The sequence below is a fragment of the Methanocella sp. genome (genome assembly GCF_035506375.1).
Lineage (GTDB): Archaea > Halobacteriota > Methanocellia > Methanocellales > Methanocellaceae > Methanocella.
In genome coordinates this window covers 1-47,958 of the sequence record NZ_DATJPM010000002.1, presented here as the reverse complement: position 1 = coordinate 47,958, position 47,958 = coordinate 1, and the positions used below count along the sequence as shown (strand labels likewise).

Genomic DNA, 47,958 nt, shown 5'->3' with positions numbered 1-47,958 from the left:
CCGTGTCGCCGTGGTGAATACCGGCATCAAGTTTATTTATTTCATCCTCATAGTACTCAATGGCGATAACGCATGGAAGCGAGCGACAGCATAACGGCAAACGACCTGTACGGCAAGCCCATCACCGTAGGTGCGACGGTCAAGTACGTGTCCACGAAGACCGTGGGCAGGGTCATCGACATGAAGCGGGAGGACGATAAGACCTGGGCGCTCCTGGATAAGACTCGCCTGTATTACGATACCCGCTACCTGGAAGTGACGGCCGCGAATGCCACCGAGGAAGAGGACGAGAGTACGGCAAGGGTCGACATGGAAGAGGTCGAGAAGAAGATCCGGAGCATGGAAGATGCCCTCAAGGTCAAGGACATCAACATGGACACGAGCTGCGAAGGCGGCGGATAAAATTAAAAGGGAGCTAAGGATTACTTTTTAGCCTTAGCCTTTACTTTTGCATTTGTTTTTACTTTTAAAGGCTTCTTTTCCACGGGGCTAACGCCCTCGAGCCGGACGGGCTTCGAGTAGTCGTGGCGGCGGGCGTCCTGCCCGTTTATATACGCCTCGATCTCCTGGAAGAGGACCTTCTCCATCTTCTGGATGGTCTTCTTATCACCGCGGATGGCGAGCAGGTCCCTCTCGATATCGCAAACGCCGACGGGCACATAGATGTCGTCCCGGCGGACAAGCTGTATCGGGTACTCCTTTGCGAGCTTGAGGATGAGCTTCCGGGGCGTGCCCGGCGGTATTATCAGGTCGAACAGGCCCGGTATGACAGGCTTATTATGGAAATCCACTTTCTGCTGGAGCCCCATGTACTCCTCGACCGGCTTGAGCTCGACCTTCCTTTCGCTGATGAGCCCCTCGATTGTCTCTCCCCGCTCGAGGGCCTTTATCTCGATAAGCTCCCGGGGCTGTATGGAAACCTTCATTGTGTCCACGGGCTGTGCCATTTTTTTAGACGCGACCTTCTTAGCGGGCGCCTTTTTTACAGGCTTTTTCTTCGTGGCCGGCGTCTTCGTCGTCTTAGTTATAGTCTTCTTTGCTGGCATGAATGTGAAACCCCCGTTATTTTGTCTTTGCCAGGTCCGCGTTCTTCCGCCACTGCTTGACGGTGATGGTCCTGTCGAAGTTCTTCCTGATGCGAACCACCTCTTCGGGGACGTGCTTTATCCGCACGACGAAGGTGCCCATGCAGGGCTTCGTGTAAGGCAGGATCAGGTTATCAGTGTTATCCTCGACGGCGATGGGCACGTACTCGCTTCCCAGGATCCGCAAGCCCAGCACGCTATAGCCGGGCTCCACGTAGTACGTCTCCCAGTATTTCGAGAGGATGAACTTTTCCGACACAGGGTAGGTCTGGTGGGATAACAGTATGTCATAATCATAGTCGTTCAGGCAGGCCATATCTTTAAACCTCGATCTTTTTGTCTTTATTCTGCAGCTTCATGCGCGCTCCCAGGATGCATTTTCCGCCCCGGAGACCGCCCAGAGGGTTCTTCGGGGTGCCGTAGGAGTTCATGCACCGGGCCATGACCGCCGCGCCCCTTGCGAGGCCGTCGTCGCAGAACACCAGGTGGTCGTTGGGATTATCGAATAACCCCATCTCAGTGACCTTCTGCAGTATGAGCGCGGGCTTGTCGCCCGTGATGCCGGCACGTCCGGTGATACCTATTGTGGTCTTGCTTGATATTAAGTTATTCTCGAGCGCTTTTGTCAGGAGGCGCTGTGCGATCATCGCGCTGGTCAGGTCCAGCGTTGCGAGCATCGTGTTGACGTTGTGCTTCTTTATCAGGGACGCGCCGACCTCGTTCAGCTTAGGCAGGTCCTTCCCGTTCTCGCCGACCTCGCAGCCGATTAGAATTACGCCGTTGTTGCGGGCCGCCCGCGGGTTCACGGGCACGCTGCCCCACCACTTGCGCTCGTCCGGCACGACCTCGATCTGTACCATCTCGTGGGCCCACTTCGCGTGCTCCTCGATGGCCCTGTCATTCATGATCTCCGCCAGGAGGCCGGGCCGCTCTTTTGTGGTTATGTCCAGCACATTGCCGAATTCCTTGTCGACCAGGCCGGAGCCTCGCACGATGGCGTCCGGAACTGCGCCGGCCAGGCCGCAGAAGTTGCCGATAGTCTGGGAATAGGGCTGACGGTCGTTCGTCATTCGTCCCTTGAGCGTGGTGCCGAAGTCGATGCTGCACACGGGGTTCCGGAAGTCCACGCCCGCCCACTTGGCAGCTTCCTTGATGCCGGCCGTTGCGAGCTCGCCCTCCATCTCGTTTGCCACGATCTCGACGCCGCTACTGCCCATGGGCGGCAGCACGCTGGCCACGGCGCCATCGAAGAATACCCTATCGAGCTGAGAATACTTCCGCAGGCGCGGGGGGTTAAGGTTTTCCTTGTTCATTGCGGGGGTCATGTTCTTCGGAGGAACGCCAGCCTTGATGCAGCCATCGGCTAACGCCAGAATGAACGAGCCCACGTCGTCCGGCCTTTCGAACCCGGCGACGACGCCCGTGGAACGGACCACGAAGTTCAGGTCCTGGGAGATCTCGAGCCCCGCAGCCTTATGGGCTTCCTCCAGCGTATGTTTAACTAATTCGCCGACCGACTCGCGGGTCAGCTTCTTTCCGTCGAGCGTCTTGCCGAAGACCTTTTCTCCTTCCTTCGGGGGCCTGACGTCCCTGGACATCTTGACGGTCTTATTAAGCAGGTAGGTCTTGCCCGTCTCCAGGTTGGTGGCCGTGAGGATACACTTGGTCGTCGTGTTGCCCATCTCCACCGATGCGACCACGTAATAGGACGTGGTCGAAAGGTCAATTTTCGCGCTCATGCCAGGGGAGCCGGTTTTCGGGACCAATGAAAGGTAGGGACTATCCGCGATGTGAGGCTTGGGTCCCAGTAGTCTGCATAAAGGCTTTAGCTGCATAAAGATCACCGGAATGATGAATGTAATTGTCATGAATTTCTTATGTGAGACGATATATTTTTTGTATGAGGCCGGTCGTTGTATCATTCGATTGGGGCGGAGTTTAAGGTTTTAATTTTGAGTAACCCATTCATACTTGGCCGTTTTTAATTATTATCGAGGGGGTATTTTGGAAGAGCCGTTTAGTGTTAAGAGCCATCCTTGTAGCCTACTTCATCGTTTACGTGACGGTGAGGGCATATTACAGTGCGAAGACCGGCACGCTCACGGAAAGGCCAAAGGGCAGAGTTCTGCCGAAATTCATTTAACGACGGTGACCGAAAATGGGCATTAACAGGATCGACCTGAGCATGATGAGAGAGATGGATGACCGGGATTTTTACCACCTGTATTATGTGCTGAAGGGCAGGGGGAAGTACAAAGGCCGGGAAGACGGCATAACACAGCTTATAGAGCAGGGCGATAAGCCGCTGATAGCCTATCTCTCCGCATATTCACGCTACAAGCTGCTTATCCAATAACTCGATGGTAAATCCGGGAGAATGCTATCGCTACCGTTTATAAGGTAGCCATATCCGCCGTTTTTTTATTAAAACACTATTGTTCTACTACATTACGGGCTTTCCTGACATAAAATTCGATAGATCGGATAAAAACCATACCGTATAATAGCGACGATTATCGAACAATAAAGGAAAAAAATCCAGCTTGACGGTATCGACAGAAAGGTATTATATATCCTGCGTCTTCTCCATCTTCAAAGGTTAGGTGGACTGGGTGTCGGCCAGCACGACGTTTATACTGGATACGTTGCTTACGCTTTGCCTTTTACTCTTCACGGCAAAAGTTGCGGGCGAGATCTGCAGGCGGCTTGGGATCGCGGAGGTCGTGGGCGAGCTACTGGCGGGCGTCATCATGGCCCCGACACTGCTCGGCGGCTATTACTTTTTAGGAGCCCCGCTCATTACCGTGAACGATGCGGTCGAAATGTTTGCCCAACTCGGCGCCATCATGCTATTGTTTAAAGTCGGACTGGAGATGCGGTTCGACAAGTTCACCAGGATGGGCCCGCTGGCGACGATGATCGCGGCGGGCGGCGTCTCTCTGAATTTTATATTGGGCTTCGCTCTCTCGACCTTGTGGGGTTACCCGCAAAAAGAAGCCCTGCTCGTCGGAGCCGCGCTCACGGCGACCAGCGCCGCGATCACGGTTAAAGTGTTAAAAGACATCGGAAAGAACAAAACGACAGTAAGTGATATTCTCGTGGGCTCGGCGGTCATGGATGATATCCTCGGGCTGGTCGTGCTGGCCATCGTGCTGGGCCTCGTGAGCAACGATTCCCTCGACCTGGTAAGCATCGGCTTTACGACTATCAAGGCTGTCGGCGTGCTCGCCGCTTTAATGCTCATCGGCGTATTCGTCATTTCGAAGGTCATAAACTGGCTGTGCCCCCGCGATGGATGCGCCCGTCCCATCGATGGAAATAGTCTTATCAATGGTAAGACCGTACAGGGGGAACACTGTAAAATACCGTGTAATGGTGCCCAGGAGGCAACCGTCATAGCAATGTGCTTTGGCTATGCCTACGCCGCGGGCATGGCGGGACTTTCGCCCATACTGGGGGCGTTCGCGGCCGGCATGTCCATCGCCGAGACGAACGTGCTGGAAGCTATCAATGAGATGACGGATAAGATCAATTTTATCCTGGCGCCCCTGTTCTTCGTGGTCATCGGCACCTACATGAACCTCGGGGCGATCAGCGCGAACGGCTTGCTCTTTATGATCGCGCTCGTGGTCCTGGCCATGCTCGGCAAGATCGTGGGCTGCGGGCTCCCGGTGCTGTTAATACGCAAGAACTGGAAAGAAGCGGTGCTCGTCGGCCTCGGGATGATGGCCAGGGGCGAAGTAGAGCTGATCGTCGGAGGCGTGGGCATAACGACGGGCATATTCTCCCAGGAAGTCTTTTCCGCGATCATACTATTGGTGGTAGTGACGACAGTCATAACGCCCATAGCGTTAAAGCAGGCGTATAAAATACTTAAAGTGGATAATTAAGAAAGTGTACATTTTTTCAATCCTTTCTACTTTAAGCGTTTAATTCGCCCGGCACTATTGAGGCGACTTGACACTTTCAATGCGGTTTAAACGGATAAAGCCATTATAAAAAGAGAAGAAAAGCCGGTCGTTAGACCGGCTCTCGAATTAATTTATGCCAGCTTTGTCAGCGGGGTGACCTCAGCGAGCGGGGGGGTGCCCAGGTCCTTTGCGGCCTCGGCGACGATGATGTCGTTCATGGCGACCGCGGGGAAGACCTCGACTGCGTGCTCGATGGGGCCGTACAGGCAGAAGTTGCAGCCAAGGGTGATGGCGATGAGGTTGCTGCCGATGTCCGACGGCATGTACGCGCCTTCCTTGCCCGGCTGCTTCTTGAACTTCTTCAGCCACGCCCATGCGGACGGGATGTTGTGGTAGCCACCGCCTACGGGCTCTCCAAGCTGGGACTTCACGGCGAAGATGGACCTGTAGGTCGCACCGGAGCCGCTGCCCAGCGGGGTGGCCGCGACGTCCAGTAGCGGCCTGGTGATGCCCTTCTCGGTACCGAGAGTAAGCATGCCTTTTGTCTGGCCGGAGCCGCCCTTGGTGAACATCTCCATCCTGCCCTTGACCGACATATCGACGGCGTTGAAGCCGAGGATTATGGCGGAAGTGAACTTTAGGGGCTTAATGGCGTCCATCTCGGCCTGCTGTGCGGCAGCGTTGATCGAGTTGTAGATGACCCGGTCAGAGATGCCGATCTCGTCGGCCTTCTTGGCGCCGGCGATCCTTGCGGCCGCGACGGTCGAGTCGACCAGGAACGCGTCCTTGCCGATGTTCGAGTACCATTCGATGTACTTGATCATCGACTCTTCCGTCTCGGAGACGATCTGTACCCAGACCTTGTTGCCGGTGATGTCCGACATCTCCTCCTGCTGCCTGATGAGCTTTTCCGCACCTTCCTTGTTGAAGATGCCCTTCGCGCTGTCCTCCTTTGCCGCGAAGATGGGTTCCTTGTTGTAGAATATGGAACCAGCTAACACGGTCGGGTATTCGCCAGGGTTTCCGCCTACTTTTGCCCTGCCGACCTCATAGACCTTTTGTGGTGTATCATACTTAAACATTGAATTCTCCTCCCTTTACACGATCGACATTATAATACTGTACGCTACGTAGATCAATACGCCGAAGAGGAATCCGTAGAGGATGCCTACTTCTCTGCCCAGAGTTATGCCTGCGCTCTGCTGTATCTCGGAGTTGGTGAACTCCACCTTCTCCTCGATCGCGTCGAGCCTCTTTTGCACGGCCGAGAACTCTACCGGGTCAACTGCTGCTGCGGGTATCATTTTAGAGACCTCCTATAAGCGCCAGCGGGATCAGCACCATGCCAAGCGCGAATAAGGCCCCGATAAGGAAGCCCAGCACCTTGGTGGCGCCCACTGCCGAGGACATCTTCTGGTTCCTGGCAGCAAGCTGGGCCCGATAGCAGATGTCGTCGATGATGGGCACGAAGGCGCTTTCTGGGGGCGCCTGGGTTGCCGCTACTGCAATAGATTCTGCCATTTTAGCTCCTCCTACGGTTTCAATAATAATTTCGTCCAGTCGATGCCGCCGGGGAACAGTAAGGCGAGAAGCATCAGGCAGATCACTATGCCTATGGCGATGCCTTCCATCTTGCCCGCATACCAGCCCATCGTGAACTTGCTCATGTAGCCGATGTCCTTGACATCGTCCTTGATCGACCTGAGCCTTGACTGGATGACGGCGAGCTCGCCCGAGATCGGCTTAATGGCCGCTCCGGCTACGACTTCCTCTTCCTTCTCCTTGATGGTGATGAGCATCGGCTCCGCCGCGAACGCGCCGGGGTCCTTCGCGATGCAGTCCTTGATCGCCTGAGTGATCTTAGCCTCGTCCTCGACGTCCACCATCTCGATGAGCTGTACCTGTTCCTGGAACCTCTTGACGGCGTTTGCGTCGAGGTTCTCGATGAAGGGGATAGCGCCTTTTGCGTTAACGATCCTTCCGTCCTTCAGGCCGAACTTGTACAGGCTTATCAGGGCATCGCCCGATATGTGGCCCTTGACTTCCGAGCCGCACACCACGACGAACCTGATGTTCGGGTTGGAGATGATGTTCGCGACGATCTTCTCGATACCCAGGTTCTCGGTCTTGAAGGGGCCGGCAATTGCCGCGCCAGCCTTGATGGGCCACATGCCGAAGTGCGAGCCGCAGGTCGCTACGGCGACGTCGCTCTTCGCATCTCCGACATCGTATTCGCCCTTAACTACTGGCCATCCCTTTGCGGGTTCTTTTTTGTCTACCATTTTAGATCAGCCCTCCAGCACGCAGGAACACTATGACGAAAGCGGCGATCAGCCCGAAGATGAAGCCGTAGAATATGTTAGTGAATATACTAGCATAGTACAGCGACTTTTCCCTGCCGGGGAAAGACTCCAGGAAGCTGCCCGTCGGGGTCAGCGAGTTCATGAGGTCGTTGGCATACTTGTCAAGCTTATCCAGGGCCGTGTTGACGGAGCCCATGGTATACTTGACCATGTTGCCGCTCTCGGGTGCGATCTTGCCCGTCTCGGTATCGTATACGAGACCGTATTCGGGTAATACCTTAACTGCAGCCATGTCTTATGCCTCCTTCGGGGGTAATACACCCGTGCTGAGCACCGGCACGCCGCTTTCCTTGACCTTTCTGAAGAATGTCAGGTACGCGTATAACCAGCCGATCAGGCCCAGCACTATTGTGATGAGCGCCGGGAGAATGTTCGCCTGGAACGTGTAAAGCGACATTAAGCCGAACATGATGGTCGACAGCAGGCCAGCTTCAACGGCCAGCGTGAGGGTCCTGCTCTGGTCTTCATCCGGCCCGAGGCACGCGTTGAACGGGTGCAGCATCGGGAGCGCTCCGATCATGAAGAGCGGCGCGATGAAGCCGGTCGCGAAGACGTAGTTGATCATCGTCGAGTAGTCGAATGAGCCCGCGATAGTCGTCGTATAGCCCATCAGGATGATGCTTGCGGCGCCCGCGATAAAGGTCATTCCGATCTGCATGGTCGGGATCTTCATCTTGAGCACGGAGTTCGCGATATAGCCTATGATTGCGCCCTGAACGAGCGACAGCAAGATGGCCACGATGGGGCCGGCGTAGACGATACCTATGTAGTCGCCGATCTTGAGGCCGAGCAGAGTGGCCAGCAGGCCCATGCCGAACGCGAGCATGCCGATGGACGGAACGCCCGTGCCGATACCGTACTTACAGATCCTCCTGACTGCGTCCGCACCCCATACGATTGCGAGTATGGCTCCGGCCGCGCCGAGGAAGGAGAAGTATCCGACCTTCAGGTACGTGTTCAGGAAGTATGCCAGGTATATGGCGATAAGGCCGCCCACGATACCCAGTGCTGCGAGCATATACCAGTCTAATTCTTTGACTTCGGACATTTTATACCCCCAGGGATATCAGTGCAACAGCCCAGATGCCCAGCACGAACGAGGCGATCGTGCATGCGATGACCGCCCGCGGCACTCTCTTGAACTTCGGGTCGTGGAAGCCTTCGATCGTACCTGTTATGTTGTACGACGCCAGGACCGAGTTCACGAAGAATATGCCTATCGTGAGGAACGCCGCGGCAGCGATCCCGGCGACGCCGAAGTTGGCGTAGTTGCCGAATCCGCCTGCCATGAACGCCAGGTACAGCATTGCGCCGCCCAGGCCGCCGAGCAGTCCGCCGATGAGCGAGCTGATGATGGCGACGGTCGGAGTGCCGTGGCCTTCAGTTCCCCTGGTGACCCAGAGGTCCTGCCTGTCGCCGGTGATCGGGTCGTACTTGACCTTGGCCGAGACCAGGGGTACGCCGATCGCGAACGAGTACATGATATTTGCGACGACTGCCAGGATGACCATCATGAGCATGGCGCCGACGATACCCGCGACGAGCACCAGAATAATGGCCCCCAGGTTCGATGATATACCGCTGAGCGACAGCAGAGTGCCGTCATTCAAAGCGGGCGCGAAGCCCGGGTAGGCTGTCTTAAGCGAGCCGCGGTATATATCGTTCACGGTAAAACCGGCACTTATCAGCCCCAGGGCGCCCGACGAGAACGCGAGCATCGTGGTGCCGGTACCGATACCGGTCGCCTGTGCCATCGCGGCAGGCGCGCCGCCGACGGGCACGAAGTGAACGCCGACTCCTATGAGAAGTCCGCCGATGGTTATGGCTAATAGTATTATGATCAATGTTATCGGGTCCATGTTATTCCTCCGCTGCCTTGTATGCCGGATACGTCTTCTTGGTCCACATCTCGAGCATGCGGTTCACGATGACCCAGATCAGGACGAGCAATAAGCCGGCGACCATTGCGCCCCAGCCATTCCAGTACTGGGTGAACAGTATCTCTCTCCAGCTGTCTAAGAATACGGTGATGCCCAGGCCGAATCCGGTAAGGGGACCGCCGTGCTTGACGCAGTAGCCGGCCACGTCGATGCTGTTCCTCAGGCCGGCCTCGCCCTTCTGGACGATCTTGCCCGACTGTGCGGCAGGTAATCCCATGCCGAAGGGCTTGTTCTGGTATTCCCTTTCGGCACCATAGTGGACATCACCCACAGCAGAGCCCATACCACCGACGATTACGCCCCACAGCATTGCGAGGATCGGGAACGGGAACGGTTGTCCGAGGATCCAGTTCATTAAATAAGAGAACGTCCCGATCGCCATTGCCGCGATAAAGGCATGGGCGATAATAGCTGGTGTTGTCGTTAACAATATATCAAGATATATCGGTTGGCCAAATCTTTTCTGGCCGGTCAGCCTGCCCATGTAGGCCGTCGTTGCATATACACCGTACATCAACGAGGCCGCCAGGGCGCCGAACGCAAGGGCCAGGACGGGGTTAACCTTAAACGCCGCCATGAGAGCCAGTGCGATGGCTGCACCGGTGCAGCATAAGAACCCGTAGGCTACCGGCTCACCGCTGACTGCCTTGTTGTAGTAGCGGTGTAAGTAACCTACCTGCGGAGCAAGCTGTACCTGCGAGTTCGCGTTGGACTGTGAGCCGAAATCCGACTCCAGGTCTTCCGCAGCCCCCGCAATAGTAGCACAGGCACCCATGAGTGCAGCCGCTCCTAGGCTCAGTACTATTGTTTCTACCATGTGTTATCCTCCTCTTTAGTTTATAATTATGGATAGGTGTAGGGAACAGACATCCATAATTAGGGCTATAAGTATCATTTTTAAAAGGGTTTGTAGAGTAATAAATCTTTCGAAATGCGGCTACTGGTAACAAGGACCCGGTATTTGCCTTTAATCGGAAAAATAACCCGTTTTTCACGTTTATTATGTATAATAAAACTTATATAAAATATTATTTATTATTATGCGATAGGGAATTAATCGCCCGCTCGACTGGCGGTTCGAGGCAGAGAATAAAAAGCTTATGTGTGCAGGAGCCATCCTGACCCGCCCTGACTGGTGAAGATACGGACGATTCTCCAGATGGTCACGTCCATCCTGTGGTGGCCATGCTTTTCCACGAATGGGCCTGCGAATCCGGTTATCTTAAAATGCGGCCTTATAATGGCATCTGGCAGAAATTAATATAAAATATATGCCCCACAAATCTTATTCATGGATATGCTGGTAACCTTCGAGGTCATTGAAAGAGAAGGAGAGTTGGTCGCGGTCCACGACGGCGGCCTGGGGCTGCTTATCGCCCTGGGGCGCGATTGGGACATGCTCAGGGATACGGTCAACGAGACCGTAGCGTCCGCCATCGGGGAAGTAACTGTCGACGTGGAGATCGAGCTGTTCATCGACGCCAACCACAGGACCCGGTTCAAGCACGTCTACGACCGGGCCGTGGCCGAGAGGATCCGGAAGAGGTCCGATAACCCGGACGCCGGGACGTAAAGCATAAGCATGATTACACGCCCTTTTCTAATGAGTTCATTATGAAGGCGAAGGCGGTAATATCCTACAAGCCCATCGGCATCATACATACTGGATTTAAGGACTGCAAGGATACGCCCATCCAGAGCGCCCTGAGCGATGCGGACGGCACGGTCGAGGTCTTTACCGAATATTCTTCGGGCTTGAAGGACATCGAAGGGTTTTCGCATATTTTTTTGATATACCATTTTCACCAGGCAGGGGCCTGCTCGCTCGTCCAGAAGCCCTTTTTGGATAATAAAAAACAAAGGGGCATATTCGCCATACGGCACTTTAACCGGCCTAATCCGATCGGGCTTTCTATCGTTGAGCTCAGAGGCGTAAAAGGCAACATCCTCGAGATACGCGGCGCGGACATGCTCGACGGCACGCCCTTACTCGACATTAAGCCCTATATCCGGCAGTTCGACTGCCGGGAGAACGCCAGGAGTGGCTGGGTCGACGAGCAGAAGTTCGAGATTTCTGACGTAAAGAAATACACCCCTGGAAGCCTGCAAAAATAGCATTTTATAAAACAGATACCGCCAAAGCGACGATGCAACTCTGTGCCTTTGAAAAACTCTGAAACTCCGTGTTATAAAAAAGAGGAAAAATTGAGGTTCCGAAGAACCTCAATCGAAGTTTCGCACTTACTTTGCGGGGATGACGAGAGTCCTCTCGCCGGCCGGCATGAACTCGCGGATCGCGCCGCGGGCGAACTCTTTCCTCGGCTCGGTGAAGTCGAAGGCCAGGTTCTTGTCCGCGAAGCAGATCTTGATGAGCGGGCTCGCCGTCCACGCGTCGCCGCGGCCGAAGTGGGCTGCGCCGGCGATACCGGCATAGCCACCCTGGTGGCCGACGTTCATCGCGTAGTTCGGGTAGTTCGGGCCTCTTAACTCATCGATGGCGCCCTCATCCGAGCGGCACGAGAACACGTTGGTCGCGCCGCACTGGTCCTGCAGGTCGTAGCCGAAGAATCCGAGCCTGCCCCATGCTTCCTTGTGCAGGTACATGGACAGGTACCAGGCCGACAGGCCAGCGTTCGAGTTGCCAGTCGCCATTGCGGCGGTAACACCCGAGGCAGCTGCCAGCACGGTCGCCCTCTGCGAGCCACCGAAGTGGTCCTCGAGGGTGGTCGGGTACTTCTCGTACTGCTCGATACCATACAGGGTGACTTCCGTGCCGAGGTCGTTGACTATGTCCATGGTCGGCTTGGTCTGGCCGATCTTGTACTTGCCCTTGGCATAGTCGTAGCCGTAGTAGGTGAAGTCATCCAGGATATCATCGGTGTAGGCGGCGGTCGCATACTGCGTGAAGCCGACACCACCGGACATGTAGGAGCCGAGCCAGATCTGGTCATACAGCATGCAGCCGGCCGCGACTACCTCAAGCGACGACTTACACGGGTCGTCCGGGTACTTGCGGTTGGTCTGCACGATGTCTGCGAGGAAGCCGAAGCTTAATCCGCCGGGCTCGTTGGGGCCCCTGGCACGCCTGGCTGGCAGAATGTCTGCCATCTCGACTAACGAGGCATGCTTTGCGGCGAACGCGAGGTCGGCGACGGCCGCTTCACCGGCGCACATCTTGTAGGCGTCGATGAACGACATGCCGATCTGCATGGCCGACCATCTGGAGGTCGTGCCACCGTCGCACGTCCTGACCACGGTGGTCGGGATGTGGACGGCCTGCCACAGGGACTTGCCGACAGCCTTCTTCAGGGCTGCGGCCTGCTCCTTCGGGAAGGCCTTGTTGATGTCCAGGACGTACTGCTTGTCGATGGAGTCAGCGAGCTCGTCGTCACCGGTGAAGACCTTGACGTAACAGTCGTCCACCAGGTTCGGGTTGGTTTCGACCATGTGTTCCTGAACGACCGCAGCGCCGGGCATTGCATGGTTGAGCACAGCCAGGTAGTTGCTGATAGTCTCAGGGGTAACGGTCTTGCCGAGACGCTTCTCCAGGGTCGCATGGGCCGTGTCCAGGCCGACGATAACGGTCCTGCGGATCTCATCCCAGAACTGCTGCATTGCAGCGTTGTTGACGAAGTGGAGGTCATCGCCCTCTACTACGACATCAGTTCCGGATACGACGTACGGGGTGAGCTGCCTCTGGCCGAGCGGGATACCGCCTATGTGGACCATGGGGTTGTAAGCCGAGATGCCCCTCTTCTTCGCGATGGCGTCTCCGGCCTTCTTGAACTCGACCTTCCTCTTGGACTGTGTGTAGCCTTCGTACTTGTACACAGTCGTCGTGGAGGTGGGGTCTTCTCCGGCGAACTTCTTCTTCATCGCCTTTATGAATCTCTTCTGGGTTTCTTTAACAGACATTTTATCTCACCTCACCTTACAACTTCGGCGCGAAGCCGCACTTGGTCCTCTCGTTGTGGATCCTCTGGACCCAGCCTACGACCTCAGCGTCGGACCTGAAGGGTACGCCGCCGATGAAGTAGATGGTGGTCCTCTTCTTGAGTTCCGCATCGGACATGGGCTTGCCGAGGTTAACCTTGCGGTCCAGCGGGTCGCCGACCTGGTCCTTGACGGCGTAGACGTTGCCGTTCTTGTCCAGGACGACCCTCTGCAGCATGTCGAACATCATGCCGTTCTCGTTCAGCCTGAGGGAGTGGCCGTGCACGGTGCAGCCCCTTAAGCCGGTCCTGGCCGCATCGTAGGTTTCGCCCTCCAGGAGCTCCTTGGATATCTTTTCGATATCCCTCTCACGTGCCTCGACGATCTGACGGCCGGACAGAGTACCGGGGTCTACTCCCCTGTACCTGGTCGAAGCCATCCAAGACCGGACGTACGGGACGGACGGAGCGTAGAACATGGAGTCAGTGAACTGGCAGTACCTGATCCTGTCGCCGGCTGCTGCGCCGGGGGTGGGCTCTACGATCTTTCTGATCGGGTCATCCGGCTCGCCGCCTTCCTTGAGGGGCGGGTGGATGGTCTTGTATGCGGAACCCGGAGCGCGGTGTCCCAGCATGACTACGACGTCATCATCGGAGAGGCTTCTGATCTTCTCCAGCTTGTATGATGGGTCCATGAACTTCTTACGGTTCTGGGCCACAGAAGTTTTACCGGGGTAGTATTGTGCTTTGTATGCCATATTTTTCACTCCTTATGTAGCTAGCTTCTGCGGGTTAATTTTAATGATATCTTTCACGATCTCGTTCAGCTTGTCTCTCGAGCAAGTCTGACCTCTCGTGATACCGGTGACGATCTCGATGATCGTCCCTTGTGTTTCGACCTTATCAGGTTCCGGGTTAACGACACGGGTCTTGACGCCTATTCTGGCGAAGTCCTCGAAGTCGACAGGGGCCTGGCATACGACAATGGCGGGGATACTGACGAACCGTAGTATGTCCCTGGCCTTGTATAAGACGTGAGACTTAACGTTGCCCAGGTGTATCAATGCCAGCTTATGGCGGTTTATCTGCTCGATCTCCTTTTCGGACATTCCGAATTTCGGGCCTCTCCCGATCGCGGCATCCTTCGCATCCGACGGGACGCCACCTCCGGAGAAAAGGACCAGCACGCTGACCTGGATGCCCTCCCTTCGTAAGCCGTGGGTGATCTCACAGACGGGCTTTGTGATATGCCGCTTGCCGGGAGTCATCGCTATGGCTATTACATCGGGCCGGCCCGTCTCGGACAGAGTGCCCCTCTGGGCAAGGCCCCCGCCCTTATCCAGCCCCATGCTTTCCCTGCAATCCACAACCTGTGTCTCTCGGTCTATTGGCATTTGATATCATCTCACGTTTTTATTCATCCATATGCTTGTCCGACCTCGGCCCGCAGCACGATGGCTTGCGCTTTGACTTTGGGTCGAACATGCCCAGGCTTATGTCGTCGACGTTACCGCCCTTCCGGACATAGTCCGTTATCGTCTTCCTCGTTCTGAGGTAGAGCCCTTCGTTGATGTCGAAGGGGATGGGCAACGTCTTTTCACAAGCTTCCCTGATCTTGTCTTTTACCGCGATGTCCTCGACCTCGACCCAGACCCTTCCGACCTGGACGGTGAGCTCGACCCGCTCTCCCAGGATGTTCAGATATTTTTTCTGAGCCTCGAACTTGCCATCGAGCAAGTTCTGGGGGTCATCCTTGGGAAGGCCAGGGCCATAGACCACCATTCGGGTGATGCCGCTGATCTTGTTCAGCTCATTGAGCAGTTTCTGGGCCGTTTCTACGGTGAGCAGTCGCGAGGGGAAAATTTCAAGCTGCAACAGCCTCTTTTTCCCATTTACCGGTAATACCATTTTTCAAACTCCGCATTCTTAGCTTTCTTATACCTTACCCTTGACCTCCGCAGCTCCCTTTGCGACATGCGTGAGCGGCTCCCTGAACTCGGGGATCTCGCTGAATATGCCCAGGATACCAGAGGTCGCCTCGGGGCTGAACATCTGGGTGCCGGCATCTAGCGAGCAGGCCGCCGATACGCACGGAATTGCAAAGCCTTTGCTGTGCCTGGTAACGACGTGGTTGCCGTTGAAAACGCCCGGTCCGCCGCCACCGTAGATCGAGTGGCTGAAGAACGAGAACCCGACGGCAGTACCCTCTACCTTACCGAAGTCGCAGCCCGGCAGGCCGGTCTCTCTTTCGATGAGGTCGTTGGCGTACAGCAGAGTGGACGATACCGCCTGTGCGCCTCTTAATGCGCCGCAGTTTACCATGGTCGCGGCCATTGTGGCGACTGCAGTGTAGGCGTTCCACATCGGGATGTCGTCCGTCGTGTACAGCTTGTAGCCGGACGGAAGTGTCTTCTCGACTTTAATGACTTTGTCATCTACAGCCTTGCCAACGACGGTGGCAACGACGGACCCGATGGTGCCGTTCTTGCCGTTCTCCTTGACAGTGTTGTAGAGCATGTTGTTCGCGTTCAGGCCCTGGTACGCAAAGCCGAGTAGCTGGTAGCGTTCCCATGGTCCGACAGCGTCGCCCATTTCCCAGACGCCGGCCTGCTCGAAGATCGAGGACAGCGCGGCGACGTTCATGGTGTTCCTCTTCGCGATAACGACGCAGTGGTTGGTAAGGATGTTCCTTAACGCATAGCCGACGCCCTCGTCCTTCTGGGGGATCTCGAGGATCATCTTGACGTTGCCGCCGACCAGATCCATGGTCTGCGGGTACATGCCCCAGACTGCATTCTTGACGTACGGTGCGTCGAACATGTCGACTTTGTACATGTCGAGAATGGCTTCGGTGACCGCCGATGCGGTGCTGCTCAGGCTGGCGACGAACTCTGCGCCGGACTCGACCCTCTGGGTCGGGACCTGGACGAGCAGGCTCTTGCCGCCGCCGATGACCTTGACCGCAGTATCGTCACTCTTGTTGATGCGGACAGTGTCAGCGACTACCTTGGCGATCTTGTCAGCGTCCTTGACGATGGAAAGGTCCAGGCTTCTTCCGAGGACCTGCCTGCCCTTGCCGCCGACTTTGCCGGACTTCAGGGCGCCTTCGATGCCTTCCAGGCTTACAGCCACAGTTCTCTTGGTTAAGTTGACGATCTTGCGGATCGCCGGGTTGATGACCGGGCTGACTGCCTCAAGGGGTACATCCTTTTCTAAAAGTTTTCCCTTATCGTCGTATAGGTCTATTTTGTCTTTGAATTTAGGCATTTTCCCTCCTCCCGTGGGATTGTTTACAAGTGGTCAGAATGGTCGCTTACGCGCAGTCACGAACCGTGACCTGCACTCAAGAGGTGCCAATTATGACCGCCTCACCAGGCGATCTTAAAAGGTTAATACTATGGGCATGATACATACATCCGATACATACATCCATAGCTTTTGATAGACCATTCGACTAGATGTTGATATGTATTTCTGGCATATTAACTTTATGTTTACACGCTAAAATATTTTTAAATATTTATATAATATTTATTAGTATTATTTTAAAGCTCTTGCTTTGCCAGGTATTTTTTAATTATTGATTTATATATGGTTAATTTCAATTAAATAAAAATAAGTTTTATTTTCTTTTTGTATGCATTATAATAATATAATAATATATTATTTTTTGTTTTAAACATTTACTATATGGTTCTAACCTATTTATAGATTATCATGCCGACAAAGGCTTTTTTGAGTAAAATAAGCAAATATATCAGATTAGACGGTATATAGGATATAATTTGCCATATTAATAAAATATAATACAAAATACTAGTAATTTTATTGTTTTATTTTAAATTTAGCTCTTTATTGAAAATATATATGCTTATTCCCAATATTAAATTTAATTATAATCAGTCTGAATCCTGATGTTAAAAAAATACTATTTATTACATTTAATACAAAATTAATGAAAAAATTTGGCCCATAAATTTTTATCGTTTTTATTTATTAATTGGTTCACCGGCCATATACGTGGTGCTCGCACCGCAAATTCTCACGTCCAGGCGAGTGCCGGGAGGAACAGCATACGGAATGACGACCATGTGATAATAATCGTCCCGTGCGACTGCCGTTCCTGGCTTTCCTTCGTCCGTGACGAGCACGCTCAGGCGGCGGCCCGCCGAGTCCCGCATATAGGCCGAAGTTATCTCGTGATGGAGCCGAGTGAGAGCGCGGGAGCGCTCCTTCTTTATCCCGAACGGCGGGTTTTCCATGCCGGCGGCGGCGGTACCCGGCCTCGGGGAAAAGCGGGTGATGTTCACCTTGAGCGGCCTCGTTGCACGCAGGTCTTCCATGGTCATCGCGAAGTCCTCGTCCGACTCCGTCGGGAACCCCACGATGTAGTCGGTGGAGATGGTAATGCCGGGCACGCCATGCCGGAGCCTGGCGACGATTTCCCGGTACTGGCTTTCAGTATATGGCCTCGCCATGAGCTTCAGGATGCGGTCCGAGCCTGACTGGACCGGTATATGGGCGAACCTGTATACGCGGGGGTCGTTTAAAACGGAGACCATGTCGTCAAGGATGTCCGATATGGAGAACGGGTTCATCATTCCCAGGCGTACCCGGTAGTCGCCCCCGAGGCGCAGTACGTCGCGCAGGAGGGAGGGCAGCCTTTTACCGGTATCGAGCCCGTAGGCGCCGGCGTCCTGGGCTGTCAGGAATATCTCTTTTGCGCCCATTTCCACGGCACGTTTAACCGTAAACACGACCTTTTCTGCGGGGACGCTGCGCAGCGGGCCTCTCACGAGGCGTACGATACAGTAAGAGCAGTGTCCCCGGCATCCTTCGGCGATGGATATGATCGCCGTCGTGCCCTTGATGAGGGGCTCCCCTGCGACCGGCGGTATCCCGAGAGCGCCGGCGACTGCGGCGGCGCCTGGCGACCGCATTATTTCGACGTTGATGCCTTTAAGCAGGTAGGGCTGCGCCGCGGCCATGCATCCGGCGACTATGACCCTCTTGCCGTCATATTTTTTTATGGCCTTCAGCATGCTCTTCGAGGTGAATTCGGTGACCGCGCAGGTGTTAACGATGACCGTGTCGGCTTCTCCGGGCGTTCCGACGACCTCGCCGCCCGAAGCGATGATCGAGTTCCGCATCTCCCGGGAGTCGCTCTGGTTAGCCGTGCAGCCGTGCGTCTCAATGTATATCCTCATTATTGCCCTTCGTTTTCTTGTACCGCCAGTAGTATGATCGCCAGTAAAAACCTGTTCTTATTGACGTCCTCGAGCAGGTCGCCGATGGTCAGAGACATACGATTGTGATAAAACGGTCTTTTTATTTATTTGCTTCTGAAAAGGGTTTTTATCGTAAGGCGCACTATTTCCAGTTATATGGAAGACAGGCTCATCGAGGAAACGGTCATCGCGCTGCTCCGCCGTTCCGTGGCCGTACTCCCTCCCGACGTACTGGCGGCGCTGGAAGGGTCGATGCTGATCGAGCGGGACCCCCTGGCCAGGCGGGAGCTGGAGAGGATCATCGCGAACGTGAAGGAGGCGGGCGCGTGCACGCTGCCCATGTGCCAGGATACGGGCCTGCCGGTCTTTTTCGTGAAGATGGGCTTCACCGTGCCTGGCTTTGAAGAGTCGGTCGCCCGGGGCGTGCACCGGGCTACGCACGAGATACCGCTCCGTAAGAACGTCGTCCACCCGATTACACGCGCGAATACCGGCGACAATACGGGAAAGGGCATGCCTTACATATATTACTCGTGCGAGGCGTCCGGCCACATCGACATCACCGTGATGCCCAAGGGCGGCGGCTCGGAGAACATGAGCGCGCTGGCAATGCTCAATCCTTCAGCGGGCATCGCCGGGGTCAAGCGTTTTGTCCTGGACACGGTCGTCGGCGCCGGTAGCAAGCCCTGCCCCCCGGTCATCTTGGGCGTCGGCATCGGCGGCACCGCGGATGAGTGCATGGCGCTGGCGAAAAAAGCAGTTTTAAGGCCGGTAGGCTCGCGAAACCCCGACAGGGATGTCGCCCGGCTCGAGATGGAGCTGCTGCACGCGATAAACCGCACGGGCATCGGCCCCATGGGCCTGGGCGGAGACACGACAGCCCTGGGGGTCCAGGCCGAGTACGCCTGCTGTCATACGGCGAGCCTTCCTGTGGCCGTCATCTTCCAGTGCTATGCGGCACGCAGGGCGCACGCCCGGATCTACGAGGACGGCAGCGTCGAGCTCGGGGGCGAGTAGATGGATTACCGTCTCGACACGCCGCTGGCCAGGGAGACCGTCGAAAAGCTCCGCGCCGGCGATATCGTTTATATCAGCGGTGTCTTTGTCACGGCCAGGGATAAGGCGCATGTCCGCATGGCCGAATATTTCAAAGAGCATAAGGAGTTGCCTTTTAAGCTTGACGGCTCGGTCATCTTCCACGGCGCCCCCATCGTTAAAAAAGAGGACGGCGAGTGGAAGATCGTGGCCATCGGCCCCACCACCAGCTCGCGCATGAACGGCCTGGAGCCCGCTGTCATAGAGCATGGCGCCGCCGCCATCGTCGGCAAGGGCGGCATGGGGCCGGATGTGCTGAAGGCGCTTCACGACAACGGGGCCGTATATTTTTCGATGACTGGCGGCACCGCGGTGCTGGGCGCCCGCATGGTGAAAAAGGTGCTCGGCCTCGCCTGGGAGGACCTGGGCATGGCCGAGGCCGTGTGGCTCCTCGAGGTCGAGAATTTCGGGCCGCTGACGGTGACGATGGACGCGCACCTGGGCGACCTCTACGAGGCGGTCAGGCGCAGGGTCTCGGAAAATATTAAGGGTATGCGATTCTAAATATCAGTAGAGGTGAATGTAGCATGTGTACCACCGGCGGAATGCCCGCAGATATCGAGATAAACGAGATCAAGTTCAAGCGCTATAAATGCAAGGACTGCGATAATAAGTTCAAAGGCGCGGGCAAGAGGCCCGTGTGCCCGTCCTGCGGCAGCGAGGACGTCGAGCTGATCGAGTGAGCGTCGAGTTAGATCTCGGCCCCGACGAGATCCTTTTTTTATACGACGATAACAATACCGTGGGAATTGTCAGGACCGGAGGCCTTAAGCGGGTCTTCATCGAGACCGAGGGCGAGGAACTCGTCCAGTTCCTGGGTCCGGATGACATCATCGCGGCGTCGTGCTTTTTAGGCGGAGAAAAGGCCATGGAAATGGCCCGCAGCATGCTGTTCCTCGTCCGGGAGGGCGGCTCGCCCCTTCTCGTGCTTAAAAAGTCACACCCGGCCACGCGCCGCATACCGCTCGTGGTCTCCGCGGGCGAGAGGATCGTGCTGAGCGGCTGTATCGTGCCCGGCACGCACCCGGAGCAGGACGTACTCTGCGGCAAGGGCGCCCTCGACGGCATCACGTTGAAAGCGACGAAACGTGGTGTGCTCGTCGAAGGGAGAGAAACACCGCGCCATGAAAAACGGCGTTTTTACCTTGTTACAGATATAAAAAATAAACTATGAGCGCAAATTAAGGCTAAGGCACAAACCCTTTTAATATTATGCCGGGATGCCGAAGCACTCTTTGAGCTTTCCGTCGTTCAGCTTGAGGCGAATCTTGGGGCGGCCGAAGGGCGTCTTGACGCTCTCCTCGAAGAGGACGTTCAGGTTTACGAGAAAGTCCTTTCTGCGGGAGAAAGTCGCCTTGGAGGCCACGCCGGTGTCCTCTCCCCACTGGACGACGTCGTAGAAAAGCTCGCTGTTTTTCGCAGCCGCAAGCAACGCGATGGAGACCTTGTCGACGGCCTTTGTCTTGAGCACCGAGTAGCGGGTGTCATCGAAGGCCTTGCTGTACATGATAAAGTCCACGATTGTCTGCTCCGACAGGTATCCCGACATTGAAGCGACTATATCATTTAATTTCATGAAATGATTTTTTGTTTTTGGTGATAATAAAGTTTTTGATAAAATTGTTTTATGATTTCGAGATTAACTGTATTTCAAGCCAATTTTGCGTTTGGGGCTCAAATCATTAAGCTTTTTAAGCTTGTTTAGTAATAAAAAATGGCTGGCCTCAGAAGAGGCCGGCCAGCTCCAGGAACATTGCCGGGTTGCGTGTGATAATCTCTCTTAAGAGCTTCGCCACGGACATCTCCTCGAAATTAACGCCCTGCAGGGACCTCGCTACCGAGTTCATCAGGCTATCCTCCGCCTTGACGACGAACTCCTTCGTCTTATAGTTCCGGTCCAGCTGCTTGCCGAGCTCTTCCCCGACCTCGCGGTCGTAGCGAATCAGCTTTTTCGCCGAGACGTCGTTAGCCTTGATGGCGTCCGCGATGACGTTGCCCGCGATGCGGCCGCTGGCCATGGCGTTATAGATGCCGCCGCCCGTGATCGGGTCCGACACCCGGCCGGCGTCTCCGACGAGCACCAGCCCGCCCGTGGAAAGCTGCTTGAGCATGCCGCTTGCCGGCACCGCGCCCACGACGGTCTCGATGATCTTGCCATCCGGGAACTTCCAGGCCATGAAATCGTGCAAGTAGTCGATCGGATGCTTACCCGAGAATCGGTTGCCCAGAATCCCCAGGCCCACGTTGGCCTCCCGCTTTCCCTTGGGAAAGATCCAGACATAGCCGCCGGGGGCGCGCTCGTTGCCCATGTAGAAATCACAGCTGTCAGCCTTGATGTCGATGTCGGTGACCAGGAACTGCGCGCAGGTCTCGATATCCTTAGGCTTTATCGTGGTGTTAATGCCGGCCCATTTGCCGACCCTCGACTCGATGCCGTCGGCGCCGACCACGACTTTTGCCCGGGCCTCGAAGTCGTCGCCGCGATATTTGCCCCGGATGCCGCAGACGTTGCCGTTTTCCTTGAGGAGAGAGGTCGCCTGGGTCTTGACCTGCACTTCGGCGCCGGCCTTCGCGGCCGTCTTCGCCAGTGCGCGGTCAAAGATCTTACGCTCGAGGACGTAGCCCACTTCCTTGCCGGCGAGCTTCTCGGAAAGCTCGACGCAGGTCCCGTCCGGGGCGAAGATCCGGGCACCGGTGACCTCGGCGCATATCCACCTGGGGTCGGGCTCGATGAACTTCGAGAGCCCCAGCTTGCCCGTGCCCTCGGCACACCGCACGGGATCGCCGATCTCCTGGCGCTTCTCGATCAAAAGAACGTCGAGGCCGTGCTCCGCGGCGGTCCGCGCGGCGATTGAGCCCCCCGGCCCGGCGCCGACCACGATGACATCGTACTCACTCTTCATCATCGACCAGCTCCAGCGCCCCCATGGGGCATACTTTGGTGCAAATGCCGCAGTTGCTGCACTTATCGTCGACCTCGATATACGTCTCGACGAGGTCCAGGGCGTCCTTGGGGCAGACGCTCACGCAGGCCCCGCAGTAGCCACAGCGATACCGGTTTACAGTGATCACTTTTTCTCCTCCAGTGGTACGTCCAGTAATCTTTTCATGTATGATTCTAAGTCCCTGAGCTTTGCCTCGTAAATCTCGATAAACTCGGCGTGCTCGCTCAGCCTGGGGTCGTTGGCGTCCTTATCGCCCTTGACCGCCTGGAGCTGGCCGAGCACGACCTGCACGTAGTCGTCATGGATAGTCTTCAGCGTCATCCGCATGATCTCATCGAGGTTCGCGCGGCTCGAATAATAATTTTTACGGCTGTCCTGCCGCTTTTGCCTGGCCACGAGGTTCAGCCGGACCAGCTCGTCGATGGCGGAGCTGACCGCCGGCACAGAGTACCCGGTGAATTCGCTGATCTCGTCCTGGGTCATGGGTTCCACCGCCAGCAGGATCGCGCCGAAGACGCGGCCGTGCAGAGTTCCCAGTCCCCGGGCCTTGAAAAGCGCCTCGAAGGTGTCCAGTATTGCTTCCCTCTCCTTGATAATGTCGGAGTATGACTTAGCCATTAAGCGTACTGATGCAGAACAACTATTTAAGTTTTTTGAAATTTCAAAAAATATAAAAATTAGCCATGTTTCATGAGCACTTTGAGCATGGCCTCGGCCTCTTTCCTGGCCTCTTCCCGGGATATGAGGCCTGCCGGAGCCTGGCCTGCGGTATAATCGGGCTCTTCTTCGGGCAGGGACGGGATGGAGGTAAACCGGCCGGCCGACCGGCAGACGACGAGCATGTCCCCGGCCATGAATACGGTGATCGTAAATCCCTGTATGACGAGGGTCATCCTTTTAGCCTGAAAATGGGATGCCGGCCCGCTGTAAAATTCAACGACCCGCGCGATGTGCGAGGGCTCCCATCCTTCGCAAAAAAGAAGACCCTGCCCCCGGTATATGGCTATTCCCGCGTAACCGTCCGTGCTCCGCAGCAGGTCGACGATCCTCTTAATCATGCTCATCGCCCGCCAGCCTGAAAGAGCATGTCAGTTGCAGTGACGCCGCAGCCATGCTCGCCCCGCCCAGCGCCATGGACAGGCCGGACAGCGCGCCGGCGCCGGGAACCGTCGAGATGGAGCCGCAGGCCATGAATATCGCGGCGGCCGACAGGTACAGGAAAAACGGGGCCTTCAGCGAGCGATAGACCATGGAAAAAATGATAATACAGGCCGCGCCGGCCGCGATATAAAATATTATGGTGTCCATTCACCGGCCCCCTTTTTGGAAATCGAGCAGCATCAGCCCCGCTCCTGCAAATGAGACGGCCGCCAGCGAGGCCGCCAGAGGGACGTCCATGGCATAGAACGTGGAAACGGCTTCGGAAATGCCGGCGCCTGAAGAGGCAAGGACGGCCCAGTATAATGCCTTAAAAGCGCCACTGCCCCCATGCCTTAGAAATGTGTTCCTGACAGTCCTTGAAAGCAGCAGCGAGCCGATGGCTAATATGAGCCCGGAGGCCATAAGCAGCGAAGACCGGTAAGGATCGCCAGGCGGCGGCGACGGCCTGTAGAATGCCGAGGCTGCCACGATGGCGGAGGCCGAAAGGAGCCCGGCGGCCCGAAGGGAAAGCGAAGCAGGCATAGAAGATTAATTGTCTTCAGGTACGATAAATATTTTCATTTTATTGCAAATAAGTTACCGTACAAATATTTAATATAATCGGCGGGCGAAGTTGTCTCGATGACCCGCAGAGGCTATTTGATCACCATCGAAGGCATAGACGGCACTGGCAAGACCACCCAGGTCCAGCTTCTGAAGGAGTGGCTCGATAAGCACGGCATCGATGCCGTTGCCCTCAAGGAGCCCACGCAGGGCCGCTACGGGCAGGAGATAGCCCGGCGCGCCCGGTCCGGGGACCTCTCTTCGGAGAACGAGCTTCGGCTGTTCATGGAGGACCGGAGGGAGGACGTCGAGAAGAGCATCCGGCCCGCGCTCGATGCGGGGAAGGCGGTCATCATGGATCGCTACTATCTATCCAATATGGCGTACCAGGGCGCCCGCGGCCTCGACCCGGAGCGCATTCGCCGGGAGAACGAGGCATTTTCGCCCATACCCGACCTTATCATTATTCTCGATATCAGTCCGGAAAAAAGTATGGCCCGGGTGAACGCCAGAAAGAACGTGGTGGGGCATTTCGAGAATGCGCAATACCTGGAAAAGGTCCGGGATATCTTTTTAGCCATTGGAAAGCAGCCGAACGCCATGGTCATAGACACGGGCGCGCCCATCGCGGACGTTCACCGGCGCATCGTGGACGCCGTGTGCGAGCTGATGCATGTTTTCCAGTAATCCCAATAAGTATATCATTAAGTTTAAGCCAAATCGGGACGAATAAATTTCATTAAATCCTGTGGTGATATTGAGTGAAATACGTTGTAGTGACCGGCGGTGTGATGAGCGGCTTAGGAAAAGGCATTACGGCGGCGTCGACGGGCCGTATCCTGAAGAACAAGGGGTACAAGGTCACGGCCATCAAGATCGACCCGTACATCAACATCGACGCCGGCACCATGAGCCCGTTCCAGCACGGCGAGGTCTACGTCCTGAAGGACGGCGGCGAGGCCGACATCGACCTGGGCCACTACGAGCGGTTCATGGACATCAACCTCACCTCTGAGCACAATATCACCACCGGTAAGATCTACAAGACCGTCATCGAAAAGGAGCGCCGCGGCGACTACCTGGGCAAGACGGTCCAGATCATCCCCCATATCACCAACGAGATCAAGGAGCGCATCCGCCATATCGCCAAGAAAAGCGGCGCCGATATTTGTTTAGTCGAAGTCGGCGGCACCGTGGGCGACATCGAAAGCATGCCCTTCCTGGAGGCGGTCCGCCAGATGCGGGCCGAGGAAAAGAAAGAGGATATTACGCTAATACACGTCACGCTGGTTCCCATCGACACCATGGACGAGCAGAAGACGAAGCCCACGCAACACTCCGTTAAGGAGTTACGCGAACTGGGCATTCAGCCAGACATCATCGTGGCCCGGTGCAAGAAGCCCCTGGCCCGGTCCACAAAGCAAAAGATCGCGCTGTTCACGGACGTGCCCGAGCAGGCGGTTATCAGCGCCAACGACTCGGACGATATTTATAAGGTGCCAATCCAGCTGGAGAAGGAAGGCATGGCGGAAGTGGTGATGAAACACATGAACCTCCAGCCGCTCGACGACTCGAAATCGTGGAACGAGATGGTCTCGCGGCTGGTCGCCTGCGACAAGAGCCTGACCGTCGCCATCCTGAGCAAGTACGGCATCGAGGACGTGTACCTGAGCGTGAAAGAGGCGCTCAAGCACGCGGGCATCGCCACCGGGGCGAAAATCAGGATCAAGTGGGTCGAGTCCGAGGATCTGGAAAAAGCGGATGACCTGGCGCCATTCTTCGCGGACGTCGACGGCATTTTAGTGCCGGGCGGCTTCGGCACCCGGGGCATCGAGGGCAACATCAAGGGCATCCAGTATGCCCGGGAGCATAATATTCCTTACCTGGGCCTGTGCCTGGGCTTCCAGCTCGCGACCATCGAGTTCACGAGGAATGTTGTCGGCTATAAGGACGCCACGAGCAGCGAGTTCAGCGCCACGGGCACGCACGTCATAGACTTATTGCCCGAGCAGAAGGACATCAAGAACATGGGAGGCACCATGCGGCTTGGCGAGCATAAGCTGTGGATCAAGGACAACACCCTGGCCCACCGGCTTTACGGCTCCACAAAGATCAGCGAGAGGCACAGGCACCGCTACGAGGTCAACCCGGACCTCATCGACGAGATCGAGAGCCACGGCCTGGTGTATTCGGCCAAGAACGACAACCGTATGGAGATATTAGAGCTGCCTTCCCATAGATTCTTTTTAGCCACGCAGTTCCACCCCGAGTTCAAGTCGAGACCCGAGAGGCCTTCGCCCCCATTCCTCGGGTTCGTGCAGGCGATGCTGGACGCGAAGAAGCCCGAGGCGGGCAAGATCACGGCCGAGAGCCCCAGGGAACCGTTGACCTCCCCGTAATCCTTTTCAAGCGAATAGCAAATTATAAAATCAGGTAATATATTCTAATCTCTTTAGGAAGATAAGCGAAATGCCAGACGCAGAGACACAGCGCAAACTGATAGAGATCCTACGTATTCTAAGCGAGTCTAACGGCGAAGTGGGCGCCAGGAAGATCGCCGAGGAGCTTAACCGGCGGGGCTACAACTTAGGCGAGCGCGCCACGCGATACCATCTGCGGATGCTCGACGAGCGGGGATTCACCAAGAAGCACGGCTACCTGGGCCGCGTCATCACCCCCCTTGGCGAAGAGGAGATGGAGCATGCCCTCGTTACGGATCGCCTGGGCTTTGTTTCGACCCGCATCGAGAACTACGAGTATAAGACCACCTTCGACCCCTTGAGCGATACGGGCGATGTGGTCGTCAATATCTGCTACATCGATAAGGCGGACTGCGACCGTTCCCTGGCCATGCTGAAGCGCGTCGTGGAAGCGGGCTATGCCATCAGCCCCCGCCTCAAGGTGGTCGACGAAGGCGAGGAGATCCTGGAGAACGACGTTCCCGAAGGCCAGATGGCGCTCGCCACGTTCTGCAGCATCACCATCGACGGCGTCCTCTTAAAGAGAGGCATACCCGTGAACCTGAAGTACGGCGGCATCTTACGGGTTAAGAATCATAAAGCCGAGCGCTTCACCGACGTCATCGATTACCACGGCACGTCCATCAACCCCATGAACGTCTTCGTATCAAAGAGTATGACGTCGGTGCTTAAGGTCCTTGAGACGGGCTCGGGCAACGTGCTGGCCAACGTCCGGGAGATACCGGTGAACGCACGCGATATGGCCCGGAGCATCATCGGCCAGATGAATAGTGCCGATATCCACGGCATATTTTCGGGCTGCGAAGATATGCGGCCCCTGCTGGGAGTGCCGATCGATGCTGGCATGTGCGGTATCGCGAGCTATTCGGGAATCAACCCGTTCGCCGCGCTTATGGAAATGGGCATACGAACGCGCATCATACCGCTGTCCGCGGTGATGAGCGTAAAAGAGCTGAAGAGGCTGGATTAAATGGCATATAAATTGATCGAGACATCCAGAGGCCTGTCGAATCTTTTAAAGATATTTAAGGTGCAGATAATGGCGCTGGGCGTCCAGCGCGGCAGCCACATCGTCTTCGTCGGCTGCGCGGGCACGTGCCTGCCTTTCATCGAGCTGTTCGCCTATACTTTGCGCAACGACCCCGTCGTGATGACTTTCGTCCCGGACGGGATCATCGAGGATGCCCGCTCCATCTGGCAGGTCCCGGGGATAGGCATGCAGACCGGCGGCGCGGCCGATCCGCACGGCGCGGACTTTATTGTTTTGCTGGGCGGGCTGTCCATGCCGGCCTGTACTCTGGGCATCGGGGGCTCCAACGAGGTAATCGATAAGATAAAGAAGCCGGGGGCTAAGGTCATGGGCGTCTGCTTCATGAGCATGTTCGAGAAGGCCGGCTGGTACGGCAAGGTGCCCTTCGACCTCGTCATCGACGCTAATATAGAGCCCATACAGGTCCAGAAGTTCGAATAGACAACTGAGGCCACGGTGAGTTTTACCAACAGTGGTCACAGAGGCCTTTTATTTTTACCACAGAGGTTCACAGAGGCCACGGAGGACGATTTATATCTCACCACAGAGGTTCACAGAGGCCTTTTTAAAATGGGTCACAGAGAACGCAGAGACTATCCACGGGCGGGGTCTGCAAGGGGCGAGCGAAGCGAGTCCCCTTCAGCATTTAAAATACCTCTGTGACCACTGTGAACCCCTGTGGTGAAAATAAAATACTCTGTGACCACTGTGAACCATTGTGGTGAATTATAGTCCTCCGTGGCCTCTGTGGTCAGTACCGGCGGCGCTTGCGCATGGTAGCGAGCAGCGACAGCCCGATGACACCCACGGTCCCGCCCGCGAGCAGCAGTCCGCCGAGGGCGTCTGACTTGATGACCGCCTCCTTTTGAGGCTGCACGCTCAGCTCTGCCATGAGCATGGTGGTCTGGCCGCCGCCGTCCAGGTAGATTTTCGCAGTGTAATTGCCCGTCGTGCCGTTGGGAACTGTGGATCGTATGGTGAACTCGGAGGCCACGCCAGGATCGACCTCGATCTTATCCCAGGGCGCGCCGCTCAGATAATACGCCCAGTTATCGCCTACCTCCGCGGTCACCGCCAGCTCCATGGGGAACTCGCCGTCGTTATAGACCCGCACGGGAATATCAAAAGAGTCCCCGTCCGTGAGATTGATAGAGGGGTATCCCTGGCCGGAGACTTTATAGCCTTTTATCAAGGCTTCGTAGGCGGGCGCGCCCTGGACCTGTAAATAGAGCGTGAGCTTATTGGAGGAGACGTCCTGCCCTTTCAGGGTGAGGTTGACCGTATAGGTGCCCGGGTCCGCGCTCTTTGGAACGTAAACCCAGAAGTCAGAGGTGGCAATTTCCGCCCTGGCCGCGTAGAACATCGTGCCGTTGCCCGTCGTGGCGCCCCAGCCATCGGGCTTCTCGATCACCAGGTCCAGGGGCTTATCCCGGGCGTAGCCGTTGTTCACGTTAAAGACGAATTGGGCAGTATCGCCGGCTTTTACGGTCCTCGAAGGGTAGTTCGTGTAGAGGTCCAGAGACTCGTAGGGCATGTCCTTGACGATGACGACGACTGGTATCTTCGCATAAAAGGGCCCGCCGGTGACGAGCACGTACCAGAGGAAGGCGCCCCGCTGGTCGCCGTTATACTGGAAATCGAAGGAGATCTCCCGCTGGTCGCCGCAGCGGACGCCGAGCATCTGCCCCTCCGGGCACCAGCCTACCCAGTTCTTCGTATCGGCCTCGGGCGCCTGGAGGCCGAAGGCCACGTACTGGTCCGACATCTGACTGTTCTCGACGCATATGGTAACGGACACAGGGCGGCCGGGGCTCGTCTCCAGGACGGAGTTGACCGCGTAGGGCACCAGCCCGGCATAGGGCACCTTCGTGAGCTGCCGGTTCAGCGTCCTGGTGCCGCGGAACTCCTGCTCGTCCATGAGCGTCTGGAACCCGGCGGCCGCGGTGACGACGGAGTAGGTGCCGGACGTGATGACGACATTATAGTAGCCGATGGCGTTCGACTTCGTCTGGTTCACGATCTCCTGGTCCTTTATGAAGTAGATGACGGCGCCGGAGATGGGATAGGGAGTCCTGTCCTGGTTCCCGTCGCTGCCCGTGATGTAGCCTTCCACGTAGATGGTCCGGTTGTCGTCGCTGCTGGAGTTGGTCAGCGCGGTGTCCCCCGCAGCGGGCCAGGAGAGCAGGGCAGCCGCCATGGGCACGATAACGAAAACTGCCAGTAAGACTGATACGATAGATATAGCCATGCGTCTTTTATCGGCGTTTTGAATTATTTCCATCGGGTCCGCCTCATTCACCCCTTGAAAGACATATTAATGGTAAATACCACAACCGGTACCAAATATATAATTTAGTGGATAAATTATAAATATATTTCTATTTAAATAGCGAAAAATCGCTGTATAATGGCTTACTCGCTAAGCTCTCAGTTTTATGCGCCCCATGCATAAATTATAAATAACAAACGCTTAAGTTTAGGTATTAATGGAACTTCCCACGCCGGAGAGCATCAAGAAGAGGCGCATAAAGCTGGGCCTGACGCAGAGCGAGCTCGCGGGCCGCGCGAGCGTGAGCCAGCCGCTGATCGCCCGCATCGAGTCGGGTGACGTGGACCCGAGGCTTTCCACGATAAGAAGCATCATGACGGCGCTGGACGACATGGAGAAGTCCCGCATCACCGCGAAAGACCTGATGACGTCGCCGGTGATCTCGCTTTCCCCCGACGACTCGGTGGACCAGGCCGTCAAGATCATGGAGAAGTACGGCTTTTCGCAATTGCCCGTCCTGGAGAATGGCGTGCCTATCGGGAGCATCTCCGAGAGCGCGCTGGTGCAGGCCATGGGCAGCCGGGACATCGACAGGATAAGTAACGCCCGCGTGCGGGAGCTAATGGAGGACTCGTTCCCGGCGGTGGCCCCCGGCACGGACATGGGCACGATTTCGGCTTTGCTTGACACCAACCACGCCGTCCTGGTCATGGGGTTGGGCAAGGTCGTGGGCGTTATTACGAAATATAATATTATGCAGCTCCTTAATAAATAAGCGATCTTAACATTACTTTCTCTGCGCGCGCTACTTTACCTTATATTAGATAAGCCCCTCCATGGATTTGAGGTCAGGATCATGGATACGAGGGAGTGCGCGAAGGCCGACTGCCCCTATCGATTTTCAGGGCTGAGCGCGAGCGGCAAACGGACGGGCCTGTGCAGCATGCCGAAGCCGCTGATGGGCATAGGCTGCCCCGGCCTCGCCAGGAAATTTAAAGCCCAATAAAGCCGTATTTTTTAGATTAAGCGTAAAATATGCCCAATTATTGGATAATTTGCACAAAAAATCAAAACGTTTATTATGTTTCGTGAAGTTATGTAAACGAAGAAGAGGTTATCGCTATGACAGAAATTTCTAAGGCACCCATCGCCCGGCTTTTAAGCCAGGCGGGCGGGAACAGGATCTCCGCCGAGGCGGTCGATGAGATGGTGAAGTATACCGAGGATTATGTGTTGAAGATCGGGTCCGAGGCCAGCAAGCTCTGCGTGCACGCGGGCCGCAAGACCATTAAAGCCGATGACATCAAGCTCGCCGTCGACAGGCTCAAGCTCTAAGCGGCGTCCGATAATACTGATATTCATTATTATAAATAGTCCGTTAATACGATAAAAACGCCATTGCCCATTTTTATAAGTTCCTCTGTTGCACCGGACTTCAACAGCCTGTGGAAACGTTAAGCTTTTAAAGGTATATACCCATCATACAAGTCCGACAACGGGGTTTATTTCAATGGCCACATCAAAAGTCAGGAAGGGCTCGTCCGACGAGTCCATGCGCGAGGTTTTAGAGCTGCTCGAGAACGATTCGAGGCTCACGGCCAAAGAGATAGCGGAGCAGACTGGCCTCAAGGAAAAGGACGTGCAGCGCTTCATCAAGGAGATGGAGGCCCGCGGCATCATCCGGCACTACAAGACGATCATCGACTGGGAGAAGTTCGGCGACGACTCGGTCTACGCCATCATCGAAGTCCAGCTGAACCCGGAGCGCAACGTGGGGTACGACGCCGTCGCCGAGCGCATCTCGAAGTTCCCCGAAGTCGTCACATGCATGCTGGTCTCGGGCGACCACGACCTGCACCTGGTAATAAAAGGCAAGACCATGAAGGATGTAGCCTTCTTCGTGGCCGAGAAGATCGCCCCCCTTAACCAGGTCACCCACACCGCCACCCACTTCATGCTCAGGAGCTACAAGCGGGAAGGCGACATCATGTTCGAGAAGGAAGAGGACAGCAGGCTGGTCATCCACCCATGAAGATCGCAAAAAAGGTCATCGAGCTACCCCCCTCGGGCATACGCAAGTACTTCGACATCGCCGCCACCATCGAGGACGTCATTTCCTTAGGCGTCGGCGAGCCCGACTTTATCACGCCGTGGCGAGTCAGAGAGGCGTCCATCTACGGCATGGAGAAGGGCAGGACCACTTATACATCGAACTGGGGCCTCATGGAGCTGAGGGAGCTCATCTCGAAGTACACGCTCGAGGGCTCCGGCGGCGACTATAGCCCGAACAACGAGATCTTAGTGACGACGGGCGTCAGCGAGGGCATCGACCTGGCCGTCCGGGCCATCACGGACCCGGGCGACGAGATCCTGGTCGTGGAGCCCAGCTATGTGTCCTACAAGCCGTGCGTCATCATGGCCGGCGGGAAGCCGGTGCCGGTGAGCACCTCCGAGGAGAACGACTTCAAGGTCCGCCGGGAGGACATCGAGAAAAAAATAACCCGGAAGACCACGGCCATCATCATGAACTATCCCAATAACCCGACGGGCTCGATCATGACCCGGAAGGACCTGGAAGAGATCGCCGACGTCGCCATCGAGCACGACCTGATGGTCCTCACGGACGAGGTGTACGATAAGCTGACCTACGACGGCAGGCACGCCTCCATCGCCAGTCTCAACGGCATGCGGGACAACACCGTGCTGCTCAACGGCTTCAGCAAGGCGTTCGCCATGACCGGCTGGAGACTGGGCTACGCCTGCGGCAACTCGGACATAATCGAGGCGATGATGAAGATCCACCAGTACACCATGCTCTGCGCGCCGATCAACGCGCAGCTGGGCGCCATCGAGGCGCTGAAGAACGGCCAGGGCGACATGCAGGACATGGTCAAGGAGTACGACCGCCGGCGCCGCGTCATCGTGCGGGGCTTCAACGCTCTTGGCATGGACTGCTTCGAGCCTAAAGGGGCCTTCTACTCTTTCCCGTCCATCAAGGCGACGGGCCTCTCGTCCGAAGAATTTTCAGAGCGGCTGCTGTACGAGCAGGGTGTCGTCACCGTGCCCGGCAGCGTATTCGGAGAGGCGGGCATGGGGCACCTGCGGTGCTCCTACTGCTCGTCCATGGAGGATATCAAGGAGGCTCTGGCCCGTATCGGGCGGTTTATGGACACGCTGATGCTGGAAAAGCCCCCGGCCATAAAGAAACGTATTAAGCGCTGACCATGCTCGAGACCGCCGATATGCCGTACCCGACGGTCGTGGTGAGGCCGAAAATAAAATAAGATAACTATTACTTTTTACCGGGAGCATTTCGCCTGGTCCTGAGCAGCATCAGGCACGCCGCCACTACGATCACCGCGATGACAGCGAGCAGGCCGATGGCACCATAGAGCATATAGTTCGGCCCGTTCTCGGCCGTGGGCTGAGGCGAGGCCGCGATGATCGGCGTCGGCGTCGGGGACGGCGGTATCTGGGACGGCATGAGCACGAGCACTGGCGACGCCGTGGAAGCGCTCCGATTACCAATCTGGCCTTCGGCGTTCGAGCCCCAGGCCCAGACGCTGCCGTCGCTCTTCAGGGCGAGCGTATGGTACATGCCCGCATCGATCGCCACGACGTCGTCAAGGCCGCTCACCATGACGGGAGAGGTCATGTCGGCCCCGCCCGGGATGCCTGTGCCTAGCTGGCCGTCCGTGTTGCTGCCCCACGTCCAGACCGTGCCGTTATCGGCCAGCGCCACGGAGTACGAGCCGCCGGATGCCACGGACTTCATGTCGGACAGGCCCCGGACGATGTCGGGATTATAGGAGTCCGATTCCGTCCCCGCGTAGACCCGGCCCTGGTCGTTCAGGCTCGTGCCGCCCATGCCCAGCTGGCCGTAATAGTTGTAGCCCCAGGCCCAGACATTCCCGTCCTCCAGGACGGCCAGCGCGTGCATATCGCCGGCATCGAGCGATTTCGTATTATATATCTTCGAGCGGACGGGCGTAAAGCGGCTTTCCGTGGTGCCGTCGCCCAGGACGCCATGCCGGTTATCGCCCCAGGCCCACGCCGTGCCATCTGCCTGCACCGCAAAGCAGTGTGAGCTTCCGGCTGAGATGGATTTAATGTTGCTCAGGCTGTTCACCGGTATGGGCACGTTCGTGCCCTCATAGTTTATCGATCCCTCGCCCACCTGACCATAAGAGTTCGAGCCCCAGGCCCACACCGTGCCATCGCTTTTTAGCGCCAGGCTTACGTCCTTGCCCGCGGAGATGGCCGTGATCCCGCGCAGGCCTTCGACTTGAACAGGTGCCAGGCTATCGTTATATGAGCCGTCGCCCAGCTGGCCGTACTTGTTATCGCCCCAGGCCCACACCGTGCCATCGCTTTTTAGCGCCAGTACGTGGCCGTATCCCGCCGCGATCTGGCGCACGGTCGCGATGTCGACCTTTTGCGGTACCAGCAGGTCGACGCCTTCGCCCGCATAGCCCCACTGCCAGACGGAGCCGTCGTCAAGCAGCGCGACGGAGGTAGTATTCGAGGCCGCGATGGACACGGCCGCGGGAGACCAGGCCGCCGCGGGCGGCAGGAGAATGAGCAATGGGGCGCTTGCCAGAATGAGCGTGATGAGCCGGAGACCCCTCATGATACCACGATAGGAAGTTATGCCTGAGGATATAAATAGATTATATCATTATTCCATAACGCCGCGAAAAATGGTGATAAGCATCCTTAGACGGCACAACGGGATTGAGATTAAAGGCTATGACAGTGGGTGTCTCGCTAAAGCTTTTTGATAAATGACGCCATAATACGTGCCAGAAGATGAGCCCTATGTACGCAAGGATAAAGGACGTGCTTTCCGGCAGGTTCGCCGACGGCGAAGAGGTCGAAGTCGGCGGATGGGTCGTCAAGAACCGCTCCAGCGGCAAGATCGTTTTTACTCTCATACGGGATGCTACCGGCGAGATGCAGGTGACCACCCGCAAGGGCAACGTCTGCGACGCGGCGCTCGCCGTCGCCGACGCGCTATCCCTGGAATGCTCCGTAATCGTCAAGGGCAAGGTCCGCACGGACCCGCGCGCCCCCGGCGGCAAGGAGCTTTCCGTCACCGACATTAAGCTGATCGGCGCCTCGCAGGACTACCCTATCTTCGGCGAGGAGGAGCACAACCCCGAAGTGCTGCTGGACCTGAGGCACCTGGATGTCAGGAGTAAGGAGCTCGTCGCCGTCATGAAGGTCAAGGACGCGGTGCTGAACGCGACCCGCGAGTGGTTCCGAAGCAACGGCTTCTACGAGGTCACGCCGCCTATCATCATATCGAGCGCCTGCGAGGGCGGCTCCACCCTGTTCGAGCTCAAGTATTTCGAGGATAAGGCCTACCTGTCCCAGAGCGCCCAGCTGTACCTCGAGTCGCTCATCTTCGGCCTTGAAAAAGTATACTCGATCACGCCCTCATTCCGGGCGGAAAAGTCCCGTACCACGCGGCATCTGGCGGAGTACTGGCACATCGAGGGCGAGATGGCCTGGATGGGATTGTACGAGATGATCGACATGCTTGAGCGGCTTGTCTGCCACGTGTGCAATAAGGTCGGCGAAGAGCGGGCCGAAGAGATCAGGCTCGCCGGGGGCGACCCGGAGTACTTCAAGAGCCTGAAGGCCCCGTTCCCGAGGATCACATACGACGAGGCCGTAAAGATCCTGCAGGCGGACGGATATGAGTTCAAGCCCGGCGACGACTTCGGCACCCATGAGGAAAGGCAGCTCTCGACGCATTATGATAAGCCCTTATTTATTACTGAGTACCCCGCCGATGTGAAGGCCTTCTACATGAAGGACGCCGGCAGCGGTAAAGTCCTGAACGTCGACATGATCGCCCCGAAGGGGTTCGGCGAGATCATCGGGGCCAGCGAGAGGGAGACCGATTTAAAGATACTGGAGGAGCGTATCCGGAAGCAGGGCGAGGACCCGGCGAAGTATGCCTGGTACCTCGACCTGAGGCGCTACGGCTCGGTCCCGCATTCCGGCTTCGGCATGGGCACGGAACGCCTGGTCCGCTGGATCTGCAGCCTGGAGCACATCCGGGACACGATCCCGTACCCGAGGACCATCAGCCGGTCGTACCCGTAGGCCTGCAGACAGGCATTTCCCGGCTTAAGCCCACTTTACAAGCTTCACGGACTTAATAATGTAAGAGATATTAAATATTCAACAAAGCCCTGAACCAGAAAATATTTACGCGCAAGGCGCCCGTACTTGTTTAGTGAAGCATTAATGGCCTACGACAGGAAAACGAACCGGGAAGCTGTGAAGGCGTACTCCCATCCGGGCGTGTCAGAGTACATACCGCGCAATAAAGAGAAGAAGATCGCGAAGCCCTCGCTCGTCTCTAGGTTAAAAAGGTTCCTCCGGCTGAGTTGACGCTTTTTGAATAATCGGATACCGTCGGCTCATTTTAGCGTTTTTAAGCTCCCCGGCGGCCGGGTGGGGATTGCTTTAGAGCTGTAATGGCTAAATGAGCAAAAATTTTTACATTTATTAATTATAATGGCATATTAATGCTTTTAATGTAAATCAGAGTATTTTTTCCAGGTTTTTATTCGACTAACCTTTTTGGCCCGTAGTTCGAGAATCGTATTTATGAAAATTTGTGTCGTATCCCAGTCGTTTTACCCGTACATCGGAGGCGTGACCCGGTACCTGCAGTCGCTGGGCAGGAAACTGACCGCCCGGGGGGATGAGATGGTGGTCGTACACCTGCGGTCCTCCGACATGCCCGAGTACGAGGTCATAGACGGGGTCCGGGTATATCGCATGTCGGGTGACGAGGGCATACAGGAATCCATCGACGGCTACTTCCGCTTTAAGGAGCTCATCATCGACGTGACCCACGGCCGGAAGATGGCTCCGCTGGAGGACCGGTTCGACTATGGGTATTCCGAATACTTAGGCTTTAATCTCAACATGTACGAGAAAGTGCGGCAGGTCTACGATATCGAGAAGTTCGATATGCTCCACGTGCACGACTTCCAGGTGATGCCGCTCGCGTTCTTAATAAAAGGGGATATCGACGTGCCCGCCATCTTTACCTGGCACATACCGTTCACGGTGGATACGCCGCCGGAGTGGCGGGAGTTCCTGGCGAGGTATATGCGCTATTACGACCATGTCATCTTCTCCACGGACGAGTACGTGCGCACGGCCGTTGAAAGCGGCCTGAGCCCGGGTAAGGTCTGCAAGATCAACCCGTTCATCGACACGGACGAGTTCGTCTTAGACGGGGATAACGACTTCCGCGAGAAATATAATATCCCTGTGAACGATAATATCGTGCTCTGCGTGTCCCGTATCGACCCCCGTAAAGGGCAGGAATACCTCATCGAGGCCATGGTGGAAGTCGTTAAGAAACACCCCGGCACGACGTGCATCTTTATCGGGAACGGCTCGCTGACGAAAAAATTCATCGGCCGCACAAACCGGCTCGAAGAGCTGGAGGCGATGGTCCATGAGCGGGGGCTCGATAACAGGGTGCAGTTCCTGGGCAAGGTGAGCCAGGACGACCTGATGAAGGCGTACGACGCCTGCGACATGCTCGTCCAGCCCTCCATCAACGAGGGCTTCGGCCTGGTCATTTCGGAGGCCATGTGCTTCAGCAAGCCGGTCATCGGCTCCAACGTGGGCGGCATACCCGAGCAGATCACCGACGGCTATAACGGGCTCCTTTTTAAGCCGAAGGACCATATGGCGCTGGCGGGCCACATCGATAAGCTCATCGAGACACCGGCGCTGCGAAAGCTGATGGGCGAGCGGGGCAGGCAGCTTGCCTGCGGGCGCTTCTGCGTGGACCGGGGCTTCAAGGAGCACTGCGAGATCTACGATAAGATCTGCCTGCAGAAGCGTTTCAAGGAAGGCATAGGCACCGAAGAGTCGATCATCACCGACTGATCATTCTTTTCCCATGAGGTAGTTCACGGATTTTATGAACTCCTCGTGGGAGAAGGACTGCGGTATGTTGCCCACGAGCCGCTGGTAGTACATGTCGTACTCTTCGGCGAAGAGCCCGAGATCGCTGGACGCGTACCGGGCCGCCCTGTTGATTATATCCAGGGCGTTGACGACCTTGCCCCGCTTCATCATGACCTGGGCCAGCCATAGCGAGGAAAGCATGAAGGCGTTCGGCTCCTCGGCGAACCGCTTGAGCAGGCCGCCCGCGCCGAGGTTGTCTGTGATGCTCTTGACGGCCATGCGCACCATGGTGTCCTCGACGGGCAGCAGATTCATAAGCGGAATGGCGAGGACGGAGGCATCGTATGCATCGTCCTCGTACGCCCTTTTGAAGCACTTGCGCTTTTCGGACCACCCGTTCTTGATGATGTCGACCTTGACCTTTTCGGCCTCCAGGCCCCACTTGCTGGACAGATGCCGCTTTTCCACGAGCGTCGCCAGGCGGGCACCGTATTCCAGCGCTGCCCAGCACATCGTCTTGCTGTGGACATAATCCATGTAGGGGCGGCGTAACTCCCAGATGCCGGCGTCCTTCTCCCGCCAGTGCCCGGCCACGTACTCCACGATCCGCTGTATCTTGGGAAAGTTTTCTTCCACGTATCCCCCGCAGCCCGAATACTTATTTAGCGTATATATTGCGTGGATGACCTCCCCCTCCAGGTCGTTCTGCTTCTGGCCGACGGCCTTATTCCCGATGCGCACGGGCCGGCTGTTTCCGAAGCCGACGAGCGTGTCGATGTCCGCCTCGTCTGTGCCCTTGAGGTCGCCGTAGATGGATACGAGGGGGTACGGGTAAGGCTTGCCCTCCGCCTGAACGATGCCCAGGAGGAAGTCGATGATCTGCCGCGAGTCCTCGAACAGACCCGCCAGCGCCAGCGCCTCGGCGCTGTAAGCCCCGTCCCGGACCCAGCAGAAGCGGTAGTCCCAGTTCTTGTCCTCGCCCACGATCTCGGGGAACGACGTGGTGGGTGCCGCCAGGATGGCGCCGCTTTTATCGTACGTGAGGAGCTTCAGCACCAGCAGCGAGCGCATATAATAATAGTGCATCCGCGGGTTCAGGTCGAATACGGGAAAAGCGCAGGCCGTATAGTTCCTCCAGAACTTGAGATCGGCCTGGTACTCGCGCTCGTGGCTCGAGTTATCGGCCGCTTTCCGGGCCTCGTCGGGCGTGGAGCCGTATGTGAGCAGGAGCGGTATGGTCATGGGCGGCTGGATGTCGAAGGTTATGCTTTTTTTCTTAAACGTAGCCCGCTCGAGGGACGTGATCATAAGCGCCTGCCCGGGGCCGCAGATCATCAGGCCGTTGTCCAGGACGCTCACCTTCGGCTTCGCGCGATTGTAGTCCGGCCGCGGGTCGACGTCTATCGTCAGCCTGAAGGGGTCCGGGCCGGAGATGCCCAGTATTCGCCAGAGCTTGTGCTTGCCGAAGGGCATGAAGTCGATGGCCCGCACCGTGTCGGCGCCAACGCGGCTGGTGGTCTCCAGCAGGTTCGTGTCCTCGAGATAGCGCTGCTCGCCCACCTCGAAGGGCGTGCCCGTGCCGTCCTGGTCGTAGGAGAGCGTGATCGAGCCCCCGTTAATGTTGTCAAGCGCCCGGGCGAACATCGTCGGAGAGTCGAAGGCGGGCAGGCAGAGCCAGTCGAGCGAGCTGAAGACGCTGATGAAGGCGCAGGTCTCACCGTTGCCGACGATGCCGTACATAGAATCAGATTCGCGCCCTCATTATAAAATCATTATATGGGCATTTAGCGGCCGATGTACTCGATGAACTCCTGAAGGCCCTTGCCATAGCTCTGGCGGCACACGTAATCGGCCGTCGCCTTCATCTCGGGGATGGCGTTCGAGACCGCTCCCAGCAGAACACAGGAGTCCCTGAAGGCCACGTCGTTCTGGGCATCGCCGATGGCCGCCGTCTCGCTTAGCTGTACGCCGTACATGCGCGCCAGCCACGCGGCGCCGGAAGACTTGGAGATCCCGGCGGGCAATATCATGAGCGAATCCACGTTCCGGATGACGTGAAAGGCGCCATCGAGGCCCGAGAGCGCCTTACAGAGCTGCGGCTGGTATCGCGCCTCCACGGCGACGATGACCTCGCCCTGGCCATAGGGCACGCCGAGCTGCTTTAGCCTGCCCAGTAGCTCGCCTCGCCGGGCAGAATCTCCGAGCACGCACTTTTTGCCTTTAAAATGCCCTATGCAGCCGTTCTCGGCCACGAAGGAGTCGAGCAGGCCGTCCAGCTCACGGCAGAATTCGAGTAAAAAGCCGTAATTCCGGCCCGAGACGATGGAAAACCGGATTCCTTTCGCCCCGATGAGGCCGATGGCCTCTTTTAATTCGGGCGCCACGGACAGGCTCTCGTCGGTGAACGTCCGGTCAAAATCGCTTATAACGAGCTTGATGGCCATTACTTTCAGCTACGGCGGACGCGCTTAAAAAGTTTTTCAAATTTACAGGCACGTAGCCTCTATTTTGTTGCAGGGAAGCGTGCCATTGGTTATAAATATAATGATTTACAATTATATTCTACACGCCTGGTGACTCTATGGATGTTTCACTTCTATTATTACTAATGACGATGGTGCCTGCATTATTAGGCATCGTCTGCTACCTGATACCGGGCTACGAGCTGAAGAAATACGTGGTCATCCTCTGCTCCCTCGTCCTCACGGTAGCTTCTCTATTGCTGTTGTACGGCGGACAGCAAACCCTGACCGCCGAATCCATCGGGCTGGGAGGCTTCAGCGTCCCGCTGTCGCCGATCATCCTGGTACTCGACTTTCTGCTGCTACTGACGTTCATTTACTTCGGTATCAAGGATAAAGAGTATAAGGCCGTACTCCTGGCCATATTACAGTTGATACCGCTCGCCTATTTCGAGTTCATTATGCCTAAAACGGCCCATGCCGGGGGCGTCACATTCGTCGTGGATAACCTGGCCATCGTCATGTGCCTCATCGTGTCCATCATCGGCTCGCTCATCCTCATATACTCCATCGGCTACATGAAGGGCGATAAGCGTGTCAGCCCCTTTTTCCTGGTCATGATGGTCTTCCTTGGAGATATGAACGCGCTGATCTTCGCGAACGACCTGACCTGGATGTTCTTCTTCTGGGAGGTCACGACGCTCTGCTCGTTCCTCTTAATAAGACACTATCACGATGACGCTTCCATAAAGGCGTCCGACCGGGCGCTGTGGATGAACCTGCTGGGCGGCGTTTCGCTGATATGCGGCATCCTGCTCATCGAGGCGTCCTACGGGACCACGTTCCTGTCGGAGCTGACCGGCATGAAGGCCGGCCTGCCGGGCTTCCTGTCGTTCCTGCCGGCGGCTGCGATCGCTCTCCCGTTCGCATTCATGGCCTTCGGCGCTTTCACCAAGTCGGCGCTCATGCCCTTTAACTCGTGGCTGACGGGCGCCATGGTGGCCCCCACGCCCGTATCGGCATTACTCCACTCGTCCACGATGGTGAACGCGGGAGTTTACCTCCTGATCCGGATCGCTCCGCTCATCGTGGGCAGCCTGCTCTCGACCATTATAGCGGTCATCGGCGGCTTCTCCTTCATGTTCTGCGCTTTTCTGGCGGTGAGCCAGACGGATACCAAGCGCATCCTGGCCTACTCGACCATCAGCTACCTCGGGCTCATCGCCATGTGTGCCGGCATCAACACGGGGCTCGCCCTGACGGCGGCCGTCGCGCTGCTGGTGTTCCACGCGGTCTCCAAAGGCCTGATGTTCTTATGCGTCGGCGAGGTACAGCACGAAACGGGCGCCCGGGACATTGATTCCATGGAGGGCCTCGTGAACCGCATGCCCCTGGTGGCCTACATCATGGTCATAGGCTTAATTTCGCTGATGGCCCCCCCGTTCGGCGTGTTCGTGGGCAAGTGGCTAGCCTTCCAGTCCGTGTCCACGTTCACGTCGATCAGCCTCTCGCTGGTGGACATATTCTTCATCATATTCGGCAGCATCTTCTCGGTCTTCTACTATTCCAGGTGGGCCGGAAAGCTGCTGGCGACCAAGCCCTTCGATGCTCCGAAGACATCGCACCACGACTGGTTCATGGAGCTGCCGCTCATCGTGCTGGTCCTGGGCGTCTTCGTGTCCGTGGCGCTGACCACGATCTTCTTCGATAAGCTCATTAATTTGCCGGCGGTCTATGGCATGGAGCCGTCGCAGCTCATCACGGGCTGGACCATCCAGAGCGCCATCGGCGGGTTCTCGCCCCTGGGCTTTTTGATCATATTCCTGATCATCATACTGGTCCCGTGGATCGCCATCCGCGTGCCGAAAACGGCGGTCACGCACACTTACGCCTGCGGCACCGGCGATGAGCCGGAGCTGGGCGGCGGCTTCTTCCAGAGCATGATAGGTGAGAGCGTAATCCTGAAGTACCTCGACCCCGTCGGCGTACTGCTGCTCGTGGCATTATTCATCGCGGCGGTGATCTAAAGTGGCGGACCCGCTCACCACCTATGGCATACCTCTCGTGCTGCTCGTGATTTCGCCGTTCATCGGCGGCCTTTTGATTGGCATCGACCGCAAGGTCACGGCCCGGATCCAGAACAGGGCGGGCCCGCCCATCGTTCAGCCGTTCTATGACGTGATAAAGCTCTTCGGCAAGGAGGACAAGGTCGTCAACAAGACGTACCTGGTCTTCGGGGTGGCGTACATGCTCACCGTCATCCTGAGCTTGACGCTCATGCTGTTCCAATACGATCTGCTTATCACCACGTTCATCTTCGGCCTGTCGTTCATATTTTTGGTGCTGGCCGGGTACAGCACGCGCTCCCAGTTCGGCTACGTCGGGGCGACCAGGGAACTTATGCAGATGCTGATCTACGAGCCGATACTACTGTTCGCCGTATTCCTCATAAGGCTCGTGACGGGGAGCTTCGAGATCGGCTCCATCTATACCGCGGCGCAGCCGCTCCTGTACACGCTGCCGCTGGCGCTGCTGGCCATTTTCATCATACTGCCGATCAAAGCCAGGAAGTCGCCCTTCGATATCTCGGACGCGCACCAGGAGATCGCCCAGGGGCCGGAGACGGAGTACTCGGGTAAATATTTAGGGCTCCTGTACGTTACGCACTTCTACGAGCTGTTCTTCATCCTCTGGTTCATCAGCCTGTTCTTCGTGAAGGACGCCGCCCTGGGAGGCCTTGTCGTACCGGGCTGGATCATGCAGATACTGCTTATGCTCATTGCCTACGTTTTCCTCATCATCACCGATAACTTGACGGCGAGGCTCAGGGTCGACCAGATGCTGAAGCAAGTATTCATAGTTGGAATGGCATTGCTGATAATTAACCTGATATATATCGTCATGACCGGGAAGTGGATCGCATGACTCTGACGGAGCTTTCAAGGAAAAAATCGCCCTGGGTCCTGCACGTGGGCAGCGGCGGATGCAACGGATGCGACCTGGAAATATTAGCGTGCCTGACGCCGAGGTACGACGTGAGCCGTTTCGGCGTGATGAGCACGGGCAACCCGAAGCACGCCGACATCATGCTCGTCGTCGGCCCCGTCACCATCAAATATAAGGACATCATCAAGAACCTGTACGACCAGATGCCCGACCCCAAGGCGGTCATCGCCGTCGGGACGTGCGCGAGCACGGGGGGCATCTACCAGGGATGCTACGGCCACTGCGGCGGAGTCGATAAGGTCATCCCCGTGGACGTCTACGTGCCCGGCTGCAACGTGCGGCCGGAGGCCGTGATCGACGGCCTGGTGCTGGCGCTGGACATACTGAATGAAAAGGAGAAGAAGCTTCTGGAAGAAAGAAAAGAGAAAGCGAAGGGGGCGGCTTAATGGAAGCGAAGACCGTCACCCAGGCCGAGCTCCAGGGCATCGTGAACGGCCTGAAGGCCCGGGACGCGAGGCTCATCACCATCGTCGGCGTGGACACCGGCGAGAACATCGAGGTAATATACTTCTTCCACACCGGCATCGGCCGGACAGAGAACTACCGGGTCGTCGTGCCGAAGGCCGGAGGCAACGAGGAGATCGAGAGCATAACGCCCATCATCCCCGCGGCGTACATCGCGGAGAATGAGCTGTGCGAGATGTTCGGCGTGCGCGTAAAAAACGTGCCCGGGCGGTTTTTCCTGCACCCGAGCATCAACGCCCCATTGAGGAGGAAATGACATGAGGACGAGCATACAGTTCGGCCCCCAGCACCCCGTCTGGATCGAGCCGCTGCGCCTGAAGCTTACCATGGATGGCGAGATCGTGAAGGGCGTGGATCTCGAGGCGGGCTATGTCCACAGGGGGCTCGAGAAAAAATTCGAATGGGACTATAATAAGGGCGCCTATCTATCGGAGCGCGTATGCGCTATCTGCACCCAGCACCACTCGACCTGCTACTGCCTGGCGGTCGAGGGCACGATGGCGGGCCTGGAACTGCCCCGCCGGGCGGCCATCATCAGGACGATCATGCTGGAGCTGGAGAGGCTCCATAGCCACTTTTTGGCCATCGGCCTGACGCTCGAGTCTATCGGCTTCGAGAATTTGTTCATGCTGTGCTTCCGGAACAGGGAGCAGGTGCTCGACGTGTTCGAGCGCACGACGGGCAACCGCGTGCTCCACGGCATCAACATCGTCGGCGGCGTCACCCGGAATATAGGCCCCGAAATGGGCAAGGAGATCCTCGATTTCTGCGACGATATCGAAAAGCGCGCCCGTGACCTGGAGAAGATGATCGTCAACAGCTACACGATCAAGGAGAGGATGCAGGGCGTCGGCGTCATGACCGAGAAGATGGCGAAGGAGCTTGGCGTCGTCGGGCCTGTGGCCCGAGGCAGTAATGTCCCCTACGACGTGAGACACGCTGCGCCCTACCTGCTATACAAGGAGGTCAAGGTCACGCCTATAGTTGAGAAGGACGGCGACTGCTGGGCCCGCTCTCTGGTAAGGGTCCGGGAGATCTTCCAGTCCATCGACCTCATCCGCCAGCTTGTACCGCTGCTGGAAGGCACGCCCGACGAGCTCTTCGCAAAGGCCAAGGCCATGCCCGAGGGCGAGAATTTCGCGAGGGTAGAGGCCCCGCGGGGCGAGCTGTTCTATTACGTCCGGGGCAAGAAGTCGAAGGAGCTGGACCGCGTCAAGATCCGGACATCGACGTACGGGAACGGCCTGGGCATCGCACCGCTCATCAAGGGCTCCTACCTGGCGGACGTCGGCCTCATCACGATAACGTTCGACCCGTGTATCGGGTGCTTTGACAGGTGATAACCATGCTGGACATACTCGAAAATATCCTTAAGAACGCCGTAAGCAAGCCTTATACGTCCAATTACCCGTTTACCCCGTACCAGCATTTCCCGGGAACGAGGGCGGACGTGACCTTTGATGGCACCAAGTGCATCCTGTGCCAGCTATGCCAGCGGTCGTGTCCTGCTGAGTGCATCATAATACACAAAGAGGAGACGACCATCGAATACCTGAACACTCAGTGTATCCGCTGCGGCACCTGTGTCCGGGTCTGCCCGACCAACGCCATCTCCCAGAACGAGGTGTACACTAAGCCCTCCCGAGAGCGTTTGACCATCTACACGCTGGTGACCAACGAGAACGCGCCCATTATCAAGAAGCGGAAGATGGAAGCGGCAAAAAAGGCGGCCGACGCCGAGGGCAAGCCCGTCCCGGATAAGCCCGAAGAAGCTAAAAAGTAACAATCGCTGACCATGGGGGCGGCTTATATCCTTTTTTATCAGTCCCCGATTTTTCTTTTAATAACGATTATAAACGCTACAGTTAAAAAATAACGTGGATTCGCATACTGCGCTACATTACGCTATAACATGGGGGTTTACGATGGTTGACTATAAGGCTAAAAAAGAAGAGCTGGCAAGCTCCATGGAGCAGTCCGCGAAGCGCGTCGAGGATACGGGCGCCCGGACGGCTGGAAAGGTGGCAGGATCGATCAGGAGCATGGCGGACAGCATCCGGGGCTTTAACGCGAACGAGTACAGGGACCGGATGATGGACACCGTAGACGACGTGCGCTCCGAGGTAGACAAGAACGTGGACAACGTGAAGACCGGCATACGGGACCACCCCTTCGAAAGCGTGGCCATCGCGGCCGGGGCCGGCATCCTCTTCGGAGCGATGGTCGCTCTGATGGGCCGGCGGACCATAAGGGAAAGGATGTAATCGGCCCCTTCCGGGCCCTTACACGGGCGTATAACTAAATGCCCATATGGGCATACGCCCGATTTAATTATATGACTTTTTGAATAAATGTGAAAGTATTAAGTATAAGATATTACTAATAGAATTCCACTTTCAGCATAACGTTTAGATAGTTTTAGACAAAAACAGGTATCGATATGGCAAGGACTCCGCACAAACTTATACTGGTCACCGACGACGAGCCCGATATAGTGGACGTAATATCCGGCAAGCTGGAGAATATCGGCTACCGTACGCTGAAGGCCTACAGCGGTGCCGAATGTATCGAGGCTGCCCGCAAGAGCCGCCCGGACCTGCTGTTCCTGGACATCCGCATGGAGCCCATGGACGGGTGGGAGGTGGCCAGCGTAATGAAAAAAGACTCGGAGCTCAAGGACATCCCCATCATCATGATCACGGGCGTGGAACTCGATCTCAAGGACATCATGAACCGGGCCCAGCTCATCGAGAACTACATCATGAAGTCCGACGCCAGCCTGGAAAAGCTGAGCGAGGCCGTCGAGGACGTGCTCACGGCGAAGACGGACGTCGAGCGCATCATGGACATGGCGAACAAGTCGGGCGTCCAGAAGGAGATGAGGACCGAGCTCAAGGACCGCTACATGCGGAAGTTCAGCCAGTACCGGACCATCAAGAAACTGTACGGCCTTTATTCCCTCGTCTACGATGATGATGTCGGGGAGCAGAAGGCCGTGATGCTGTCCTGCCTCAAGAAAGGGCTCGACCAGCAGGCCGACGACCTGTCGCGCATCGAGAAGATGCTCGTCGCCGCACAGCCCGTGAAAAGGAAAAAAAGAAACTCAAAAAAGAGATATTAAAGTATCTTTTTACCGGCTTCGGGGCCGGGCTTGACCATGAAGACGTCCGTGATCTTCATGACGATGGCCGTCTTCGGGTTAAGGTTCGGCTTCATGCCCTTGACCCACGTCACGTCGTCCTTGAAGACCTGATCGTTCGTGTGCAGTGCGACCGTCCCCTTGATCTGGAAGCCGCCCTTCTCGCTCCAGTAGGAGATAGCGATGCGCGGGTTCTCCTTCATGTTCGACAGGCTCTTCTGCATGAACTGGTCGGATAAGAGCATGGTCTCATCGTCCAGGATCTTGAACATGGTCATGGGGACGACGTTGGGCACGCCGGCCCGGGAGCAGGTCGCGAGGAAAATGGTTTTCACGCCCTGCATGGAATCCTTAACTTCTTGCGTCAGTTTGACCATTGATATCACCATTCGAATAATATTTCATAAGATAGTCATCGGCCCGAAGCATTAAGCTTTTCTTGCATCGAATGGTAATTATCACTGGAGAAATGCCATGAATAGGATAATCCTGAACGTCGTCGATAAGAAGACCGATTTCGCCAGGCGCGTCGTCATCGAGACGAGCATGCCCCTGCAGAGCTGCGATTTTATCACCATCGGCGAGGACACCATGTTCGACCGGGACACGGACTTCTTTACCTTCGGCTTCGACGTCGACACGGGAAGCCGCCAGCTGGCCATTGTCACCGGCGAGTTCCTGCCCAGGCCGGCGGTCGAGCTGATCGACGAAATTAAAAAGTCGCTCGAAGGCCGGTACGAGGTCATCGAGGATAAGGATGAGCAGCTATGGCTCAGGGAAAAGGTGCCGTGAAATACCTGTGTCAGATATACTTGTTTAAGACACGGAGTGTACGGAGGCACTATTTTTCACCACAAAGGCACGAAGAGCACGGAGGCCCACGGAGTTTTCTTTTTAGATTAAGTTACAAAGTACACAAAGCCGGTTCATTGGCGATCAGGGCACGAAGGATAC

60 protein-coding genes are annotated in these 47,958 nt (G+C 56.6%); 31 read left to right on the top strand and 29 right to left on the bottom strand.

The window, feature by feature from the left end; all coding sequences use genetic code 11:
- Window positions 1–72 precede the first annotated feature (72 nt).
- Window positions 73–402 (top strand): DUF2098 domain-containing protein, encoded by a 330-nt coding sequence (locus VMC84_RS00395; protein ID WP_325377038.1) that lies wholly within the window; start codon window positions 73–75, stop codon window positions 400–402.
- Window positions 403–422: 20 nt separating this feature from the next.
- Here VMC84_RS00395 and VMC84_RS00390 read toward each other — a convergent pair whose 3' ends face one another.
- Genes VMC84_RS00390 through VMC84_RS00380 form a run of 3 tightly spaced genes read right to left on the bottom strand, consistent with a single transcriptional unit; the run spans window position 423 to window position 2,920 of the window.
- Window positions 423–1,046, bottom strand: coding sequence for a hypothetical protein (locus VMC84_RS00390; protein ID WP_325377036.1), 624 nt, complete (start codon window positions 1,044–1,046; stop codon window positions 423–425).
- 16 nt (window positions 1,047–1,062) lie between these two features.
- The gene (locus tag VMC84_RS00385) at window positions 1,063–1,401 is read right to left on the bottom strand and encodes a DUF1894 domain-containing protein (RefSeq protein WP_325377034.1); all 339 of its coding nucleotides are present in this window, start codon (window positions 1,399–1,401) and stop codon (window positions 1,063–1,065) included.
- 4 nt (window positions 1,402–1,405) lie between these two features.
- A complete protein-coding gene (locus tag VMC84_RS00380; protein WP_414676332.1) occupies window positions 1,406–2,920 on the bottom strand; it encodes a methanogenesis marker 14 protein in 1,515 nt (504 codons plus the stop codon).
- 185 nt (window positions 2,921–3,105) lie between these two features.
- Here VMC84_RS00380 and VMC84_RS00375 point away from each other — a divergent pair, with 185 nt between their 5' ends.
- From VMC84_RS00375 to VMC84_RS00365, 3 genes are all read left to right on the top strand, one after another.
- The gene (locus VMC84_RS00375; RefSeq protein WP_325377030.1) at window positions 3,106–3,228 is read left to right on the top strand and encodes a hypothetical protein; all 123 of its coding nucleotides are present in this window, start codon (window positions 3,106–3,108) and stop codon (window positions 3,226–3,228) included.
- A 15-nt stretch (window positions 3,229–3,243) separates the two neighbouring features.
- Window positions 3,244–3,441: a hypothetical protein gene (locus VMC84_RS00370; protein ID WP_325377028.1), complete on the top strand. Its 198-nt coding sequence runs from the start codon at window positions 3,244–3,246 to the stop codon at window positions 3,439–3,441.
- Window positions 3,442–3,688: 247 nt separating this feature from the next.
- Complete coding sequence (locus VMC84_RS00365) at window positions 3,689–4,975, top strand: cation:proton antiporter (RefSeq protein WP_325377026.1); 1,287 nt, start codon at window positions 3,689–3,691, stop codon at window positions 4,973–4,975.
- Window positions 4,976–5,127: 152 nt separating this feature from the next.
- Here VMC84_RS00365 and mtrH read toward each other — a convergent pair whose 3' ends face one another.
- Genes mtrH through mtrE form a run of 8 tightly spaced genes read right to left on the bottom strand, consistent with a single transcriptional unit; the run spans window position 5,128 to window position 10,116 of the window.
- A complete protein-coding gene (gene mtrH, locus VMC84_RS00360; protein WP_325377024.1) occupies window positions 5,128–6,078 on the bottom strand; it encodes a tetrahydromethanopterin S-methyltransferase subunit H in 951 nt (316 codons plus the stop codon).
- A gap of 15 nt (window positions 6,079–6,093) precedes the next feature.
- Window positions 6,094–6,300 carry a tetrahydromethanopterin S-methyltransferase subunit MtrG gene (mtrG, locus tag VMC84_RS00355; RefSeq protein ID WP_325377022.1) on the bottom strand — a complete coding sequence of 69 codons (207 nt, stop codon included), beginning with the start codon at window positions 6,298–6,300 and terminating at the stop codon, window positions 6,094–6,096.
- Between the two features lies 1 nt (window position 6,301).
- Window positions 6,302–6,517 (bottom strand): tetrahydromethanopterin S-methyltransferase subunit F, encoded by a 216-nt coding sequence (mtrF, locus tag VMC84_RS00350; protein ID WP_325377020.1) that lies wholly within the window; start codon window positions 6,515–6,517, stop codon window positions 6,302–6,304.
- A gap of 11 nt (window positions 6,518–6,528) precedes the next feature.
- Window positions 6,529–7,278 carry a tetrahydromethanopterin S-methyltransferase subunit A gene (mtrA, locus tag VMC84_RS00345; protein WP_325377018.1) on the bottom strand — a complete coding sequence of 250 codons (750 nt, stop codon included), beginning with the start codon at window positions 7,276–7,278 and terminating at the stop codon, window positions 6,529–6,531.
- 1 nt (window position 7,279) lies between these two features.
- The gene (gene mtrB / locus VMC84_RS00340; RefSeq protein ID WP_325377016.1) at window positions 7,280–7,591 is read right to left on the bottom strand and encodes a tetrahydromethanopterin S-methyltransferase subunit MtrB; all 312 of its coding nucleotides are present in this window, start codon (window positions 7,589–7,591) and stop codon (window positions 7,280–7,282) included.
- Window positions 7,592–7,594: 3 nt separating this feature from the next.
- Window positions 7,595–8,407 carry a tetrahydromethanopterin S-methyltransferase subunit MtrC gene (mtrC, locus tag VMC84_RS00335; protein WP_325377014.1) on the bottom strand — a complete coding sequence of 271 codons (813 nt, stop codon included), beginning with the start codon at window positions 8,405–8,407 and terminating at the stop codon, window positions 7,595–7,597.
- A 1-nt stretch (window position 8,408) separates the two neighbouring features.
- A complete protein-coding gene (gene mtrD, locus VMC84_RS00330; RefSeq protein WP_325377012.1) occupies window positions 8,409–9,218 on the bottom strand; it encodes a tetrahydromethanopterin S-methyltransferase subunit D in 810 nt (269 codons plus the stop codon).
- A 1-nt stretch (window position 9,219) separates the two neighbouring features.
- A complete protein-coding gene (gene mtrE, locus VMC84_RS00325) occupies window positions 9,220–10,116 on the bottom strand; it encodes a tetrahydromethanopterin S-methyltransferase subunit E (RefSeq protein ID WP_325377010.1) in 897 nt (298 codons plus the stop codon).
- Window positions 10,117–10,590: 474 nt separating this feature from the next.
- On the opposite strand from mtrE, the gene VMC84_RS00320 reads away from it, so the two are divergent.
- On the top strand, window positions 10,591–10,872 hold the full coding sequence (locus VMC84_RS00320; protein WP_325377008.1) for a hypothetical protein: 282 nt from the start codon (window positions 10,591–10,593) through the stop codon (window positions 10,870–10,872).
- Window positions 10,873–10,913: 41 nt separating this feature from the next.
- Complete coding sequence (tsaA, locus tag VMC84_RS00315) at window positions 10,914–11,414, top strand: tRNA (N6-threonylcarbamoyladenosine(37)-N6)-methyltransferase TrmO (protein WP_325377006.1); 501 nt, start codon at window positions 10,914–10,916, stop codon at window positions 11,412–11,414.
- Window positions 11,415–11,540: 126 nt separating this feature from the next.
- Here tsaA and mcrA read toward each other — a convergent pair whose 3' ends face one another.
- The 6 genes from mcrA to VMC84_RS00285 all read right to left on the bottom strand — a co-directional run bounded on the left by mcrA (window position 11,541) and on the right by VMC84_RS00285 (window position 18,438).
- Complete coding sequence (mcrA, locus tag VMC84_RS00310) at window positions 11,541–13,214, bottom strand: coenzyme-B sulfoethylthiotransferase subunit alpha (RefSeq protein ID WP_325377004.1); 1,674 nt, start codon at window positions 13,212–13,214, stop codon at window positions 11,541–11,543.
- Window positions 13,215–13,230: 16 nt separating this feature from the next.
- Window positions 13,231–13,989 carry a coenzyme-B sulfoethylthiotransferase subunit gamma gene (gene mcrG, locus VMC84_RS00305; protein ID WP_325377002.1) on the bottom strand — a complete coding sequence of 253 codons (759 nt, stop codon included), beginning with the start codon at window positions 13,987–13,989 and terminating at the stop codon, window positions 13,231–13,233.
- 12 nt (window positions 13,990–14,001) lie between these two features.
- A complete protein-coding gene (mcrC, locus tag VMC84_RS00300; RefSeq protein ID WP_325377000.1) occupies window positions 14,002–14,625 on the bottom strand; it encodes a methyl-coenzyme M reductase I operon protein C in 624 nt (207 codons plus the stop codon).
- 19 nt (window positions 14,626–14,644) lie between these two features.
- Window positions 14,645–15,139 (bottom strand): methyl-coenzyme M reductase operon protein D, encoded by a 495-nt coding sequence (gene mcrD, locus VMC84_RS00295; protein WP_325376998.1) that lies wholly within the window; start codon window positions 15,137–15,139, stop codon window positions 14,645–14,647.
- 27 nt (window positions 15,140–15,166) lie between these two features.
- Window positions 15,167–16,498, bottom strand: coding sequence for a coenzyme-B sulfoethylthiotransferase subunit beta (gene mcrB / locus VMC84_RS00290; protein ID WP_325376997.1), 1,332 nt, complete (start codon window positions 16,496–16,498; stop codon window positions 15,167–15,169).
- A gap of 722 nt (window positions 16,499–17,220) precedes the next feature.
- Window positions 17,221–18,438: a tRNA (N(6)-L-threonylcarbamoyladenosine(37)-C(2))-methylthiotransferase gene (locus tag VMC84_RS00285; RefSeq protein ID WP_325376995.1), complete on the bottom strand. Its 1,218-nt coding sequence runs from the start codon at window positions 18,436–18,438 to the stop codon at window positions 17,221–17,223.
- A 177-nt stretch (window positions 18,439–18,615) separates the two neighbouring features.
- Between VMC84_RS00285 and VMC84_RS00280 the strand changes: the two genes are divergently transcribed.
- The 4 genes from VMC84_RS00280 to VMC84_RS00265 are packed head-to-tail and all read left to right on the top strand — an operon-like array spanning window position 18,616 to window position 20,728.
- On the top strand, window positions 18,616–19,476 hold the full coding sequence (locus VMC84_RS00280; protein ID WP_325376993.1) for a fumarate hydratase: 861 nt from the start codon (window positions 18,616–18,618) through the stop codon (window positions 19,474–19,476).
- Window positions 19,477–20,058 carry a FumA C-terminus/TtdB family hydratase beta subunit gene (locus VMC84_RS00275; RefSeq protein WP_325376991.1) on the top strand — a complete coding sequence of 194 codons (582 nt, stop codon included), beginning with the start codon at window positions 19,477–19,479 and terminating at the stop codon, window positions 20,056–20,058.
- 23 nt (window positions 20,059–20,081) lie between these two features.
- Window positions 20,082–20,237: a hypothetical protein gene (locus VMC84_RS00270; protein ID WP_325376989.1), complete on the top strand. Its 156-nt coding sequence runs from the start codon at window positions 20,082–20,084 to the stop codon at window positions 20,235–20,237.
- The gene (locus VMC84_RS00265; RefSeq protein WP_325376987.1) at window positions 20,234–20,728 is read left to right on the top strand and encodes a hypothetical protein; all 495 of its coding nucleotides are present in this window, start codon (window positions 20,234–20,236) and stop codon (window positions 20,726–20,728) included. The genes VMC84_RS00270 and VMC84_RS00265 overlap by 4 nt, the downstream gene beginning before the upstream one ends.
- 36 nt (window positions 20,729–20,764) lie before the next feature.
- Here the strand turns inward: VMC84_RS00265 and VMC84_RS00260 are convergent, their stop codons facing one another.
- From VMC84_RS00260 to VMC84_RS00230, 7 genes are all read right to left on the bottom strand, one after another.
- Window positions 20,765–21,130, bottom strand: coding sequence for a transcriptional regulator TbsP domain-containing protein (locus tag VMC84_RS00260; RefSeq protein WP_325376985.1), 366 nt, complete (start codon window positions 21,128–21,130; stop codon window positions 20,765–20,767).
- A gap of 148 nt (window positions 21,131–21,278) precedes the next feature.
- Window positions 21,279–22,457, bottom strand: coding sequence for an NAD(P)/FAD-dependent oxidoreductase (locus tag VMC84_RS00255; protein ID WP_414676330.1), 1,179 nt, complete (start codon window positions 22,455–22,457; stop codon window positions 21,279–21,281).
- Window positions 22,447–22,626 (bottom strand): 4Fe-4S binding protein, encoded by a 180-nt coding sequence (locus VMC84_RS00250; protein WP_325376981.1) that lies wholly within the window; start codon window positions 22,624–22,626, stop codon window positions 22,447–22,449. The genes VMC84_RS00255 and VMC84_RS00250 overlap by 11 nt, the downstream gene beginning before the upstream one ends.
- Window positions 22,623–23,117 (bottom strand): GbsR/MarR family transcriptional regulator, encoded by a 495-nt coding sequence (locus tag VMC84_RS00245; protein WP_325376979.1) that lies wholly within the window; start codon window positions 23,115–23,117, stop codon window positions 22,623–22,625. The genes VMC84_RS00250 and VMC84_RS00245 overlap by 4 nt, the downstream gene beginning before the upstream one ends.
- A 59-nt stretch (window positions 23,118–23,176) precedes the next feature.
- On the bottom strand, window positions 23,177–23,563 hold the full coding sequence (locus VMC84_RS00240) for a hypothetical protein (RefSeq protein WP_325376977.1): 387 nt from the start codon (window positions 23,561–23,563) through the stop codon (window positions 23,177–23,179).
- Complete coding sequence (locus VMC84_RS00235) at window positions 23,550–23,807, bottom strand: hypothetical protein (protein WP_325376975.1); 258 nt, start codon at window positions 23,805–23,807, stop codon at window positions 23,550–23,552. Before VMC84_RS00235 ends, VMC84_RS00240 begins: the two co-directional genes overlap by 14 nt.
- Complete coding sequence (locus VMC84_RS00230; RefSeq protein ID WP_325376973.1) at window positions 23,808–24,182, bottom strand: hypothetical protein; 375 nt, start codon at window positions 24,180–24,182, stop codon at window positions 23,808–23,810.
- Window positions 24,183–24,281: 99 nt separating this feature from the next.
- Here VMC84_RS00230 and tmk point away from each other — a divergent pair, with 99 nt between their 5' ends.
- The 4 genes from tmk (at window position 24,282) to VMC84_RS00210 (ending at window position 28,154) form a co-directional block, all read left to right on the top strand.
- Complete coding sequence (tmk, locus tag VMC84_RS00225) at window positions 24,282–24,890, top strand: dTMP kinase (protein WP_325376971.1); 609 nt, start codon at window positions 24,282–24,284, stop codon at window positions 24,888–24,890.
- A 74-nt stretch (window positions 24,891–24,964) separates the two neighbouring features.
- The gene (gene pyrG, locus VMC84_RS00220) at window positions 24,965–26,602 is read left to right on the top strand and encodes a glutamine hydrolyzing CTP synthase (RefSeq protein ID WP_325376969.1); all 1,638 of its coding nucleotides are present in this window, start codon (window positions 24,965–24,967) and stop codon (window positions 26,600–26,602) included.
- A 70-nt stretch (window positions 26,603–26,672) separates the two neighbouring features.
- A complete protein-coding gene (locus VMC84_RS00215; RefSeq protein WP_325376967.1) occupies window positions 26,673–27,653 on the top strand; it encodes a DUF128 domain-containing protein in 981 nt (326 codons plus the stop codon).
- On the top strand, window positions 27,654–28,154 hold the full coding sequence (locus VMC84_RS00210) for a DUF2124 family protein (protein WP_325376965.1): 501 nt from the start codon (window positions 27,654–27,656) through the stop codon (window positions 28,152–28,154).
- Between the two features lie 310 nt (window positions 28,155–28,464).
- On the opposite strand, the gene VMC84_RS00205 is transcribed toward VMC84_RS00210, so the two are convergent.
- Window positions 28,465–29,994, bottom strand: a complete 1,530-nt coding sequence (locus VMC84_RS00205) for a hypothetical protein (protein WP_325376963.1) — start codon at window positions 29,992–29,994, stop codon at window positions 28,465–28,467.
- A 205-nt stretch (window positions 29,995–30,199) separates the two neighbouring features.
- Here VMC84_RS00205 and VMC84_RS00200 point away from each other — a divergent pair, with 205 nt between their 5' ends.
- The 5 genes from VMC84_RS00200 to VMC84_RS00180 all read left to right on the top strand — a co-directional run bounded on the left by VMC84_RS00200 (window position 30,200) and on the right by VMC84_RS00180 (window position 33,204).
- Window positions 30,200–30,757, top strand: coding sequence for a CBS domain-containing protein (locus VMC84_RS00200; protein WP_325376961.1), 558 nt, complete (start codon window positions 30,200–30,202; stop codon window positions 30,755–30,757).
- 81 nt (window positions 30,758–30,838) lie between these two features.
- Entirely contained in the window at window positions 30,839–30,988 is a 150-nt protein-coding gene (locus VMC84_RS00195; protein WP_325376959.1) for a hypothetical protein, read from the top strand.
- A 116-nt stretch (window positions 30,989–31,104) separates the two neighbouring features.
- Window positions 31,105–31,317 carry a histone family protein gene (locus tag VMC84_RS00190; RefSeq protein ID WP_325376957.1) on the top strand — a complete coding sequence of 71 codons (213 nt, stop codon included), beginning with the start codon at window positions 31,105–31,107 and terminating at the stop codon, window positions 31,315–31,317.
- 88 nt (window positions 31,318–31,405) lie between these two features.
- Window positions 31,406–32,014 (top strand): Lrp/AsnC family transcriptional regulator, encoded by a 609-nt coding sequence (locus tag VMC84_RS00185; RefSeq protein WP_325376955.1) that lies wholly within the window; start codon window positions 31,406–31,408, stop codon window positions 32,012–32,014.
- A complete protein-coding gene (locus tag VMC84_RS00180) occupies window positions 32,011–33,204 on the top strand; it encodes an aminotransferase class I/II-fold pyridoxal phosphate-dependent enzyme (protein ID WP_325376953.1) in 1,194 nt (397 codons plus the stop codon). The genes VMC84_RS00185 and VMC84_RS00180 overlap by 4 nt, the downstream gene beginning before the upstream one ends.
- Window positions 33,205–33,274: 70 nt before the next feature.
- Here the strand turns inward: VMC84_RS00180 and VMC84_RS00175 are convergent, their stop codons facing one another.
- The gene (locus VMC84_RS00175; protein WP_325376951.1) at window positions 33,275–34,612 is read right to left on the bottom strand and encodes a chromosome condensation regulator RCC1; all 1,338 of its coding nucleotides are present in this window, start codon (window positions 34,610–34,612) and stop codon (window positions 33,275–33,277) included.
- A 188-nt stretch (window positions 34,613–34,800) separates the two neighbouring features.
- On the opposite strand from VMC84_RS00175, the gene asnS reads away from it, so the two are divergent.
- From asnS to VMC84_RS00160, 3 genes are all read left to right on the top strand, one after another.
- Window positions 34,801–36,096, top strand: a complete 1,296-nt coding sequence (gene asnS / locus VMC84_RS00170; RefSeq protein ID WP_325376949.1) for an asparagine--tRNA ligase — start codon at window positions 34,801–34,803, stop codon at window positions 36,094–36,096.
- 126 nt (window positions 36,097–36,222) lie between these two features.
- A complete protein-coding gene (locus tag VMC84_RS00165; protein ID WP_325376947.1) occupies window positions 36,223–36,387 on the top strand; it encodes a hypothetical protein in 165 nt (54 codons plus the stop codon).
- Window positions 36,388–36,606: 219 nt separating this feature from the next.
- Window positions 36,607–37,911: a glycosyltransferase family 4 protein gene (locus tag VMC84_RS00160; protein WP_325376945.1), complete on the top strand. Its 1,305-nt coding sequence runs from the start codon at window positions 36,607–36,609 to the stop codon at window positions 37,909–37,911.
- On the opposite strand, the gene VMC84_RS00155 is transcribed toward VMC84_RS00160, so the two are convergent.
- Together VMC84_RS00155 and VMC84_RS00150 are read right to left on the bottom strand one after the other, a co-directional pair.
- Window positions 37,912–39,672 carry a glycoside hydrolase family 15 protein gene (locus tag VMC84_RS00155; RefSeq protein ID WP_325376943.1) on the bottom strand — a complete coding sequence of 587 codons (1,761 nt, stop codon included), beginning with the start codon at window positions 39,670–39,672 and terminating at the stop codon, window positions 37,912–37,914.
- Window positions 39,673–39,716: 44 nt separating this feature from the next.
- Window positions 39,717–40,376 carry an HAD family hydrolase gene (locus VMC84_RS00150; RefSeq protein ID WP_325376941.1) on the bottom strand — a complete coding sequence of 220 codons (660 nt, stop codon included), beginning with the start codon at window positions 40,374–40,376 and terminating at the stop codon, window positions 39,717–39,719.
- Between the two features lie 137 nt (window positions 40,377–40,513).
- On the opposite strand from VMC84_RS00150, the gene VMC84_RS00145 reads away from it, so the two are divergent.
- From VMC84_RS00145 to VMC84_RS00110, 8 genes are all read left to right on the top strand, one after another.
- A complete protein-coding gene (locus VMC84_RS00145) occupies window positions 40,514–42,421 on the top strand; it encodes an NADH-quinone oxidoreductase subunit L (protein WP_325376939.1) in 1,908 nt (635 codons plus the stop codon).
- Window position 42,422: 1 nt separating this feature from the next.
- The gene (locus tag VMC84_RS00140; RefSeq protein WP_325376937.1) at window positions 42,423–43,319 is read left to right on the top strand and encodes a complex I subunit 1 family protein; all 897 of its coding nucleotides are present in this window, start codon (window positions 42,423–42,425) and stop codon (window positions 43,317–43,319) included.
- Window positions 43,316–43,786, top strand: a complete 471-nt coding sequence (locus VMC84_RS00135; protein ID WP_325376935.1) for an NADH-quinone oxidoreductase subunit B family protein — start codon at window positions 43,316–43,318, stop codon at window positions 43,784–43,786. Before VMC84_RS00140 ends, VMC84_RS00135 begins: the two co-directional genes overlap by 4 nt.
- Window positions 43,786–44,121, top strand: coding sequence for an NADH-quinone oxidoreductase subunit C (locus tag VMC84_RS00130; RefSeq protein WP_325376933.1), 336 nt, complete (start codon window positions 43,786–43,788; stop codon window positions 44,119–44,121). Before VMC84_RS00135 ends, VMC84_RS00130 begins: the two co-directional genes overlap by 1 nt.
- Before the next feature lies 1 nt (window position 44,122).
- Window positions 44,123–45,205, top strand: a complete 1,083-nt coding sequence (locus VMC84_RS00125; RefSeq protein ID WP_325376931.1) for a nickel-dependent hydrogenase large subunit — start codon at window positions 44,123–44,125, stop codon at window positions 45,203–45,205.
- Window positions 45,206–45,210: 5 nt separating this feature from the next.
- On the top strand, window positions 45,211–45,648 hold the full coding sequence (locus tag VMC84_RS00120) for a 4Fe-4S dicluster domain-containing protein (protein ID WP_325376930.1): 438 nt from the start codon (window positions 45,211–45,213) through the stop codon (window positions 45,646–45,648).
- 142 nt (window positions 45,649–45,790) lie between these two features.
- A complete protein-coding gene (locus VMC84_RS00115) occupies window positions 45,791–46,129 on the top strand; it encodes a hypothetical protein (protein ID WP_325376928.1) in 339 nt (112 codons plus the stop codon).
- Window positions 46,130–46,305: 176 nt separating this feature from the next.
- Window positions 46,306–46,986: a response regulator gene (locus tag VMC84_RS00110; protein WP_325376926.1), complete on the top strand. Its 681-nt coding sequence runs from the start codon at window positions 46,306–46,308 to the stop codon at window positions 46,984–46,986.
- On the opposite strand, the gene VMC84_RS00105 is transcribed toward VMC84_RS00110, so the two are convergent.
- The gene (locus VMC84_RS00105) at window positions 46,983–47,381 is read right to left on the bottom strand and encodes a pyridoxamine 5'-phosphate oxidase family protein (RefSeq protein ID WP_325376924.1); all 399 of its coding nucleotides are present in this window, start codon (window positions 47,379–47,381) and stop codon (window positions 46,983–46,985) included. The two genes, VMC84_RS00110 and VMC84_RS00105, sit on opposite strands and share 4 nt — an antisense overlap.
- A gap of 97 nt (window positions 47,382–47,478) precedes the next feature.
- Here VMC84_RS00105 and VMC84_RS00100 point away from each other — a divergent pair, with 97 nt between their 5' ends.
- Window positions 47,479–47,796, top strand: coding sequence for a hypothetical protein (locus tag VMC84_RS00100; RefSeq protein WP_325376922.1), 318 nt, complete (start codon window positions 47,479–47,481; stop codon window positions 47,794–47,796).
- Window positions 47,797–47,958: the final 162 nt, after the last annotated feature.

Coding starts and splice junctions, on each gene's coding strand:
- VMC84_RS00395 (WP_325377038.1), top strand. CDS start 73: ATGGAAGCGAGCGACAGCATAACGGCAAACGACCTGTACGGCAAGCCC.
- VMC84_RS00390 (WP_325377036.1), bottom strand. CDS start 1,046: ATGCCAGCAAAGAAGACTATAACTAAGACGACGAAGACGCCGGCCACG.
- VMC84_RS00385 (WP_325377034.1), bottom strand. CDS start 1,401: ATGGCCTGCCTGAACGACTATGATTATGACATACTGTTATCCCACCAG.
- VMC84_RS00380 (WP_414676332.1), bottom strand. CDS start 2,920: ATGCAGCTAAAGCCTTTATGCAGACTACTGGGACCCAAGCCTCACATC.
- VMC84_RS00370 (WP_325377028.1), top strand. CDS start 3,244: ATGGGCATTAACAGGATCGACCTGAGCATGATGAGAGAGATGGATGAC.
- mtrH (WP_325377024.1), bottom strand. CDS start 6,078: ATGTTTAAGTATGATACACCACAAAAGGTCTATGAGGTCGGCAGGGCA.
- mtrG (WP_325377022.1), bottom strand. CDS start 6,300: ATGATACCCGCAGCAGCAGTTGACCCGGTAGAGTTCTCGGCCGTGCAA.
- mtrF (WP_325377020.1), bottom strand. CDS start 6,517: ATGGCAGAATCTATTGCAGTAGCGGCAACCCAGGCGCCCCCAGAAAGC.
- mtrA (WP_325377018.1), bottom strand. CDS start 7,278: ATGGTAGACAAAAAAGAACCCGCAAAGGGATGGCCAGTAGTTAAGGGC.
- mtrB (WP_325377016.1), bottom strand. CDS start 7,591: ATGGCTGCAGTTAAGGTATTACCCGAATACGGTCTCGTATACGATACC.
- mtrC (WP_325377014.1), bottom strand. CDS start 8,407: ATGTCCGAAGTCAAAGAATTAGACTGGTATATGCTCGCAGCACTGGGT.
- mtrD (WP_325377012.1), bottom strand. CDS start 9,218: ATGGACCCGATAACATTGATCATAATACTATTAGCCATAACCATCGGC.
- mtrE (WP_325377010.1), bottom strand. CDS start 10,116: ATGGTAGAAACAATAGTACTGAGCCTAGGAGCGGCTGCACTCATGGGT.
- VMC84_RS00320 (WP_325377008.1), top strand. CDS start 10,591: ATGGATATGCTGGTAACCTTCGAGGTCATTGAAAGAGAAGGAGAGTTG.
- tsaA (WP_325377006.1), top strand. CDS start 10,914: ATGAAGGCGAAGGCGGTAATATCCTACAAGCCCATCGGCATCATACAT.
- mcrA (WP_325377004.1), bottom strand. CDS start 13,214: ATGTCTGTTAAAGAAACCCAGAAGAGATTCATAAAGGCGATGAAGAAG.
- mcrG (WP_325377002.1), bottom strand. CDS start 13,989: ATGGCATACAAAGCACAATACTACCCCGGTAAAACTTCTGTGGCCCAG.
- mcrC (WP_325377000.1), bottom strand. CDS start 14,625: ATGCCAATAGACCGAGAGACACAGGTTGTGGATTGCAGGGAAAGCATG.
- mcrD (WP_325376998.1), bottom strand. CDS start 15,139: ATGGTATTACCGGTAAATGGGAAAAAGAGGCTGTTGCAGCTTGAAATT.
- mcrB (WP_325376997.1), bottom strand. CDS start 16,498: ATGCCTAAATTCAAAGACAAAATAGACCTATACGACGATAAGGGAAAA.
- VMC84_RS00285 (WP_325376995.1), bottom strand. CDS start 18,438: ATGAGGATATACATTGAGACGCACGGCTGCACGGCTAACCAGAGCGAC.
- VMC84_RS00280 (WP_325376993.1), top strand. CDS start 18,616: ATGGAAGACAGGCTCATCGAGGAAACGGTCATCGCGCTGCTCCGCCGT.
- VMC84_RS00275 (WP_325376991.1), top strand. CDS start 19,477: ATGGATTACCGTCTCGACACGCCGCTGGCCAGGGAGACCGTCGAAAAG.
- VMC84_RS00270 (WP_325376989.1), top strand. CDS start 20,082: ATGTGTACCACCGGCGGAATGCCCGCAGATATCGAGATAAACGAGATC.
- VMC84_RS00260 (WP_325376985.1), bottom strand. CDS start 21,130: ATGAAATTAAATGATATAGTCGCTTCAATGTCGGGATACCTGTCGGAG.
- VMC84_RS00255 (WP_414676330.1), bottom strand. CDS start 22,457: ATGAAGAGTGAGTACGATGTCATCGTGGTCGGCGCCGGGCCGGGGGGC.
- VMC84_RS00245 (WP_325376979.1), bottom strand. CDS start 23,117: ATGGCTAAGTCATACTCCGACATTATCAAGGAGAGGGAAGCAATACTG.
- VMC84_RS00240 (WP_325376977.1), bottom strand. CDS start 23,563: ATGAGCATGATTAAGAGGATCGTCGACCTGCTGCGGAGCACGGACGGT.
- VMC84_RS00235 (WP_325376975.1), bottom strand. CDS start 23,807: ATGGACACCATAATATTTTATATCGCGGCCGGCGCGGCCTGTATTATC.
- VMC84_RS00230 (WP_325376973.1), bottom strand. CDS start 24,182: ATGCCTGCTTCGCTTTCCCTTCGGGCCGCCGGGCTCCTTTCGGCCTCC.
- tmk (WP_325376971.1), top strand. CDS start 24,282: ATGACCCGCAGAGGCTATTTGATCACCATCGAAGGCATAGACGGCACT.
- VMC84_RS00215 (WP_325376967.1), top strand. CDS start 26,673: ATGCCAGACGCAGAGACACAGCGCAAACTGATAGAGATCCTACGTATT.
- VMC84_RS00210 (WP_325376965.1), top strand. CDS start 27,654: ATGGCATATAAATTGATCGAGACATCCAGAGGCCTGTCGAATCTTTTA.
- VMC84_RS00205 (WP_325376963.1), bottom strand. CDS start 29,994: ATGGAAATAATTCAAAACGCCGATAAAAGACGCATGGCTATATCTATC.
- VMC84_RS00200 (WP_325376961.1), top strand. CDS start 30,200: ATGGAACTTCCCACGCCGGAGAGCATCAAGAAGAGGCGCATAAAGCTG.
- VMC84_RS00195 (WP_325376959.1), top strand. CDS start 30,839: ATGGATACGAGGGAGTGCGCGAAGGCCGACTGCCCCTATCGATTTTCA.
- VMC84_RS00190 (WP_325376957.1), top strand. CDS start 31,105: ATGACAGAAATTTCTAAGGCACCCATCGCCCGGCTTTTAAGCCAGGCG.
- VMC84_RS00180 (WP_325376953.1), top strand. CDS start 32,011: ATGAAGATCGCAAAAAAGGTCATCGAGCTACCCCCCTCGGGCATACGC.
- VMC84_RS00175 (WP_325376951.1), bottom strand. CDS start 34,612: ATGAGGGGTCTCCGGCTCATCACGCTCATTCTGGCAAGCGCCCCATTG.
- asnS (WP_325376949.1), top strand. CDS start 34,801: ATGTACGCAAGGATAAAGGACGTGCTTTCCGGCAGGTTCGCCGACGGC.
- VMC84_RS00160 (WP_325376945.1), top strand. CDS start 36,607: ATGAAAATTTGTGTCGTATCCCAGTCGTTTTACCCGTACATCGGAGGC.
- VMC84_RS00155 (WP_325376943.1), bottom strand. CDS start 39,672: ATGTACGGCATCGTCGGCAACGGTGAGACCTGCGCCTTCATCAGCGTC.
- VMC84_RS00150 (WP_325376941.1), bottom strand. CDS start 40,376: ATGGCCATCAAGCTCGTTATAAGCGATTTTGACCGGACGTTCACCGAC.
- VMC84_RS00145 (WP_325376939.1), top strand. CDS start 40,514: ATGGATGTTTCACTTCTATTATTACTAATGACGATGGTGCCTGCATTA.
- VMC84_RS00135 (WP_325376935.1), top strand. CDS start 43,316: ATGACTCTGACGGAGCTTTCAAGGAAAAAATCGCCCTGGGTCCTGCAC.
- VMC84_RS00130 (WP_325376933.1), top strand. CDS start 43,786: ATGGAAGCGAAGACCGTCACCCAGGCCGAGCTCCAGGGCATCGTGAAC.
- VMC84_RS00125 (WP_325376931.1), top strand. CDS start 44,123: ATGAGGACGAGCATACAGTTCGGCCCCCAGCACCCCGTCTGGATCGAG.
- VMC84_RS00120 (WP_325376930.1), top strand. CDS start 45,211: ATGCTGGACATACTCGAAAATATCCTTAAGAACGCCGTAAGCAAGCCT.
- VMC84_RS00115 (WP_325376928.1), top strand. CDS start 45,791: ATGGTTGACTATAAGGCTAAAAAAGAAGAGCTGGCAAGCTCCATGGAG.
- VMC84_RS00110 (WP_325376926.1), top strand. CDS start 46,306: ATGGCAAGGACTCCGCACAAACTTATACTGGTCACCGACGACGAGCCC.
- VMC84_RS00105 (WP_325376924.1), bottom strand. CDS start 47,381: ATGGTCAAACTGACGCAAGAAGTTAAGGATTCCATGCAGGGCGTGAAA.
- VMC84_RS00100 (WP_325376922.1), top strand. CDS start 47,479: ATGAATAGGATAATCCTGAACGTCGTCGATAAGAAGACCGATTTCGCC.